Genomic DNA, 42,865 nt, shown 5'->3' with positions numbered 1-42,865 from the left:
TTAGTTTTCAAAGAACAATCCGTCGCCCCGAAGCGACTTAATTAATATACCACCTATATCAAATTGAGTCAACACTATTTTTAAATATCTTAGAAGATAATATAATTTTATTTACTTTTAGTCATAATAAAAGGAGCACATGTAAGTGCTCCTCTTTATCAATATTACTCTTCACCTTCAGGAAGACTGTCATCTTGACCTTCATCGAGGATTGTTTCATTGCTATCATCTGAACTATTTTCAACTGTTTGCTCATCATCTTCTTCTTTTTCAACCTTTGCAACGGTTGCGACAAACTCGTTTTCACTTTCCTTCAGACTAATCAATTTAACACCTTGTGTATTTCGACCCATCTGCGAAATGCCTGCAACATCAGTTCGGATCAACACACCGCCGGTGGTAATCAGCATGAGATCTTCTTCACCAGTTACAGCCCTCATTGATACCAGATTACCGTTTTTATCTGTTACATGGCAGGTCTTGATTCCCTTACCACCACGGCCTTGAATGCGGTATTCAGAAGCAGGAGTACGTTTTCCATAACCGTTTTTGGTTACAATTAGTACGTCATTATCTTCCTCTATTACTTCCATTCCCACAACTTCGTCGTCGGAATCAAGGGTGATTCCTTTCACACCTGTTGCAGTACGGCCCATCGACCGAACATCTGTCTCAGGGAAATGAATTAGCATCCCCTTCTTAGTCCCAATAATAATATGTTTGGTCCCATCAGTCAGACGAACAGAAATTAATTCATCCCCTTCGCGCAGACTTAAGGCGATTAAACCATTGTTGCGGATATTAGCAAAGGAGGACAGTGGTGAACGTTTTGAAATTCCTTCTTTTGTTGTGAAGAACAAGAACCAATCGTCCACAAAATCCTCAACAGGGATAATTGCATTGACCCATTCACCTTTTTCGATACCAAGCAGATTTATAATTGGAATCCCTTTAGCTGTCCTGCTATACTCTGGTATCTCATAGCCCTTAGAACGATATACCTTACCTTTATTGGTAAAGAATAGGATCGTATCATGGGAAGAGGTAGTAATTAAATGTTCAACAAAATCATCTTCATTTGTCCCCATTCCTTGTATACCGCGGCCGCCTCGTCTCTGCGCACGATAAGTAGACACTGGGAGACGTTTAATATAGCCATTATGGGTTAACGAAATAACAATATTTTCTCGAGGGATTAAATCCTCATCTTCGATATTCTCGATGCCGCCCATAACAATTTCTGTCCGGCGTTTATCATTAAAACGTTCTTTAATTTCCAGTAATTCTTCACGAATAATATCAAGAATCTTCTCTTCGTCAGCTAAAATTGCTTTTAGTTCAGCAATAAGCTTCATCAAATTTTGGAATTCTTCCTCAATTTTTTCTCTTTCTAATCCTGTTAACCGCTGCAAACGCATATCAAGGATGGCCTGAGCTTGTTTTTCAGAAAGATTAAACTGAGTCATTAAGCCTTCACGGGCAATATCAGTTGTACGGGAGTTTCGGATCAAGGTAATGACAGCATCTAAATTATCTAGTGCAATTCTTAATCCTTCTAAAATATGTGCCCGGGCCTCTGCCTTGTTTAATTCAAACAACGTTCTCCGGCGAATGACCACTTTTTGGTGCTCTAAATAATAGACTAAACATTGTTTTAGGCTTAACACTTTTGGCTGCCCATCGACTAGTGCCAATGTGTTTATACCAAAACTGGTTTGCAGGGCTGTTTGTTTATATAAGTTATTTAAAAGAACATTGGAATTCGCATCTTTACGGACCTCGATGACAATCCGCATTCCCCGGCGATCAGATTCATCTCTGAGGTCGGTGATGCCTTCAATCTTTTTATCACGGGCTAACTCAGCGATTTTTTCAATTAGTTTCGCTTTATTTACTTGATATGGAATCTCATTAACGATAATGACTTCTTTGCCGTTGGGTTTCTGTTCAATCTCCACTTTAGCCCGGACGATTATAGAACCGCGGCCTGTTTCATAGGCTTTTCTAATTCCACTACGACCAATAATGATACCGCCTGTTGGGAAATCCGGACCAGGGATAATTTCCATCAATTCTTGTATAGTGATTTCTGGGTCGCGGCTAACCGCTAGAACTCCATCAATGACTTCCCCTAATTGATGTGGCGGTATATTTGTTGCCATCCCTACGGCAATCCCGGTTGTCCCGTTTACTAAAAGGTTAGGGAATCGCGCCGGCAGAACAACTGGCTCTCTTTCCTCACCGTCATAGTTGTCTTGATAATCGATGGTATCTTTGTTTAAATCTCTTAACAATTCCATGGAGATTTTAGACATTCTTGATTCTGTATAACGCATCGCAGCAGCTGCGTCACCATCGACAGACCCAAAGTTCCCATGTCCATCTACAAGCATATAACGATAGTTAAAATTCTGTGCCATCCGAACCATGGTTTCATAAACTGCAGAATCACCATGTGGGTGATATTTACCGATAACATCCCCGACGATACGGGCCGACTTTTTATATGGTTTGTCTGCATGAATGCCTAGGTCATGCATGGCATATAAAATACGGCGATGAACTGGTTTTAACCCATCTCGAACATCTGGAAGGGCACGAGAAACAATAACACTCATCGCATAGTCAAGGAAGGATGATTTCATTTCCTGACTAATATTAATTTCACTTACTTTTGAATTGGGTGTTTCAGTCATATTACCTACCTCCCTCCGCCTTTTATATATCTAAATTCTTTACGTATTGAGCGTTTTCTTCAATGAAGTTACGACGTGGTTCTACTTTCTCACCCATTAACATATCAAAAGTTTCGTCTGCTTCGATTGCATCTTCAAGACTTACTTGGAGCATACTTCTATAAGCTGGATCCATTGTTGTTTCCCATAATTGTTCAGGATTCATCTCACCCAAACCTTTATACCGCTGGATATTAGGTTTTGGTGCAGCTGGCAGCTCTGCAAATATCCTTTCAAGTTCTTTGTCATTATAAGCGTACTCAATTCGTTTACCTTGCTGTACCTTATATAGTGGTGGCTGAGCAATATAAACATAACCTGCTTCTAGAATTTTTCTCATAAAACGGTAAAAGAATGTTAAAAGAAGGGTACGTATATGGGCTCCATCAACATCAGCATCTGTCATAATGACCACTTTATGATAACGTGCTTTGGAGATATCAAAATCTTCTCCAATACCCGTTCCAATCGCTGTAATCATCGCTCTCACTTCATTGTTAGAAAGAATTCTATCTAACCGTGCTTTTTCCACATTAAGAATTTTTCCTCGAAGCGGTAAAATTGCTTGGAAGTGACGATCACGTCCTTGTTTTGCTGATCCTCCAGCGGAATCACCCTCAACGATGTACAATTCACTCTCAGATGGATCCTTTGAAGAACAATCCGCTAATTTCCCTGGCAAACTGGAAACCTCTAACGCACTTTTGCGGCGAGTTAATTCTCTGGCTTTCTTGGCAGCAAGCCTCGCCCTTGATGCCATCAAACCTTTATCAACAATTTTTCTTGCAACTGTCGGGTTTTCTAATAGAAATTTATCAAAGGTACTTGCAAACACAGTATCAGTAATCGCCCTGACTTCTGAATTTCCAAGCTTTGTTTTTGTTTGTCCTTCAAATTGTGGATCAGGGTGTTTGATGGAAACAATCGCTGTGATCCCTTCACGAACATCCTCACCTGAAAGGTTTGGGTCATTTTCCTTGAATATGTTATTTTTCCTAGCATAATCATTGATCACTCTTGTTAAAGCTGTTTTAAAACCTGATTCATGTGTACCACCTTCATAGGTGTGAATATTATTAGCAAAGGAGTAAATATTCTCTGTATAACCCTCGTTATATTGGAGCGCGACTTCAACACTTATGCCGTCTTTTTCTCCTTCCATGTAAATCGGTTCGTCATGGACAACTTCTTTTGTGCGATTTAAATGCTCAACATATGATTTGATACCACCTTCATAGTGGTACTCATTCCGTTTATTTTCAACACGTTTATCTTCAATCGTGATTTTAATCCCGCGGTTAAGAAACGCAAGTTCACGCAATCGAGTCGCAAGTATGTCATATTCATAGACCAATGTCTCAGTGAATATTTCCCCATCTGGTTTAAAATGAGTAATCGTACCAGTTTTGTCAGTAGTTCCGATTACTTTTAGTTCAGAGGCTACGGCACCACGTTCAAATTTAATCTCATAAATTTTACCGTCACGATGGACATTGACCTCAAGTTCAGTAGATAGGGCATTAACAACTGATGCACCTACACCATGTAATCCTCCGGAAACCTTATATCCTCCACCGCCAAATTTTCCACCGGCGTGAAGGACAGTCATGATAACTTCGACTGCTGGTCTGCCCATCTTTTCTTGAATATCAACTGGTATTCCACGGCCATTATCCTTTACCGTGATACTATTATCTTCTTCAATGATGACATTAATTTCATCACAATAGCCTGCCAGGGCCTCATCAATACTATTATCAACAATTTCCCAAACAAGATGATGTAGACCTTTTCCGCTTGTTGAACCAATATACATACCAGGTCTTTTCCGTACTGCTTCAAGTCCCTCTAGGACCTGAATTTGATCCGCGCCGTATGCTCCCTCTACTGCTTTTTGTTCCAAAGTCATACTTGTTCACCTGCACCTTCTAACAAAAATATCTCTAAATAAACTAAAGCATAAAAATTAATATTAAAATTCATGTATACTCGTTTGATTTGAACGTTTTTTTAATGTTCCTGAAGCAATGGGGGATAAATAAACATTGTCATATGTAATAATGACTGATTTATAGGGGTTTTTAGACAAGTTAATGACTCGTTCACTTTGCTGTTTTAAAAATTCTTTCACCAATGGTGATTGATTAGCACTTTCTTTATCTAATATTGAGATAACATCCTTTGCCCTAATATTTAAGTCTTCCCCGATGTGAATATACATTGGCCCACCTCAATTAACCTTCTTTATGGTGCCTGCCTGCACGATATAGGTTGAAGCATCTTTTAATGTCTGATGATCAATTCCTTCCACACTTGTTGTTGTTACAAATGTCTGAACTCTCCCTTGAATGGTATTGAGTAAATGGGATTGCCTGTAATCATCTAATTCGGATAAAACATCATCAAGCAAAAGAATCGGATACTCCCCAATCTCATTATGAATCAATTCAATTTCAGCAAGTTTAACAGAGAGGGCCGTTGTTCGTTGCTGCCCTTGGGAACCAAAGGTTTGAACATCCCTTCCATTAACGAAAAACAATAAGTCATCACGATGGGGACCAAACAGGGTCGTACCTCGCTCCATTTCCCTTGTTCTTACCTTAGAGAATTTTTCCTGAAAGCTTTCTATCATTTTCGACAAATCTTGGCCTTCTAATACCTCTACTGAAGGTTTATACATAATTTCAAGTGTTTCTAAGCCTCTTGAAATTCCTTGATGAATAGGTTTCGCCCAATTTTCGAGTAATCTCAGGAATTCAAATCTCTTCTTAACCACTTTCACAGCCATGTCAATAAATTGCTCGGTTAAGACCTCGAGCATAGTTGGATCGTTTTGTTTTTTGATTTGCATCATTTTTAAATAATGGTTGCGTTGTTGAAGTATTTTTTGATATTGACTCATATCATGTAGATAGATTGGCGATACCTGGCCAATTTCCATATCAATAAACCGTCTCCGTATTTGAGGGCTGCCTTTAACAATATTTAAATCCTCCGGTGCAAACATGACCACATTCATGTTTCCAACATATTGACTTAATTTTTGCTGTTCAATATGATTGCACTTGGCTTTTTTCCCCTTTTTAGAAATAACCAGCTCGAGGGGCAGTGAGCTGTGTTGTTTTTGAACCCTTCCCTCTATTTTAGCATACTCCTGGTCCCAGCGAATAAGTTCTTTATCGTTCGATGTCCGGTGAGACTTGGCCATTGCTAACACATAAATGGATTCCATCACATTTGTTTTCCCTTGAGCATTTTCACCCAAAATAACATTTACTTTATTTTCAAACTCTACGAATAATTCGTCATAGTTCCGATAATTTTTAAGTGCTAATTTCTCTATAAACATGGTAACAACATCCTTTAGCTACTCGCTAATCACAAATTCTCCAAAGCCGGCTATCTGGACTTTGTCACCAACGCGAAGCTTTCTTCCTCGTCTTTGGTCTTGCTCACCATTGATAAATATTTCATGCTCACTCAAAAACCATTTGGCCATACCGCCTGTCTGGATTACATCAGCCAGCTTTAAAAATTGTCCTAATGTAATATATTCGGTATCCAATTTAATTTTTTCAGGCATCTTTTCATCCTCATTTCTAAGGGCTATTTTCGCATTTATTGTTGTTTGTCGTATAAGTTCATCTAACCGTATAACTAAAAGCATCGTTGCATCTTTTCGTAAAAACATTTGCGAAAATCGCAAGAAACTTTGTGAATGACCCTTTTTAAGGTCCAGAGCAACAAAAGTTTACGAAAAGAGCCTTTCTAAAAATGGTCCCAATACTTTATTTTACTAAAAAAATGAGTCGGACACAAAGGAAACTCTAAAAAAATAATAGCAAACGATTAGGACTGCAGTGAAAAAATGCAGGTAAACCCTTCTGTTACATAAGAAAAGCGGAAGGCGCCCGTCTATCGGCTCGAGCTGGACAATTCTCGAAGTCAAAGACTTTTATACTTTCCAATCTCATAAAGATAGCCACCAAAAAGATGGTGGCATATTGGTTGTAAGCTTCGTTGATTAGTATGTCCTTACTGGTAAAATAAGCTGCAAAATAGTTTCGTCATGAAGCGGACGAATAACAAATGGACGCATCGCACCAGTAAAGCTTACTTTAATGTCCGTTCCTTCAAATGCCTTTAGGGCATCCATCATATACTTTGCACTAAAAGAAATTTTCAACTCTTCTCCATCAATGGACTGGCTTTGAATTTCCTCTACTACTTTCCCGATTTCCGGTGTATTCGAAGATATTTCAATGGTCCCTTCATCAAAAGTGGACAACTTAACCACATTATTTCTTCCTTCGCGTGCCAAGAGAGAAGCACGATCAATAGCCTGTAGGAATTCTTTTGTATTGACGGTTACCTCGGTTTTACTTTCATTCGGAATTAATCTAGAAGTATCAGGATAGTTACCTTCTAATAATCTTGAGAAAAATAATAAATGCTTTGCTTTAAATAAAATTTGATTTTCTGTAATAACAATATCAATTAATTCATGCGAGTCATCAATAATTTTACTTAATTCATTTAAACTTTTACCAGGAATGACCACATTATAGTTTTCATGATTTTCTGTTTCAATTTTAGCTTTTCTTAATGCAAGACGATGACTATCTGTTGCAATACAGGTTAACTCCTCATTTTCAATCTGCCAGTTTACACCTGTCAAGATGGGGCGTGTTTCTGAGGTGGACACTGCAAAATGTGTTTGACGGATCATCGCTTTTAATAAATCGGTCGCAATATGAAATTTGTTATTCTCTTCAATTTGCGGAAGATGTGGATATTCTTCTGCATCAAGACCGTTTAGGTTAAATTCTGACTTACCAGAGCGAATCACGGTTTGTAACGAGCCTAGGACTTCGATTTCAACTGTATCGGTAGGAAGTTTCTTTACGATTTCACTAAAAAATTTAGCTTGGAGGACAATCGCACCAGTTTGTCTGATTTCAACAATTTCATCTCCAGCAACCTCTTTTGGAATAAACGATTCAATTGATATGTCTGAATCACTTCCGGTTAGAGTAACTCCTTCAGCTGTTGCTGCAATTTTAATCCCCGTTAAGATTGGTATCGTCGTTCTGGATGTGACAGCCTTCATTACATCTTGAACACTTTGAACTAATCGGTCCCGCTGGATGATAAATTTCATGGCATTTAATCCTCCGTTTTATGCATATTTTTATTGCTGTAACATATAATAATATTTTTTAAAAAATTAGTAGAAGTACTAGTAGGGCTTGTTAGTATGTGGATAACTCTAATTATCAATAGAAACACAGCCTATCCACATGTGGACAGACTGTGTATAGATTCTAAGAAGTTATTCACAGTTTGAACAAAAAAATTTATCTATATTTTTAAAAGTTCATGAAGTTCCTTCATTTGTTTTTGCAATGTGGAATCTGTTTGAAGGAGCTTCGAAATTTTTTCATGTGCATGAATGACGGTTGTATGGTCACGACCGCCGAACTCTTCTCCTATTTTTGGCAAGGAGTAATCGGTTAATTCACGTGATAAATACATCGCAATTTGCCGCGGGAATGCTACAGACTTTGTCCGCTTTTTTGCTTTAAAATCCTCTAATTTAATACTAAAATGCTCCCCAACAATCTTTTGAATTTCATGGATGGTTATGACCTTAGGCTTAGAGCTTGGGATAATATCTTTTAATGCTTCTGCAGCAAGATCGGCATTTATATCTTTATTGATTAAAGAAGAGTAGGCCACCACACGAATGAGCGCACCTTCTAGTTCTCGAATATTCGAATCAATTTGATTAGCAATATAAAGCATGACTTCATTAGGAATATCTAAACCTTCTGCCTTCGCCTTTTTCCTGAGAATCGCTATTCTCGTCTCCAGATCAGGAGGAGTGATATCGGTGATCAGCCCCCATTCAAATCGTGAACGCAGGCGGTCCTCAAGCGTTGGAATTTCCCTTGGCGGGCGGTCACTTGAGATAATAATTTGTTTGCTTTCCTCATGCAGGGCATTAAAGGTATGGAAAAATTCTTCCTGGGTTGATTCTTTTCCGGCTAAAAACTGAATATCATCAATAAGTAAGATATCAACATTTCGATATTTATTGCGGAAACTCTCTGCTTTATTGTCACGAATCGAGTTAATGAATTCATTCGTGAACTTTTCAGATGATAGATAAACTACCTTTGCAGCTGGATTATGATCTAAAACATAATGGCCTATCGCGTGCATTAAGTGTGTTTTTCCTAATCCCACACCCCCATAGATAAATAAGGGATTATAAGCTTTTGCTGGTGCTTCTGCTACCGCAAGGGAGGCTGCGTGGGCAAAGCGGTTGCCTGAGCCAATAACAAAAGTATCAAAGGTATACTTCTGATTTAAGATGCCCTGCGGGAATTCGGCATGGTCATCATCCTTTTTCACCTTTTTAGGCGGCAGCTGGACGTCATTTTCTGCATCATTTTGGTTTTGCGGAATGATAAATTTTACAGATAACTCTTCACCAGTTATTTCATAAAGAATTCCTGAGATTAACTGGGAGTATCGCTCCTCAAGCCAGTCGCGCGCAAATTCATTTGGAGCGGTAATCACCAGAAGATTACCTTGAAGGGAATGGGCCTTTGTAGACTTAAGCCAAGTATCAAAGCTAGGCTTGCTTATCTTCTTCTCGATATTTCCCAGCGCTGCATTCCAAAGATCCGCAATATTTTCCAACTAGTATCCCTCCTTCTTAATTTTTATAAAAACCATTTATCTTAACTGACACTCTCTCTATTACTGTCTAACTCCCAAATAACATTTTTCAATCGGCTGATGCCTCAGAAAAATAGATTGTACCGGCAGTACAACCTATTAATTTATAAATATACAAAATAGTGATTGTGGAAAAACTTATAATAAGGAAATAAAGTGGAGTTTCGACAATATCCACCGCTTGTGGACAAGTTTTTACAGAATGCTTGGATAAACTATCCACATGTTATCCACAATTTGTGGATAACCTATTATCTGTGATGAAGTTATTCAGAGTGAAAACACAAATATAATAACAAATAATTGCCTTAGGTGCAATGCTTTTTCGTAGTTTATCCACAAGTGTCACAATATGTGCGCAAAAATTGTCCACAGCCTGAAGGTTTGTGTAAAACCTGTCAATATCGTGTGTGGATAATAAAAATAATGTCGAAAAATTATCCACAGCACCGAAAAGCGGAAGCGATCGTTTAGCGACGTATGGATTGGAACCACTCACGACAGATATAAAGGAAACACGAAGAGCGCTAGCGATTCGATGTTGACTTATCATTAGGAGGAGTGGGCCAATACACTAGTCGCTGGTCGCTGGAGCTAGACAAATTTCTAAGTAGTATGTAGTATGTGAAAGTGTTCAAATCTCTATTAAACGATCGACAACTTATCGATATAATTTCTAGTATGGATAGAACTCATACCGAAAAATATTGGAAATTAGGAATAATCTTTAGAGGGTTGTTGACAATTACAAGTAGACGTCTTTATAATAAGTAAGACTGTCAATTAAGTTTTAACTTGATAGCTATTCCTCAGGGAGGTGTCATATATGAAAAGAACATATCAACCAAATAAACGTAAACATAGTAAAGTTCACGGATTCCGCAGTCGTATGAGCTCAGCAAACGGACGTAAGGTTCTTGCTCGCCGTCGTCAAAAAGGAAGAAAAGTATTATCAGCTTAGGCCACTGAACGTCTCAGTGGTCTTTTTTTCAATTATAGTGGAAGCGCTGTAAACTAGCTTGACCATTAATTATGAAAAATAAGAAAAGCGGAAGCGCCTTGAACAGGGAAAAAAGTAGTTCATTTTTTCCTAGGGGTGCCAGGCATAAGACGAACCTTCTTGACGGATTGGCTTAAGACCTAAAAGCCCCTAGGCGCTGTAGCTAGACAATTCTCAGAGTATAAAATTAGATAAAGGAGTTTTTTTTATGAAAAAAGAATTCCGAATAAAGAAGAATAACGACTTTCAGGCCGCATTTAAGAAGGGCCGATCGTTTGCGAACCGGCAATTTGTAGTCTATTCGTTAGAAAAAGAGGAACAAGATTTTTTTCGCATCGGCTTATCTGTAAGTAAAAAGATTGGAAATGCTGTTACCAGAAATAGAATTAAACGCTATGTGAGACAAGCTGTCTTTGAACTTCAGGAGCAACTAGCGATGGGGAACGACTACGTGATTATTGCTAGAAAACCTGTTGCTGAGATGGACTTTTTTGAAGTGAAGAAAAGTCTTACCCATGTGTTGAAGGTTGGTAAAGTATTGAAGAAAAACTAAATTACTAAGAAAAAGTTAAAATAAACCAGAAGAGTGAAGACATTCTCTTAAAAAAAATGCTAAAATATAATCTGAAGTGCTAAGTTTTCAAAAAAATGCCTTGATTAGTAATAAGAAGAAGTGATTACATATCAAATAATAGTTACTACATAGAGGTAAGGAGGAAATTTTGGTTGAAAAAACGAATATTACTTTCGTTCGGCGTTCTATCTGTATTCTTATTTTTAACTGGCTGCAGTGAAATTAAAAAGCCAATTACATCAGAAAGTACAGGTCTTTGGAATGAATATATTGTCTATCCCTTGTCATGGTTAATAAAAGAAGGTGCACATTTGCTGGGGGGAAGCTATGGTTTATCGCTAATTGTGGTAACCCTTGTCATTCGTCTAGCGATCCTGCCGCTTATGATCAAGCAAACGAGAAGCTCTAAGGCGATGCAGGCTTTGCAGCCGGAGATGAAAGCACTTCGTGAAAAGTATAGCTCTAAAGACCAAAAGACACAGCAAAAGCTCCAGCAGGAAACAATGGCACTTTTTCAAAAGCATGGTGTGAATCCAATGGCCGGCTGTTTCCCGTTAATCGTGCAAATGCCGATTTTAATTGGTTTCTATCATGCTATCTCTAGGACAAGAGAAATTGCCTCAGACAGTTTCCTTTGGTTTGATCTCGGAGAAAAGGATCCTTATTATATCTTGCCAATTATTGCAGGAATTACGACCTTTATCCAGCAAAAAATGATGATGGCAGGACAAGAGCAAAATCCACAAATGGCCATGATGCTCTGGATGATGCCAATTATGATTGTTTTCTTTGCGTTTAGTTTCCCTGCAGCCCTTTCGTTGTATTGGGTTGTCGGAAATATATTTATGATTGTACAAACCTACTTTATCAAAGGACCGGACCTAAAGGCGCAGGCCGCCGGTAATGCGGGAGGAGCAAAAAAGTGAAACAGGTAACTGCTACAGGACAAACTGTCGAAGAAGCAGTAGGATCAGCTTTAGCTCAATTAAATATCACCAAAGACCGCGCAGATGTGGATATAATCGATGAAGGCAAAAAAGGATTCTTCGGTATTTTCGGATCAAGGCCAGCTGTTGTTAAAGTGACCGTGATTTTTGATCCGATCGAAGAGGCAAAGAAATTTTTAACACAAGTTAGCGAACAAATGGGTGCACCGGCGGAAATTGAAATTAAGCGGGACGGTAAACAAGTGACCTTTGTGATGACGGGTGAAAAAATTGCTCTTTTAATTGGAAAAAGAGGTCAAACGCTAAATTCACTTCAATATTTGACACAACTGGTCATTAACCGCTTTTCAAATCAATATTTAACGGTGATTTTGGACGCCGAAGATTATCGGAATCGACGAAGTGAAACACTCATTCAGCTAGCACACCGGCTTGCCAGCAAAGCAATAAAGACGGGAAAAGATGTGGCTTTGGAGCCAATGCCGTCGTATGAGCGAAAAGTCATTCATTCTGCTTTATCTGAAAACAGACGCGTTAAAACACTTTCAGACGGAAATGAACCTCATCGATTTATCGTTATTACTCCAGTGAAGAGATAAGAAATAAAAATTATCGAAGACATTCTACCTTGTAGAGTGTCTTTTTTTGTGCTGTTTTTTAGAATTGTTAGCTGTTGATAACTTTTTATTGTTTTTATCAAAAGAAATGTGCTGATTTCATCTTATTGTTATTCACATGTTGATAAGTTAAAATAATAAAAGGACAATTGGAGATTGTGGATAAGTGGTTAGATGAAGTTTGTTTGCTTTTTTAACAGAAACTGATGTGGTATTCTATTTTTTTGGATATAAAACTGGAACCAATACAATAGATTGAATTTTTAAATGTGAGGTGAAGTAAATGGAATTTGATACAATTGCGGCGATTTCAACTCCGATGGGAGAGGGTGCGATTGCCATTGTGCGCTTGAGTGGTGATGATGCAGTTCGAATAGCGGACAAGCTGTTTAAAGGAATTGGCGGGAAAAAGCTAATCAATGTTCCCAGTCACACCATTCACTACGGGCACTTGCTCGATCCGAAAAGTGGTGAAGTGATCGAAGAGGTTATGATTTCGGTTATGAAGGGGCCAAAAACGTTCACCAAAGAGGATGTAGTCGAGATTAATTGCCATGGAGGAATTGTTTCTGTCAATCGCGTGCTCCAGCAGGTGTTAAAGTATGGAGCAAGATTGGCTGAGCCGGGAGAGTTTACGAAACGTGCCTTTTTAAATGGACGGATTGACTTATCACAGGCAGAGGCCGTAATGGATTTAATCCGGGCAAAAACAGATCGGGCAATGAATGTAGCCCTTGGCCAAATGGAAGGACGACTCTCAAAATTAATTCGAACATTACGCCAGGAAATATTAGAAGTCTTAGCCCATGTGGAAGTAAATATCGATTATCCAGAATATGATGATGTCGAGGAGATGACTCATAAGCTGCTTTTAGAAAAGGCTCATTTTGTGCGGGAAGAAATCCAAAAACTATTGCAAACCTCCGAGCAGGGGAAAATATTACGGGAAGGCTTATCGACCGTTATTGTTGGCCGGCCGAATGTTGGAAAATCTTCTTTATTAAATAGCCTTGTTCATGAAAATAAAGCAATCGTTACCGATATCCCAGGAACGACTCGGGATGTCATTGAAGAATACGTAAATGTTCGTGGAGTCCCACTTCGATTATTAGATACAGCAGGAATTCGGGAAACTGAAGATATTGTTGAACGAATTGGCGTCGAACGTTCCCGTCAAGTTTTAAAAGAAGCTGATCTGATTTTACTTGTGTTGAATTATTCAGACCAACTCACCGAGGAAGATGTGAATCTGTTTGAAGTGGTCAAAGGAATGGATGTTATTGTTATTGTGAACAAAACAGACCTGCCGCAGCAAATTGATATGGAACAGGTTCGTGAGCTTGCTAAAGAGCATAAATTGGTGACCACCTCTTTATTGGAAGACCTTGGTGTCGATGCTCTTGAGGAAGCCATTTCTTCTTTATTTTTCTCAGGGTCTATTGAAGCAGGAGATATGACATATGTTTCAAACACCCGTCATATTGCAGTATTGAATCAAAGTCTTCAAACGATAGAGGATGCAATTGAGGGTGTTGAAATGGGTGTTCCCATTGATATCGTTCAAATTGATATGACTCGAACATGGGAGCTGCTGGGTGAAATTATCGGTGATAGTGTTCATGAAAGCCTGATTGACCAGCTGTTCTCACAATTTTGCTTAGGAAAGTAGAAATCCATATGGGCGTTCGTTTTACTATCGCCTGTTCTGGACAGGATAATTAAAAAAGCGTTAGTCTTCATTCTAGGGTAAGAATGGAGCTAGGAGAAGCAACGTTTCCGTTATGGTACGGAAAAGGAGGAAACACATGCAATACGAAGCAGGAAAATTTGACGTTATTGTCGTTGGTGCTGGGCATGCCGGATGTGAATCAGGGCTGGCTGCAGCAAGACTTGGCGCCAATACATTAATGATTACAATCAACTTAGATATGGTGGCTTTTATGCCATGTAATCCGTCTGTAGGAGGACCGGCAAAGGGAATTGTGGTCCGTGAAATTGACGCTCTCGGCGGGGAAATGGGTAAAAATATTGATAAAACCTATATCCAAATGAGGATGTTAAACACTGGTAAAGGCCCTGCAGTCCGTGCTTTAAGGGCGCAGGCGGATAAATTTGCTTATCAACATGAAATGAAAAAAACACTTGAAGAAGAACCTAATTTAACCCTGCTCCAAGGTATGGTTGAACAATTAATCGTTGAGGATGGGATTGTTCAAGGGGTTATCACAAAAACAGGTGCAATCTACCGCTCCAAAACGGTGGTTATTACAACAGGAACCTATTTACGCGGAGAAATTATCTTAGGTGAATTAAAATATTCAAGCGGTCCAAATAACCAGCAGCCGTCTATTAGGTTATCTGAGCACTTGGAGGAGCTTGGATTTGAATTAGTCCGCTTTAAAACTGGAACTCCGCCAAGGGTAAATAGCAATACCATCGATTATAGCAAGACGGAAATACAACCAGGTGACGAGGTTCCAAGAGCCTTTTCCTATGAGACGACTAAATATATTACCGATCAGCTGCCATGCTGGTTAACTTATACAAATGATCAAACACATCAAATTATTGATAACAATCTGCATCGTTCGCCAATGTTTTCCGGCATGATTAAAGGAACAGGCCCAAGGTACTGTCCATCTATCGAAGATAAAGTGGTTCGTTTTAATGATAAGCCGCGTCATCAAATCTTCCTTGAACCAGAAGGAAGACATACACAAGAGGTCTATGTGCAGGGTATGTCAACGAGCCTTCCTGAAGATGTGCAGATGCAGATACTTAAAACCGTTCCTGGGCTGGAAAATGCTCAAATGATGAGGGCTGGCTATGCCATTGAGTATGATGCTATTGTTCCAACACAGTTATGGCCTACATTAGAAACAAAGGTTGTCAAAAATCTATACACAGCCGGCCAAATTAATGGAACTAGCGGTTATGAAGAAGCCGCGGGTCAGGGTATTATCGCTGGTATAAATGCAGGGTTAAATGCTTTAGGCAAAGAGCAATTAATTTTAAGTCGTTCAGATGCTTATATTGGGGTATTAATTGATGATCTAATCACAAAAGGAACCAATGAACCTTATCGTTTATTGACCTCACGTGCAGAATATCGCCTGTTACTGCGTCATGATAATGCTGACCTGCGTTTGACAGAGATTGGACATAAGATTGGCCTAATCCGTCTTGAACGGTATGAAGCATTTTTAGTTAAGAAAAAAGCGATTGAGGCAGAAAGGGAACGTCTACAGTCGATTATTTTAAAACCATCTGCTGAAGTCCAAGAGTTGATTCGCAGCATTGGCGGCAGTGAGCTTAAAGACGGGATTCGCGCTTCTGACTTATTAAAGCGGCCAGAGATGACGTATGAGTTATTAGAAAAATTAACTAGTAGCGAACTTCCTTTGGATGATGACATCAAAGAACAAGTAGAAATTCAAATTAAATACGAGGGCTATATTGATAAATCATTACAGCAAGTTGAACGGCTTAAGAAAATGGAGAACAAACGAGTTCCTGAAAATATCGATTACGATGCGATTAATGGACTGGCGACAGAAGCAAAACAAAAGCTTAAGAAAATTAAACCTGTTTCCATTGCTCAGGCATCCCGTATTTCCGGCGTTAATCCAGCAGATATTTCCATCCTCCTTGTGTACCTTGAACAAGGGAAAATTGCTAGGGTTTCAAATGAATAAGAAAAGCGAAGACGCCTTGACCAGGGGCGACAGGCATAAGACGAGCCGGCTGGAAGGCTGCCCTATAGCCTTCTTGACGGATTGGCTTATGACCCCGAGCCCCTAGGCGTCGTAGCTAGACAATTCTCAAAGACTAATGAATTTTTTAATGAATAAAGAAAAACATTACTGCGGGGCTCTACATCATAGAGCTCTTGGTGGTTATGTGATAATTAGTGAGGAAGATTAGTTAATGAATATTGAACAATTTACAGCGAACCTTCAGGAGAAGGGGATCTCCCTTTCTGAAAAACAGCTTGACCAGTTTGAAGCCTATTTTACAACCTTGGTTGAGTGGAACGAAAAAATGAACCTTACCGCCATCACTGAAAAGTCTGATGTATATTTAAAGCATTTTTATGACTCAATTACAGCTTCCTTCTATTTTGATTTTTCAAGGCCCTTTCATTTATGTGATGTTGGTGCCGGTGCTGGGTTTCCAAGCATTCCGTTAAAAATTGTTTATCCACATATTGAAGTGACGATTGTAGACTCGTTAAACAAGCGGATATCCTTCTTAAACCATCTTGCAGATGTTTTAAATTTGGAAAATATTCATTTTGTTCATGACCGAGCGGAAACTTTTGGGGTGAATCCTGCTTACCGGGAAACCTTTGATGTCGTGACGGCACGAGCGGTGGCCAGAATGTCTGTATTAAGTGAGTTTTGTTTAGCATTAGCAAAAGTAGGCGGACATTTTCTTGCAATGAAAGCTTTACATGCTAAGGATGAATTAGACTCCGCGCAAAAGGCGATTTCGACTCTAGGCGGCAAGGTTGAAAAGGTCCATACGTTTACGCTGCCAATGGAAGATAGTGAACGAACCATATTGATTATTAAAAAAGAAAAACAGACGCCAAAGAAGTATCCGCGCAAACCGGGTACACCGGGCAAGTCGCCAATTGAATAACCCCAGCTGCTGCAGGTTTTGGCTGGTTTACGTTTAATAGCACATAACAATTTTTACAAAAATAGTATCCCAGGCAGGAAGAAATTATTTGCATATAGAATAAGTAATAGGGAGTTTCTTAAAGGTGGTGTTGGGGATGAAGAGTTCATTTACACGCTTTTTTGGCCTCGGCGAAAAGGGAGAGCAAGAGGTTGAGCAGGAGCTGAATATAGAACGAAGCGAAGAGATCAAGAAAATACCGATTAACCAAATTATTCCGAACCGATTCCAGCCACGGACGGTATTTGATGAAGACAAAATTGAAGAATTGTCTCGTACGATTCATATACATGGTATTATCCAGCCGATTGTCGTCCGAGAATTTGCTGACAATAAATATGAAATTATAGCCGGAGAGCGCCGTTGGCGGGCGATGAAAAAGCTTGGCTGGACAGAAGCTCCGGCAATTGTTAAAAATCTTTCGGATACGGAAACAGCATCTGTAGCCCTCATTGAAAATTTACAACGTGAGGAATTATCTCCGATTGAGGAAGCGATTGCGTACGGTAAACTGCTTGAATTGCACAACTTAACGCAAGAAGCATTAGCACAGCGCCTTGGAAAAGGGCAGTCCACCGTTGCTAATAAGCTGCGTCTTCTTAAATTGCCTCAGCCTGTTCAGGATGCCTTGTTAAGCAAGGTCATTACTGAGCGCCATGCACGTGCCCTCATTCCGCTTAAGGATCCGGAAAAACAAGTGGCCTTATTAGCAGAAGTGATGGAGAGAAATCTAAATGTAAAGCAAACGGAGGAACGTGTTGTCCGCCTGCTTGAACAAAAAAATCAACAGCCAAAGCCGAAGCGTAAGGCTTTTAGTAAAGATATGAGAATTGCCGTTAATACCATCAGGCAATCACTTTCAATGGTATCGGACAGTGGGATTAATTTAGACTCTGAAGAAGAAGAGTTTGATGAATTTTACCAATTTACCATTCGCATTCCAAAGAAAAAGTAAATCAATAGATGACAGAAGAACCAGACAGAGTGATGTTTGGTTCTTCTTTTTATTAATTCTGTGTTTAATTTGACTGTTGATTTATGATCCAGACGCTTCGCTTTCCACGAGATTGAAAAAAATAAGCAGAATTTCCTAATGGAATTTTTTTAGGAAAAAAACCAACTACTATTAAAATCATGGTAAAATAAAGGAATGGGAATTTTACTTTCCTTTCCGATATTGAGATAATTATTACATTCGATAGAACGCTAGATTACTATTTTTTAATTTTAGGGTAGGTGACAACGTGGGGAAAATCCTTTCAATTGCAAACCAAAAAGGTGGAGTCGGGAAAACGACAACCTCTGTCAACCTAGGTGCCTGCTTAGCATACATAGGGAAACGGGTCTTACTAGTAGATATTGATCCGCAGGGAAATGCAACAAGCGGAGTTGGTATTGAAAAGGCTGAAGTGGAACAGTGTATATATGATGTTTTAGTAGATGATGTGGAAGCAAAGGATGTCATTAAAGCAACCTCTGTTGAAAATTTGTATGCGATTCCGGCTACCATTCAACTGGCAGGAGCCGAAATTGAATTGGTCCCAACTATTTCAAGAGAAGTTCGTTTAAAACGTGCTCTTGGGGAAGTGAAGGAACAGTTTGATTATATTATTATCGATTGTCCTCCGTCATTAGGGCTATTAACATTAAATGCATTAACCGCATCGGATGCAGTATTAATCCCGGTTCAATGTGAGTACTATGCATTAGAAGGACTTAGCCAATTATTAAATACGGTCAGACTCGTCCAAAAACATTTAAATCAAGATTTGAAAATTGAGGGCGTGCTATTAACCATGCTCGACGCAAGGACAAATCTTGGGCTTCAAGTCATTGAAGAAGTAAAAAAATACTTCCAAGATAAAGTCTATAAAACCATTATTCCAAGAAATGTACGTCTAAGTGAAGCGCCAAGTCATGGGGAGCCAATCATTACTTATGATGCAAAATCCCGTGGAGCTGAAGTTTATTTAGATTTAGCGAAGGAAGTGGTCACAAATGGCTAAAGGTTTAGGAAAAGGGCTGAATGCTTTTTTTAATGAAGTAAGTAAAGAAGAAACAGTCCAAGAAATTAAGCTAAAGGAACTTCGTCCAAACCCATATCAGCCACGGAAAACCTTCCAGCAAGAAACAATTGATGAATTAAGAGATTCTATTATTGAGCATGGAATTCTGCAGCCGATTGTGGTCCGTAAAAGTATTAGAGGCTATGAAATTGTCGTAGGTGAACGCCGCTTCCGCGCTGCCAAGGAAGCAAAACTCGAAACAATCCCTGCTGTTGTCCGTGAGCTGACTGAGCAGCAAATGATGGAATTAGCCGTCCTTGAAAACCTGCAAAGAGAAGATTTAAATCCAATTGAAGAGGGACAAGCTTATCAAACCTTAATTGAAAAGTTAAAGCTGACACAGGAGGAAGTAGCTAAGCGCTTAGGTAAAAGCCGGCCGCATGTAGCGAATCATATCCGCCTGCTCTCCCTCCCTCCAAAAATTCAGGAACTTATTTCAAGCGGGAGTATTTCAATGGGGCACGGCCGTGCATTACTAGGACTCAGACAAAAAGCAAAGCTTCCTGTTCTAGTAGAAAAGGTAGTCAATGAAGGGCTAAATGTCCGTCAATTAGAAAAAATAATCCAGCAAATAAACGAAAATGTTTCACGTGAAACAAAAAAACCGGAAAAGAAAAAGGATGTATTTGTACAGCAGCATGAGCATTCTCTTCGTGAACGGTTTGGAACAACTGTAAATATCGTCCAAAAGAAAAATAAAGGGAAAATTGAAATTGAATTTTTCTCACAAGCTGATTTAGAGCGGATATTAGAAATGCTTGATCAGGAGGACTCTAATATATAAGTAGACTCGCCACTCGGCGGGTTTTTCTTTGTTAAAAAATCTTCCAATTCATTCATGAACATGATAGGTTATAACTATTATTATTTCGAGAGGCGAAGAAGGGGAAAAGCGCATGTTTTTATTAGGAACACTTGTTAACGGTTTGTTAATTATTATTGGGACTCTTCTCGGTAAATGGTTAAATCGGATACCAGAGGGCATGAAAACGACGGTCATGTATGCGATCGGACTATCGGTTATGGTTTTAGGATTACAAATGGGCTTGAAGAGTGAAAACTTCCTGATCGTTATTATTAGCTTGGTAGTAGGTGCAGTTGCAGGGGAGCTATTAAAATTAGAGGATAAATTAAATGATTTAGGCGGTTGGCTTGAGCGCAGGGTTGGATCTAATGGGGAAGGAAGCATTTCTGAGGGCTTTGTTACGGCAACCTTAATCTTTGTGATTGGGGCAATGGCTATTATAGGTGCACTTGATAGCGGTATTCGCGGCGACCATGATGTATTGTACACAAAATCAATCATCGATGGTTTTACAGCTTTAATCTTAACGACTACGCTTGGAATTGGCGTTATTTTTTCAGCAGTCCCTGTTGTTCTCTATGAGGGATTGATTGCCTTATTTGCTACGCAAATAAATCAATTTGTTCCAAAGGAATTAATGGATCAATTTATTACGGAAATGACCGCAACGGGCGGTGTAATGATTTTTGCCATCGGCTTAAATTTAACTGGCATAGTAAAGATTAAGGTGGCCAATCTCCTTCCAGGTATCGTGGTGACAGGGATTATTGTCACCATCCTCTATAACTATCATCATATTTTATAATAAGAAAAGCGCAAGGCNNGAAAGGTTGTTCTTTAACCTTTTGGACGGATAGCTTGTGATCTCGAGCCGATGGCGCCTGGAGCTGGACAATTCTCGAAGTCAAAAACTTTTATACTTTCTTATCTCATGAAAAGCGCAATCGACTTGATTGCTCTTTTAATTTGTTTTTTCCTCTTCCGTCCAATTTAATTCAGCCCAGTTTTGCTTTGGGTAAAGTTGGCTTGCTTGAACTATTCCAGACGCAATGGTTTTGGCCATTCTCATTACAAGATTTAACCTCGTATTTTGTAAAACAAAGAACTCCATAAAACCGCTGACGTTGACGATGCCGGTGATATGAATATCTCCTACAGCGGGCAGTTCCTTGTTTACCCCTGCTCCTGGTTTGACAGGTCCATTTCCAACTTGGATTACACCGACACTTTTTATCCGCCCTAAGCAGGCATCAATCCCGATTATGTATGGATTGGCATGAGTGGTGTTTATTTCTCTCAGCTTATCAGCAAGATTCACAGCATGGATAGGCTCATCTAAAGTTCCATAGACGTAAAATGATTGGAGCTCTTTCTCCTCAAGGATGCTCCCAACTAGCGGCCCTAATGAGTCCCCTGTGGAGCGGTCCGTCCCAATACATACAAATACAATTGGACGTCTAGTTACACTAGGGATGTTCAGGAGTAATTCATGAGCAAGCTGTTCAGCCGCGTTAGAATCATCATGAACGATGCTTACCTTGCTCCTCCTGTCAAAAAAGCTAGTCTTTAAATTCATTCCGTCCACTCCCTGGCACGTATTTATCCTATTCTTTAAACCGGTGCATGCTTTGGCTGTTTCTACTTTTTATTCAGTATACGGAAAATTTTGAAAATCTATACATCGTGGTGGTAAAAAATGAAAATTCATAATGCTATTAACTAAATCGAATTATTGTTAAAATAAAATGGGTAAAAAGGGTTTAGGAAGGTGAATTATGAGTATTACACAAAGAGGAATACAAAAGCTTATCGATAAATATCAAAATGAAGATACCTGGTTGAATATAGGCGAAGGCTTGCTTAAAATAATTGTAATCATGTTGATTGCTAATATACTAATCCGAATTGGAAAATTGGCAATTCATAATATTTTTAAAATTAGAAACCTCTCCCCATTGAACACATCAGAACGCAGGGAAGCTACACTATCTAAGCTGCTTGATAATATTCTGACATACGTCGTTTATTTTATTGCCTTTATGATGATCCTCTCGGTGCTCGGAATCGATGTGAAGGCGTTAATTGCCGGTGCTGGAGTAGTTGGCTTAGCTGTTGGATTTGGTGCACAGAGTTTGGTGAAGGATGTGATCTCCGGCTTTTTCATTATTTTTGAAGATCAATTTTCTGTTGGCGACCATGTTCGAATCGGACAGTTTGAAGGCAATGTTCAAGCGATTGGATTAAGAACGACAAAATTAAAAAGCTGGACCGGAGAAGTTCATATTTTACCTAATGGAAACATTATGGAAGTAACAAACTTTTCAATTAATAACAGTTTAGCGATAATAGATGTAGGAATCGCTTATGAAGAGGATCTAGATAAGGCTGAAATGGTTATTAGGGAACTACTTCAAAAAATGCCGGAAAGATATGAAGAATTAGTTAGGGAACCTGATTTTCTAGGTATTCAAAACTTCAGTCCTTCTGAAGTGACATTGAGAATTGTTGCAGAAACACTGCCAATGCAGCATGCCGCTGTAGCAAGGAAAATGCGCAAAGATATTAAACTCTCTTTAGATGAGCATGGAATTGAAATCCCATATCCACGAATGGTTATGTATTCGAAGGATAATGGTAACATAAAAGAACCAAGTGTATAAGGGGGATTAACAGATGGAGGAAAAAGAATTTGCCCTGAACGACGTTGTTGAAATGAAAAAACAACATCCATGCGGAACCAATCGCTGGAAGATTATTCGGATGGGAATGGATGTCCGGATTAAATGTGAGGGCTGCGGTCATAGTGTTTTGATCCCAAGAAGAGAATTTTCAAGGAAAATGAAAAAGATTTTAGTCAAGCATGAAGGATAATTTTTCATGCTTCTTTTTTTATTCAGCTCTATTTTGGTAGTTAATAAATGAGAAATGGTAAGACGGGGGTGGAATTGATGGCAGAATTACGTAAAGCTGCGTGTCCATTAAATTGCTGGGATAGCTGCGGCTTTCATGTAACGATCGACGATGGCAAAGTTGTCAAAGTGGAGGGTGACGAGACACATCCGATCACTAGAGGTAAAATTTGCGGGCGCGGCCGGATGCTGGAGAAGAGAACCAATTCTGAGCAGCGTCTATTATACCCGTTAAAAAAGATAAACGGGGAATTTGTACAAATTTCTTGGGAACAGGCGCTTGATGAAATAGCAGTGAAGTTACGAGAAATAAAACAAACGGTTGGGACGACTGCTGTACTGCATAGCCATGACTATGCCAATAATGGAATCTTAAAAAATCTAGACCAGCGCTTTTTTAATTGTTATGGCGGGGTAACGCAAGTTTATGGATCTCTCTGCTGGGGAGCAGGAATTGAAGCCCAAAAGTGGGATTTTGGCAATGCTTACAGCCATGAACCCAATGATATTGTTAATAGCAAAAACATAATTATTTGGGGGCGAAATGTTGCCAGAACCAATATGCATTTATATGAAAGATTGCTAGAGGCAAAGAAACAAGGAATTAAGGTTTTTGTGATTGACCCGCTCTATAATGCCACTGCCAAGCAAGCAGATCAATTTATAACCGTAAAACCGGGGATGGATGGATTATTGGCAGCAGGAATGATGAAGGAAATTCTCCGGCTTGGCTTAGAGGACCGGGATTTTATTGAGCAATTCACACATGGATTCGCAGACTTAGTGAGCCTGCTTGATAGTATTACCTTAGAAAAGATCAGTGAAATGACGGAAGTTTCATCTGAGGTTATCACCCAATTAGCTCTTGTGTATAGTGACAGACCAACCGCCACTTATATGGGATTAGGAATGCAGCGGTATGAAAATGGTGGAAATACCATTCGTTTGATTGATGCTCTTGCAGCTATTAGTGGAAATATTGGCATTCCAGGAGGAGGAGCCAATTATGCCAATCTCCAGGTCGGTCAAAGTTTCGCTTTTAATGAGTTAACCCTCCCTCATCGTAAACAAGACAGTCGCCAATTTTCTATTATGAAACAGGCGGAAGAGACCTTAAAGGCTTCTGGCCCGGCTATCGAAATGATTGTGGTGACATGTGGAAATCCACTCACTCAGGTCCCGGATAGCGTTGTAGTTGAAAAGGCGTTCTCTTCCGTGCCAACTGTTGTGGTGTTAGAGCAATTTATGACGGATACGGCTTTATTAGCTGATTACGTTTTGCCGACGACAACTGCTTTTGAAGAAGAAGACTTTTATTATTCTTCTATGTATCATCATTATGTAAATTATGGTCCAAAACTTGTTTCAGCCCCTGGAGAAGCGAAATCTGATTTGTGGATTTGGACACAGCTGGCAGCAAGACTTGGATTCGGTGCGGATTTTGCTTATACGCGAGATGAATGGTTAAGGATGACCTTAAAGCCGCTGGAAGATTCGGGCATTACTCTTGAAAAATTAAAAGAGCAGCACACGATGGAACTGCCAGTTGAAAAGGTGCCATGGCATAATCGTAAATTCCAAACCCCAACAGGAAAATTTGAATTCACTTCACTTTTGGGTCAGTCAAAGGGTAAGAACGGATTGTTAGCGTTAGCCGTTCCTGATGAATCAAAATGGAACAATCCTTTGCTTGCTGAAACCTATCCTTATCAACTGCTGACCATCCATCCATTGCGTTCGAACCATTCGCAGAATTATCATCTTTTAGGTGACAGCCTCAAGCTTAAAGTAGAGATTGCCCCTAATATTGCAGAAGATCAGGGACTTTTAAACGGTGATTATGTAAGGGTGTGGAATGACCGCGGTGAAGTGAGGGGATATATTTCAATATTGGTGAAGGCACATCCTAACACGATTAATATTGATGAAGGTATTTGGAAGAGATTTGGCGGCTCTGTTAATCAACTGACCTCAAGCCGGGAATCAGATAATGGCCTTGGGAGTACACTTTATGATTGTCTTGTAAACCTTGAAAAAATTGAAACAAACTAACTGCCACATAAAAGCGGCAGTTGTATTTTTTAGGACAGTTGCCTTATAATTGTGAGAGGCTTTTTAATATAAAAGAACTTATTTTTATATAGATGATTATTAGGAGTGAACGTGAATGGCTTTAACAGCTGGTATTGTGGGTTTGCCGAACGTTGGTAAGTCGACATTATTTAACGCAATAACACAAGCAGGAGCGGAATCAGCGAATTACCCCTTCTGTACGATTGATCCGAACGTAGGGATTGTTGAAGTACCTGACCATCGCCTGCAAAAATTAACTGAACTTGTGCAGCCAAAAAAGACGGTCCCAACGGCATTTGAATTTACCGATATTGCCGGGATTGTTAAGGGTGCTAGTAAAGGTGAAGGACTCGGAAACAAGTTCCTTTCACATATTCGTCAAGTAGATGCGATTTGTCAGGTAGTCCGTTGTTTTGCCGATGAAAACATTACCCATGTATCAGGGAAGGTCGACCCAATTGATGATATAGAAACCATCAACCTTGAGTTGATTCTTGCTGATATGGAATCAGTGGAAAAGCGAATTAGCCGTGTAGAAAAATTGGCTAAGCAAAAAGATAAGGATGCAGCTGCTGAATTTGAGGTTCTTTCAATGCTGCGCGATGCTTTTGAAGCAGAGAAACCCGCTCGTACAGTTGATTTTACGGATGAACAAATGAAATTAGTAAAAGGACTCCATCTTTTAACGATTAAGCCTGTTCTGTATGTGGCTAATGTAAGTGAAGATGATATTGTGGATCCATCTGGTAATGAATATGTTCAAAAAGTTCGCGAATTTGCTGCTGCTGATAATGCGGAAGTTATTGTGATTTGTGCGAAAATTGAAGAGGAAATTGCTGAACTTGAAGGTGAAGAAAAGGCGATGTTCCTTTCAGAACTTGGCATTGAGGAATCCGGTTTAGACCAATTAATTCGTGCTGCCTACAGCCTGCTTGGATTAGCTACTTACTTCACAGCAGGTGTACAAGAAGTCCGTGCCTGGACTTTCAGAAAAGGGATGAAGGCTCCACAATGTGCCGGTGTTATTCACTCTGATTTTGAACGCGGATTTATCCGTGCGGAAACTGTATCTTTTGATGACTTATTGGCTGCAGGCAGCCATAATGCGGCAAAGGAAGCAGGAAAGGTCCGCTTAGAAGGTAAGGATTATGAAGTAAAAGACGGCGATGTTATCCATTTCCGTTTTAACGTATAGTATTGACGTGGCTCTGCTTGATTGCGGAGCCTCTTTTATAACGCTTTTTTATGAATAAAAATGGCAGAACGGTGAAGGACATTGCATTTTGATTTCTTCTGTGCTATAATTTCAACTTGTGAGTAATTAAATAATTGCTCCTTGCCCATTATTGGGCCGTTTAGACCAAAAGGAGGTGACTGTGATGAATAAGTACGAAATCATGTACATCATCCGCCCAAATATTGAAGATGAAGCAAAGAAGGCTCTTGTTGAGCGTTTTAACACAATTCTTCTTGAAAACGGTGCGGAAACTGCTGAAACAAAAGATTGGGGTAAGCGCCGTCTAGCATACGAAATCAACGATTTCCGTGACGGATACTACGAAATCGCTAAAACTACATCTTCAGCTGCTGCAGTACAAGAATTTTCTCGTCTTGCAAAGATCAGCGAAGATATCATTCGCCATATCGTAATTAAAGAAGAAGCATAAGAATTATATATATCTTGGCAAAATGTTTCATGTGGAACATTTTACCGAAAGAAAAGGAGTTGATTCTGATGATGAATCGTGTCGTTCTTGTTGGTCGTTTAACAAAAGATCCTGATTTGCGTTATACGCCAAATGGGGTTCCTGTTGCTACTTTTACTTTAGCCGTTAATCGCCCATTTTCTAGTCAGTCAGGTGAGCGTGAAGCAGACTTTATTAACTGTGTTGTTTGGCGTAAACCTGCTGAGAATGTGGCAAACTTCCTAAAAAAAGGCAGCCTTGCAGGTGTTGATGGCCGTATTCAAACGCGCAACTATGAAGGACAAGATGGTAAACGTGTTTACGTTACAGAGGTTCAAGCGGAAAGTGTTCAATTTCTGGAGCCTAAGTCGTCTTCTGGTGGTGGCGGAAGAAGTAACAACAACGATTATTATGGTGCTCCTCCTATGGAACCACAACAAGGTAATTCATATGGCAGCGGCAATCAGAATCAACGTCCAAACCAAAATCAAAACAAAGGGTTTACTCGCATGGATGAAGATCCATTTGCAGGAACTGGTCAAATTGACATCTCTGATGACGATCTTCCATTCTAAAAGTAACCTTTTGAACGTTATCATATAAAAAATAAAGGAGGGAATTTTCATGGCAGGAGGACGTAAAGGCGGTCGCGCAAAGCGTCGTAAAGTGTGCTATTTCACAGCAAATGGTATCACTCGCATCGATTACAAAGATGTAGATTTACTTAAAAAATTCATCTCTGAGCGTGGAAAAATTTTACCACGTCGTGTAACTGGTACTAGCGCTAAATACCAACGTAAACTAACAGTTGCAATCAAACGTGCACGTCAAATGGCATTACTACCATTCGTAGCTGGTGAATAATAAAGTAAAGCTAAAAAGACAGTAAGGACATCCTTACTGTCTTTTTCTTTTATCAAAAGTTGTATCAAAACAAGTAAGTGGCTAAAATAAAGAAATAGATGTAATTATTTATGAGGTGTTGAAGTGAAAAATGTCCGTAATTTAACGGAAGGTGCTATTCTTTTAGCCGCCTTTACCGTCTTTTTATTAATAACGATCTACATACCACCCTTAAGTGTAATCAGTGTCTTTATCCTGCCACTGCCATTTATCATGTTTTCGGCGAAAAATAACCTGAAATATATTGCTGTCTTTTTTATCGCTGCTATTATTATCTCGTTTATCTCTAGTTCCTTACAAGGTCTGGGGTTAATGGCCCTATTTGGTACAGCTGGTGTTGTTATGGGCTATATAACTCAAAAAACAAAAAGCCGGTCAGCTGTATTAATAGGAGGTACACTTACCTTTATTATTGGTTTGATCATTTTTTATGCCGTACTTGTTACGTTTATGAATATCAATTTTATTCATGAGCTAAATACAATGTTAGAACAATCCATGAAACAATCACAAGCAATGCTGCAGGCATTAGGAAAAGAAGACCAAGTCAAGCTTTTGCAGGAGCAAAATGCCAATTTAATTAAAAATATCAAGGCATTGGCGCCGGGTTATTTAATAACGGTGGCGATTGTGTATGCTTTTATTACGCAGTGGATTTGTTTCCCGATTGCCAAAAGGTTTGGTATTACTGCTCCTTCGTGGGGGAAATTTAGGAATCTTATGCTTCCTAAAAGTCTTCTATGGTATTACTTAGCCGCATTAGGAGGCTATTTATTATTTCACCCTCAAGAGGGTACATATTTATATCTAGTCATCGTTAATGCCAGATTTATTTTAGAATGGTTTATATTTTTACAGGGATTAGCTTGTTTGTTTTATATTTTTTATCAGCGTTCGTTTGGAAAGGGCTTTGCAATCTTCATTGTAATTCTATCTTTCATCATACCGATTGTTCATTATATAATAATGATATTAGGGATTACTGATTTAGGTTTTGATTTTAGAAAACGATTTGCCAAAAAAGAGTAAAACGTCAAGGAGCTGAAGACTTTGCCTGCATTTTTTGAAAAGCGGTCAATTCGTTACCCTTTTTATGGGCTTATTGGCGTTACTGTGATTCTGCTTATCATCCTGCTTTTATATAATTGGATTTTGAGCGTCGCTGGGTTTTTATTAATGTTAGTGCCCCTCTACTATATGTTAGTCATTGACCGCAGAGAGCGAAAAGAGATGGAAAAATATATTTCCACTCTGTCCTATCGAGTGAAAAAGGTTGGCGAAGAAGCCCTGATGGAAATGCCAATCGGGATTATGCTTATCAATGAGGAATATTACATCGAGTGGACAAATCCTTATCTTTCCTCCTGCTTTGATGAGGTTACATTAGTAGGCAGATCACTTTATGATGTTGCAGATGCGTTGATTCCTTTGATTAAACAAGAGGTAGAAACAGAAGTTTTTACCCTTCATGAACGAAAATTCCGTGTTGTCCATAAACGGCAAGAACGGCTGTTATATTTCTTTGATGTAACGGAGCAAACGGAGATCGAAAAAAGGTATCAGGATGATCGGACGGTTATTGCAACAATTTTTCTTGATAATTATGATGATCTTACACAGGGCATGGATGACCAAATGCGTGGCAGCATTAATAATTTAGTTACGTCGATATTAAATAAATGGGCCCAGGATAATGGTATTTATTTAAAAAGGGTTTCATCCGAACGTTTTATTGCGGTTTTTAGCGAGAGAATTCTTCGTATTCTTGAAAAGGGCAAGTTCACGATCCTCGATGAAGTGAGGGAAATGACCTCTAAGCAAAATGTCACCTTTACATTAAGTATCGGTGTCGGCACAGGAGTATCCTCCCTTCCTGAACTAGGCGCTATGGCTCAATCCAGCCTTGACTTAGCCCTAGGCAGAGGCGGTGATCAAGTGGCCATTAAACTGCCAAGCGGCAAGGTGAAATTTTATGGGGGTAAAACGAACCCTGTTGAGAAGCGGACAAGAGTGAGAGCAAGAGTGATCTCCCATGCCATTAGAGATTTAATTATTGCCAGTGATAAAGTCATCATCATGGGGCATAAGAACCCTGATATGGATTCGATTGGTTCAAGTATTGGTATTTATAAGGTAGCTCAAATGAACCAGAAGGAAGCTTATATCGTTGTAAACATGCAAGAAATGGAAAGTGGAGTAAAAAGGTTAATGGAAGAAATACGCCACCAAGAACAATTATATTCTTACTTCATTGATCCTGAACTTGCATTAGAAATTGCTACAGAAAAAACATTGCTTGTCATTGTCGATACTCATAAACCTTCTATGGTGATAGAGGAACGGTTATTAAATAAAATTGATCATAAGGTGGTCATTGACCATCACCGCCGTGGAGAAGAATTTATTGCGAACCCTCTGCTTGTATATATGGAACCATATGCCTCCTCAACAGCAGAGCTTGTGACAGAATTTTTGGAATATCAGCCAAAACGGAGTAAAATTGAAATGATAGAGGCAACCGCTCTCTTAGCAGGAATTATTGTCGATACAAAAAGCTTCACACTAAGAACCGGCTCACGGACGTTCGATGCCGCTTCTTATCTGCGGGCACATGGAGCTGATACGATTCTTGTTCAAAAGCTTTTGAAAGAAGACGTCGATACATATATACGACGATCGAAGTTAATTGAATCGGTGGCCTTTTACCGTGATGGGATTGCCATTGCTAAAGGCTCAGAACAAGACCTGTATGACCAGGTAATCATTGCACAGGCTGCAGATACCTTATTAGCTATGGATGGGGTACTCGGATCCTTTGTAATAGCGAAACGGGACGAAGGCGTGATTGCTATCAGTGCTAGGTCGCTTGGAAATATCAATGTGCAGGTGATTATGGAGAGCCTCAAGGGCGGAGGTCATTTAACAAATGCAGCTACCCAGCTGACTGGGCTGACGGTTGAAGAAACAGAGGCCCAATTAAAGCTGGCGATTGATGATTATTTTGAAGGAGTGAAAAAAGAATGAAAGTCATTTTTTTAAAGGATGTTAAAGGTAAAGGTAAAAAAGGAGAAGTTAAAAATGTTGCGGATGGCTACGCACATAACTTTTTAATTAAACAAGGCCTGGCCATTGAGGCAAATAATGCTAATATTAGTTCTCTTGATGCTCAAAAGAAAAAGGAAGAAAAGGCTGCCGCTCAAGAGCTTGCTGAGGCTAAAAAGCTGAAGGAAGTTTTAGATAAGACGACTGTTGAACTGACAGCCAAGGCTGGTGAAGGAGGCAGACTGTTTGGTTCCATTACCACCAAGCAAGTTGCGGAAGAATTACAAAAGAAACATGGCATTAAAATTGATAAACGTAAAATGGAATTAGATGATGCGATTCGGACATTAGGACATACAAAGGTGCCAGTAAAGCTTCACCATGAAGTAACAGCGACGTTAACGGTTTCAGTATCAGAAATAAAATAAGGTGAAAATTTGCCAGTACGAAAGTACCAATAAACATGTTAAGATAAGAAGTAGCAATTCTCTTGTGATCGGTTATGACTGGTCACTTTTTTCTTTTAGAGATATGATAATTTTAATATAGTTTTTAATTATCCTTCTAAGCTAGGAGGTTTTTGATAGATGAATGATGTATTAGCGGATCGTATGCCGCCGCAAAATATTGAGGCGGAGCAAGCTGTTCTAGGGGCTATCTTTTTAGAGCCTTCTGCGCTGACGCTGGCTTCAGAAATATTAATACCTGAGGACTTTTACCGTGCGTCCCACCAAAAAATCTTTAATGTTATGCTGGATTTAAATGATCAAGGGAAAGCCGTTGACCTTGTGACGGTTACAGAGGAACTTGCAGCTGCCAAATTGATTGAGGATATAGGCGGTGTTAGTTACTTAAGTGATTTGTCCGGTTCTGTACCGACGGCTGCTAACATAGAGTATTATGCTAGAATTGTAGAAGAGAAGTCCCTGCTTAGAAGACTAATCCGGACAGCTACGAATATTGCTTCTGATGGATATTCCCGTGAAGACGAAGTAGAAGCTCTTTTAAGTGAAGCAGAAAAGAGCATTATGGAAGTGGCCCAAAGAAAGAATGCGGGGGCATTCCATAATATTAAAGATGTTCTTGTCCGAACATATGATAATATCGAGGAAATGCATAACCGTGTTGGGGATATTACCGGGATCTCAACGGGATTTGCTGAGCTCGACAGAATGACAGCAGGATTCCAACGCAATGATTTAATCATTGTGGGTGCCCGTCCTTCCGTAGGTAAAACAGCCTTTGCCTTGAATATTGCCGCAAATGTGGCGACAAAGACAGGTGAAAATGTAGCCATCTTCAGTCTTGAGATGGGAGCTGAACAGCTGGTTATGCGTATGCTTTGTTCGGAAGGAAATATTGATGCGCAAAGACTTCGTACCGGTTCCTTAACAGATGATGACTGGGGCAAGTTAACAATGGCAATGGGCAGTCTCTCCAACTCTGGTATATTTATCGATGATACTCCGGGAGTTAGAATCAGTGATATTCGTTCAAAATGCCGCCGTCTTCAGCAGGAGCACGGCCTCGGTATGATTTTAATTGACTACTTGCAGCTGATTTTAGGAAGCGGCAGATCGGGTGAAAACCGTCAGCAGGAAGTTTCAGAGATTTCCCGTTCACTTAAGCAATTAGCCCGTGAACTTAAAGTCCCTGTTATTGCCCTTTCGCAGCTTTCCCGTGGCGTTGAGCAGCGTCAGGATAAGCGTCCGATGATGTCCGATATCCGTGAATCTGGTAGTATTGAGCAGGACGCTGATATCGTGGCGTTCTTATATCGTGATGACTACTATGATAAGGAATCCGAGAATAAAAATATTATTGAAATCATTATTGCTAAACAACGTAATGGCCCAACCGGAACCGTTGCATTAGCTTTTGTGAAGGAATATAATAAATTCGTAAATCTAGAGACACGTTATGAGCCTCCAGGTGCGTAGTTTTATTATAAAGGATTAGCCTATTTGGCTGATCCTTTTTTAATTTTCATATATTAATATATTTACGAACGTATTTTTCTAGTGTTATAGGAAATGTTCGTGTTTTGTTGACTTTACTCTGCTAAAATTGATAAACTATGTGTAGGTTTAAATAAGAAGCAGAAATTTCGGAGGTGCCATTCATGTCATCAGTAGTGGTTGTTGGAACACAATGGGGAGACGAAGGAAAAGGGAAAATTACCGATTTCCTTTCTGAGAATGCAGAAGTAATCGCACGTTATCAAGGTGGAAACAATGCTGGACACACCATCAAATTTAACGGTGAAACCTATAAGTTACATTTAATACCATCTGGGATTTTTAATAAAGAAAAAATTAGTGTAATCGGTAATGGAATGGTTGTTGATCCAAAGGCACTTGTAGCAGAACTTGCGTATTTACATGAAAAGGGCGTGACAACGGATAATCTCCGGATTAGTAACCGTGCCCATGTCATTCTTCCTTATCACTTAAAATTAGATGAAGTAGAAGAATTGCGTAAAGGTGCAAATAAAATTGGTACAACCAAAAAGGGTATTGGCCCAGCCTATATGGATAAAGCTGCCCGTGTTGGGATTCGGATTGCTGATTTGCTCGATCGTGAAATTTTTGAAGAAAAGTTAGAACAAAATCTTGAAGAGAAAAATCGTTTATTTGAGCGAATTTATGAGACAGAAGGTTTTAAAAAAGAAGATATTCTAGATGAATACTATGAATATGGACAGCAAGTTAAAAAATATGTATGTGATACATCTGTTGTTTTAAATGATGCTCTAGATGAAGGCAAACGTGTTCTATTTGAAGGTGCCCAAGGGGTTATGCTTGATATTGACCAAGGTACATATCCATTCGTTACATCTTCAAATCCTGTTGCAGGTGGAGTAACCATTGGGTCTGGTGTAGGTCCTTCTAAAATCACTCATGTTGTTGGTGTTTGTAAGGCCTATACTTCACGTGTAGGTGATGGCCCATTCCCAACTGAATTAAATAATGAAATTGGAAACCGGATTCGTGAAGTAGGCCGTGAGTACGGTACAACAACAGGCCGCCCGCGCCGTGTGGGCTGGTTTGATAGTGTTGTCGTACGTCATGCCCGTCGTGTCAGCGGCTTAACCGATCTATCTCTAAATTCTATTGATGTGTTAACAGGGATTGAAACGTTAAAGATTTGTACGGCTTATCGCTATAAGGATGAAGTTATTACTGAATATCCAGCAAACTTAAGGATTCTTTCACAATGTGAACCAATTTATGAGGAGCTACCTGGCTGGACCGAGGATATTACCGGCGTTAAATCTTTGGATGAGCTTCCTCTTAACGCTCGCCATTATGTAGAACGTGTAACCCAGTTGACAGGTGTGCCATTGACAACCTTCTCTGTCGGCCCAGATCGCACCCAAACAAATGTTGTCCGCAGCCCTTGGAGACAAATTTAAAAGCGGAAGCGCCTTGACCAGAGGCGACAGGCATAAGACGATCCAGCAAAGAAGGCTGCTTTTTAGCCTTCCTGCTGGATTGGCTGTAGACCTTCGAGCCTCTAGGCGCTGCAGCTAGATAGTAATCAAAGATAAAAGAGATACATTCTTCTTTAATGAGGAGCCCTCTTCTATGAGGGCTTCAAACTTTTTTTAAAAAACTTTTTAAAAAAGTATTGCACTAGCTATAACATCCATGCTATTATAAAAAGCGTCGTCACGATACGATGTTAAAAAGTACGAGCCATTAGCTCAGTTGGTAGAGCACGATCGAATAAGCTACATTGCAACAGCATCATGGCACACGCCGAGCTGCTGCTTGAATAAACTTACTGAGGCGTGGGCATCCGGCGAAAATCAAAGTTTAGGAACATCATATTAGTACGAGCCATTAGCTCAGTTGGTAGAGCATCTGACTTTTAATCAGAGGGTCGAAGGTTCGAGTCCTTCATGGCTCACCATTTATATTTAATATGGCCCCTTGGTCAAGCGGTTAAGACACCTCCCTTTCACGGAGGTAACACGGGTTCGAGTCCCGTAGGGGTCATGGCTTTTGATTGTCAGCAAAAGGCTGGCAAGGACGGTTTCCTTGCTGACGATCAATTAATTTGGTCTGGTAGTTCAGTTGGTTAGAATGCCTGCCTGTCACGCAGGAGGTCGCGGGTTCGAGTCCCGTCCAGACCGCCACTGTTGGCTCAGTAGCTCAGTCGGTAGAGCAAAGGACTGAAAATCCTTGTGTCGGCGGTTCGATTCCGTCCTGAGCCATAAAAAAGAAGCTGCATATGCAAGCTTCTTTTTTGTTTTTATGCAATTATTCTGTAATCATCTTCCCTCCTTTCTCCATAATGCTTCATCCCGACTCCTCCATATAGAAAATCCCAAACCTGTTAATCTTGTCCTATTAAAATTTTGCGTTATAAGGGTTTTTTTTCCTATTCCCGGATGAAATTTGACAAATACATTATGAAAATAGGACTAGAAATATGTCGGCAAAATGTGAAAAATGTCAACGATTATACATTTATGTTACATTCTGAAGACTATGAATCTACTGAAATAAAACTATGTTAAAGTAGTAAAGGTCAAAAATATGGGAAAATTCTTTACTAGACATACATACACGACTGATAAGGGTTTTACCGTGGTTTAGGGGGAGAAAATGTTATTTTCGAATAAAGGAACTAAAACAAATAAATTTTTATTGCTAAAAACAACAGTCATTACTGCTATGGCTGCTTCGGTTATTGCTTTTAGTAGTGGTCCTATTGCATTTGCTTTATCATCAAATTCTACTAAAATCTATCATGTATATCTAAATGGGACCTATGTAGGTAATGTTACCGATAAAAATGTAGTGAATAAACTAATCGCCGAGAAAGTAGACGCCGCAAGGAAATCGTTTACAAATGTCGACTTGAAAATTGAGCCGCAAGTTCAATACATACCGGAACAGGTCATCAACTCAACAGCTAATAATCAGGAAACCGTTAATCACTTTAATAATATCTTCCGGCTGGAGGCTGAATCTTCAGCGATTATGATTGATGGGACACCGGTGGTTTACCTGGATAATAAAGATTCTGCTGAGGAAGTAATAAGAAAACTCAAGCTGCATTATGTATCAGAACCTCAACTGAATGAACTCGAGGCAAGGAGCAAACAAAAAGATGTAGTTCTGCCCCCTCTTCATGAAAATGAAACTCGTTTATTAGACGTCCATTTATCAAAGGACGTATCAATTGAAGAAAAAAATATCACACCAGAAAAAATTATGACCGCTGATGATGCCGTAACTTTTTTACAAAAGGGCACTTTAGAAGAAAAGAAATATGCGGTTGCAGCGGGCGACGCTCTCGAAACCATTGCACATAAGCATGGCTTAAAAGTGGGAGATTTAATCGCATTAAATCCTGGTTTAACAGCGGGCAGCCTCTTAAAGGTTGGTCAGGAACTAAATGTTACAGAGCTTAAACCGTTTATTGAAGTGATTGTTGATAAAGAAGCCAGTCAAAAGGAAGTCATTCCATTTGCTAACCAAGTTGTTGAGGATGCCTCTTTACCAAAGGGGGAAACAAAGGAAAAGCAACCTGGGCAGAATGGATCTCGTTTGGTTACCTATCAAATTTCCGAACAAAACGGTGTAGCTGTTAAAAAAGAGCAGTCCAATGAGCAAAATGTTGTACAGCCTGTTAATCATATTGTGGTAAAAGGAACGAAAGTAATCCCTTCGCGCGGTGAGGGCAGCTTTGCATGGCCGGCTGTCGGTGGTTATGTATCTAGCAAGCAGGGGATGCGCTGGGGTAAAATGCATAAGGGCATAGATATCGCTAGACCTAGTAATAAGACGATAAAGGCTGCTGACAATGGTGTGGTGGTTTTTGCAGGCTGGAGTAATGGTTACGGGAATAAAATTATTATTGACCATCACAACGGTTTCCAAACTCTTTACGGACACATGTCTTCCTTAAATGTCAAAACAGGCCAAACGGTGTCAAAAGGCACTGCTATCGGGATTATGGGAGCAACTGGTGACGCCACCGGAGTTCATCTTCATTTTGAAGTATATAAAAACGGGAGTCTGGTCAACCCGCTATCTTATTTACATTAATGGAAAGAGTCTCTAGTTCATCTAGAGGCTCTTCTATTTTACTTTGAATAATGTCCAGCTTCAGCGCCTAGGGGCTCGGGTCATAAGCCACCCCGTCAAGAAGGCTAAAGTGCAGCCTTCTCGCCGGTTTGTCTTATGCCTTTCGCACCTGGTCAAGGCGCTTCCGCTTTTCCTTATTTGCCAATTGCTACTTATAGATGAATTTCTACTTATAAAATGGTAAAGTAAAATAGAATAGGTATGACTTCTAGAAACTCATTGGTAAAGGAACGGAGCGTCGCGAAAGCAAATTGTTTTACCAATCTGAGCAAAATATAAATTTTTCACTTTTCACTGGTTAAGCTTGAGCTTGCTCACACCGCCGTATTCAATTGAATAAAAAAGGGAGTAATTATATGGAAAAGAAAATACTTGTTGTAGATGATGAAAAACCGATTGCAGATATTTTACAATTTAACTTAAAAAAAGAGGGCTATATTGTATATTGTGCTTATGATGGCAATGAGGCCATTCAGTTAGTCGAAGAAGTTCAGCCTGATTTGATCCTCTTAGATATTATGCTTCCATTACGTGACGGAATGGAAGTATGTCGTGAAGTTCGTAAAAAATATGAAATGCCCATTATCATGCTGACAGCTAAGGATTCAGAAATTGATAAAGTCCTTGGTCTAGAACTGGGTGCAGATGATTATGTTACAAAGCCTTTTAGTACTAGGGAATTAATTGCCCGTGTAAAAGCAAATTTACGCCGTCATAATCAAATTTTAGCGCAGCCAGATGCTGAAAATGAAACGAATGAAATTGAAATTGGTTCACTTATCATTCATCCGGATGCCTATGTGGTTTCAAAAAGAGGCGAAACCATTGAGCTGACACATCGCGAATTTGAATTACTATATTACCTAGCCCAGCATATTGGTCAAGTCATGACTAGAGAACATTTACTGCAAACGGTATGGGGGTATGACTATTATGGTGATGTACGGACTGTCGATGTAACCGTAAGGCGTTTACGTGAAAAAATTGAGGATAGCCCAAGCCATCCAACATGGATTGTCACTCGCCGCGGGGTTGGCTACTATTTGCGCAATCCTGAACAGGAGTAATTAATTAATGAAAAAGGTTGGTTTCTTTCGCTCTATACATGTAAAGTTTGTTCTCATCTATGTCCTTCTTATTTTAGTAGCGATGCAAATTATCGGTGTTTATTTTGTCAAACAACTTGAACAAACATTGCGGACAAACTTTCAAACTTCGATTAAACAGCGGGTGGATCTACTAGCTTACAATGTCGTCGAGGAAATGGAAAAAGAAAGAAAGGCAGAAGACCCAACACTTGAGGAAGATTTGAAGAAAATTCTTAAGGACTTTGATGTCGGTGATAATGATATCACGGAGGTCCAAGTGATTGAGAATCGGTCCTTAAAAATACTTGGTACCTCTCAATCCAGTAATCAGGGACTGGTTGGTCAAAGGACAACCGTACTTCAGGTAAAACAATCAATGGTTTTGGAAGAAGATCAAAGTTCCATCAAGATTGAACAGAAAACCGGACATCGAATCTGGGTCCTCTCAACGCCTATTAAATCTGGTAAAAAGGTAATTGGTGCCATTTACCTTGTTGCAAAAATTGAGAATGTGTTTGAACAAATGAAAACTATTAATAATATTTTTGCTACGGGTACTGCAATTGCCTTATCAATAACGGCTTTATTGGGGATTTTATTAGCCCAAACGATTACACGGCCAATAGCAGATATGAAAAAACAAGCACTTGCAATGGCCAAAGGGAACTTCTCCCGTAAGGTAAAGGTGTATGGTCAAGATGAAATAGGTACGCTCGCCATTACCTTTAACCACTTGACGAAAAAATTACAGGAAGCCCAGGCGGGGACAGAAGGAGAACGAAGAAAGCTGTCATCCGTTCTGTCTTATATGACAGATGGGGTTATTGCAACTGACAGAAAAGGCCGTGTGATTTTAATTAATGATCCCGCAGCAGAAATGCTGAATGTTTCACGTGAAACAGTTTTATCTCAGCCAATTGTTGAGTTATTAGACTTGGATGATACAAATACTTTTGAAGACCTTCTTGAAGAAAAAGATTCGTTAATTTTAGACTACAGTACAAAAGCAGAGCGCTATATACTAAGAGCTAATTTCTCTGTTATACAAAAGGAGACAGGTTTTGTTAATGGTTTGATTGCCGTTTTGCATGATATCACGGAGCAAGAAAAGATTGACGCAGAAAGAAGAGAATTCGTGGCCAATGTTTCACATGAATTAAGGACACCTCTTACCACGATGCGCAGTTATTTAGAGGCACTTGCAGATGGTGCATGGCAAGATTCTGAAATAGCTCCTAACTTCTTAGAGGTAACAAGGACCGAAACAGAAAGAATGATCCGTCTTGTCAATGACCTGCTCCAATTATCAAAAATGGATAGCACTGATTACAAGCTGACAAAGGAATGGGTAAACTTTGTTGACTTCTACAATAACATTATTGATCGGCTTGAAATGTCCAAGGAGCAGAACGTAACCTTTAAACGTAAGCTTCCGAAGCAGGCGATCTTTGTGGAAGTAGATGAGGATAAAATGACCCAGGTCTTATACAATATTATCTCTAACGCCTTAAAGTATTCTCCTGAGGGCGGACAGGTTACTTTTTCGATAAAAGAAAAAGAAGATAAGATTATTGTCAGTGTATCGGACCAAGGGGTAGGAATTCCGAAAGAGAATATTGGGAAAATCTTTGATCGTTTTTACCGGGTCGATAAGGCAAGAACCCGTAAATTGGGTGGTACAGGCTTGGGACTTGCGATTGCTCAGGAAATGGTTAAGGCTCATGGCGGATCGATTTGGGCAACAAGTGAGGAAGGAAAAGGAACAAAGATATCCTTTTCCCTGCCGTATGAACGTTCTGAAGAGGATGAATGGTCATGAGATACGAAAATATAAAATCAGGAATTTTAACAATTTTAGTCTTGGTGAGTCTTCTGCTAACTTGGAATCTTTGGACCTACCAGCCCAACTATGACAAATTGGAAAAAAGTAAAACTTTGGAAGAGGTAACAGTTGATAAAAAACAAGATGTGACAAAAATAGTAAGACCAGATCAGGTATTATTTCATGTGAAAGGTCAACATTACGGGACTAGTAACCCTGATGAATTGGATAAGTTGATTAAGGAAGTAAGCAGCTGGACCATTTTCGATGTGAAAAACTATACCGAAAAGGCTGGTAATGTGGACAGTTTTATCCATGGCAGCGGCAATGCTGAACTAGTCTTCCCTAGTGATGTTCCGATTGAGTTATATCTTAGTGTTTTAAATATTGAAGGGAAGAAAATTCCACCCTTCAATTTTAATCGTATTATTATAAATGTTAACGATTTGGAAAAAGGCAATGGCAGTGTTTATTTTGCCTCCACTGAAACGGGACAGGTTTATATAAGTCATATTTCATCCTCCAATTTAAACGAATTTAATCGGGATTACTATAAAAATGCTGCTCAATATCCAAAGTTTTTTGCTTATAAGGTATCTGATAAACGCACGTTTTATCTGCCAGAGGCTAAAACAAAAATGACAACCTATAAATATTTACCTGTAACGCTTAATTCCGATGAATTTAAAGATGCACTTTTTGACGATCCAAGTTTTGTTCAAAGAAGTTCTATTCCCCATGGGGAGGAATTTACGAATGATTCTAGTAAAATGACGGTTAACTATGACAGCAATATTTTGCAATATATCAATCCGACAACAGAAGACAGCTTTGTGGATAGTTCATACGATTTGGTCAAAAGAAGTATTGATTTTGTCAATGAACATGGAGGCTGGACAGATTCGTTTCGCTATGTTTCTAAAAGTGAGTCCAAACGCTCAGTTACTTTCCGTTTATATAGTACGGATGGTTATCCGATTTTTAATGATAATGGATTATCCGAAATTACCGAGGAATGGGGACATGACGAGATTAATAAATATGTCCGCCCGAATATTACCTTGGATCTTCCATTAATAACAGAAATGCAAACTGTTACCCCTCCATCAGGACATGAAATCTTGGCGGTTTTACAAAGTAATAAGAACTTTAAGCCGGAGCTTCTCGAAGAACTTGTCCTTGGCTATCAAATGGTAAGGAGTTCGGATGAGAATAAACTGATTCTCTTAGAACCTGCCTGGTTTTATCGGTATAACAAATCTTGGGGTCAAATTATGCTGAGCGACCTGGGAGGAGGTTCTGCGGATGGATTGGAGTAAAATTAAAACGATTTTTATCATTACCTTTTTAATTTTAGATGTGTATCTCTTATTTCAATTCATGAAAATGCGGGATGCTAATAATTACGAAGTGATAACGCCGACTTCCTTTGAAGATAAATTGAAGGCGGATGAGATTACGTATGTTGAGCTTCCAAAGGCCCCAATTAAAGATCAATATCTTAGTGCTAAACCTAGGACATTTACAAAAGGGGATATGGCAAAATTGAAAGGACAAAAGGCCGTGTCAATGGAGCCTACCTCTACTCTCGTTGTCATGCTTGATAAACCGATTCAGTTAAGTTCTAAGTTTGAACCTGCTGACCTTGCTTCTTTTATTAAAGCAGGAATACTGTATGGTGAGCATTATCAATTCTGGGAGAAGGATGATAAGAAACATACGATCACCTATTTTCAGCAATACGAAAATTATCCGTTATACGAAAATATCAATGGTATGATTACGTTTAATGTAAATGAGGATAACCAGATTACCTCCTATCAGCAAACCTATTTAGAGGAAGTTGAAAAGTTGACGGCTAAGGAAGAAATCCTTCCACCGTTAAAGGCAATTGAAACATTGCATCAAAAAGGCTTCTTAAAGCCAAATAGTAAAATTACAAAGATTGAACTTGGCTATTCAACGCTTATCCAACTGGCTGCATCCCAAGTATTAGCCCCAACATGGCGCTTTGTGGTAAATGATAAGGACAGCCTGTTTGTCAATGCGTTTGAAGGGCAGATTATTGAGTTTAATAGCGAGGAAAATAGTAAAGTGGAGTGAAAAAGTATGTCGTTACGATATAGCATCCTGGCAAGCGGAAGTACGGGGAACGCCTTGTATGTAGAGTCTGATGAACATTCCTTTCTAGTAGATGCCGGCTTCAGCGGAAAACAGATGGAGTCCCTTTTTGGACAGATTGACCGCGATATCAGCAAGCTTTCCGGCATCTTTGTCACTCATGAGCACAGTGACCATATCAAGGGAATTGGCGTCCTCGCCCGGAAATATCATTTGCCAGTCTATGCAAATGAAAAAACATGGCGTGCCATGGAAAGTTCAGTAGGTGTGATTCCTACAGAGCAAAAATTTGTTTTTAATATGGAAACCGTAAAGAGCTTTGGTTCGACAGACATTGAATCGTTTGGTGTATCCCATGATGCAGCAGAACCAATGTTTTACGTGTTTCATCATTCAGGAAAAAAACTAGTGTTGATAACGGATACTGGCTATGTAAGTGACCGGATGAAGGGCACGATCTCAAATGCAGATGTGTACATCTTTGAATCGAATCATGATGTGCAGATGCTGCGGATGGGCAGATATCCATGGAATATTAAGCGCAGAATCTTAAGTGATGTCGGGCATGTTTCAAATGAAGATGCGGCACTTGCGATGAGTGATGTGGTGGGAGATCAGACAAAACGGGTCTATCTCGCACACTTAAGCCTTGATAATAATATGAAGGATTTAGCCAAAATGGCGGTTGCACAAACATTAGAAAGCCGCGGTTTAATTGTTGGTGAACAGTTTGACCTTTATGATACAGATCCAAAAATCCCAACAATTTTAACAGCTGTATAATTTTTCAGATGGAGGTCATATAGACTTCCATTTTTTTATGACATAAAGTATAAAAGTTTTTAACTTTGAGAATTGTCTAGCTCCAGCGCCTAACCCCTCGATGGTCTACAGCTTTCCAGTTGCGGCTCCTTGGGACTCGAGTCATAAGCCATCCCCTGAAGAAG

37 protein-coding genes and 4 tRNA genes are annotated in these 42,865 nt (G+C 39.5%); 33 read left to right on the top strand and 8 right to left on the bottom strand.

The annotated features are described in order from the left end of the window. Positions 1-164: 164 nt before the first annotated feature. The 7 genes from gyrA to dnaA form a co-directional block, all read right to left on the bottom strand. Entirely contained in the window at positions 165-2,696 is a 2,532-nt protein-coding gene (gyrA, locus tag COD92_RS21130) for a DNA gyrase subunit A (protein WP_098530200.1), read from the bottom strand. A 22-nt stretch (positions 2,697-2,718) separates the two neighbouring features. Beyond that, positions 2,719-4,644: a DNA topoisomerase (ATP-hydrolyzing) subunit B gene (gene gyrB, locus COD92_RS21125; RefSeq protein ID WP_480253979.1), complete on the bottom strand. Its 1,926-nt coding sequence runs from the start codon at positions 4,642-4,644 to the stop codon at positions 2,719-2,721. A 63-nt stretch (positions 4,645-4,707) separates the two neighbouring features. Then, the gene (remB, locus tag COD92_RS21120; RefSeq protein ID WP_098996503.1) at positions 4,708-4,956 is read right to left on the bottom strand and encodes an extracellular matrix regulator RemB; all 249 of its coding nucleotides are present in this window, start codon (positions 4,954-4,956) and stop codon (positions 4,708-4,710) included. Between the two features lie 9 nt (positions 4,957-4,965). Further along, positions 4,966-6,084, bottom strand: a complete 1,119-nt coding sequence (recF, locus tag COD92_RS21115; RefSeq protein WP_098996502.1) for a DNA replication/repair protein RecF — start codon at positions 6,082-6,084, stop codon at positions 4,966-4,968. 18 nt (positions 6,085-6,102) lie between these two features. Next, the gene (gene yaaA / locus COD92_RS21110) at positions 6,103-6,318 is read right to left on the bottom strand and encodes a S4 domain-containing protein YaaA (protein ID WP_098530203.1); all 216 of its coding nucleotides are present in this window, start codon (positions 6,316-6,318) and stop codon (positions 6,103-6,105) included. A gap of 441 nt (positions 6,319-6,759) precedes the next feature. Beyond that, entirely contained in the window at positions 6,760-7,896 is a 1,137-nt protein-coding gene (gene dnaN, locus COD92_RS21105) for a DNA polymerase III subunit beta (RefSeq protein WP_098530204.1), read from the bottom strand. A 200-nt stretch (positions 7,897-8,096) separates the two neighbouring features. Further along, the gene (gene dnaA, locus COD92_RS21100; protein WP_098530205.1) at positions 8,097-9,443 is read right to left on the bottom strand and encodes a chromosomal replication initiator protein DnaA; all 1,347 of its coding nucleotides are present in this window, start codon (positions 9,441-9,443) and stop codon (positions 8,097-8,099) included. An 865-nt stretch (positions 9,444-10,308) separates the two neighbouring features. On the opposite strand from dnaA, the gene rpmH reads away from it, so the two are divergent. The 11 genes from rpmH (at position 10,309) to COD92_RS21045 (ending at position 20,979) form a co-directional block, all read left to right on the top strand. Then, positions 10,309-10,443 (top strand): 50S ribosomal protein L34, encoded by a 135-nt coding sequence (rpmH, locus tag COD92_RS21095; protein WP_063255153.1) that lies wholly within the window; start codon positions 10,309-10,311, stop codon positions 10,441-10,443. Between the two features lie 247 nt (positions 10,444-10,690). Further along, entirely contained in the window at positions 10,691-11,035 is a 345-nt protein-coding gene (gene rnpA / locus COD92_RS21090; protein ID WP_098530206.1) for a ribonuclease P protein component, read from the top strand. A gap of 173 nt (positions 11,036-11,208) precedes the next feature. Continuing rightward, positions 11,209-11,982, top strand: coding sequence for a YidC family membrane integrase SpoIIIJ (gene spoIIIJ, locus COD92_RS21085; RefSeq protein ID WP_098530207.1), 774 nt, complete (start codon positions 11,209-11,211; stop codon positions 11,980-11,982). Then, the gene (jag, locus tag COD92_RS21080; protein ID WP_098530208.1) at positions 11,979-12,602 is read left to right on the top strand and encodes an RNA-binding cell elongation regulator Jag/EloR; all 624 of its coding nucleotides are present in this window, start codon (positions 11,979-11,981) and stop codon (positions 12,600-12,602) included. Before spoIIIJ ends, jag begins: the two co-directional genes overlap by 4 nt. Positions 12,603-12,903: 301 nt before the next feature. Continuing rightward, the gene (gene mnmE / locus COD92_RS21075) at positions 12,904-14,289 is read left to right on the top strand and encodes a tRNA uridine-5-carboxymethylaminomethyl(34) synthesis GTPase MnmE (protein WP_098996501.1); all 1,386 of its coding nucleotides are present in this window, start codon (positions 12,904-12,906) and stop codon (positions 14,287-14,289) included. A 136-nt stretch (positions 14,290-14,425) separates the two neighbouring features. Then, positions 14,426-16,315 carry a tRNA uridine-5-carboxymethylaminomethyl(34) synthesis enzyme MnmG gene (mnmG, locus tag COD92_RS21070; RefSeq protein ID WP_098530210.1) on the top strand — a complete coding sequence of 630 codons (1,890 nt, stop codon included), beginning with the start codon at positions 14,426-14,428 and terminating at the stop codon, positions 16,313-16,315. A 232-nt stretch (positions 16,316-16,547) separates the two neighbouring features. After that, positions 16,548-17,264, top strand: coding sequence for a 16S rRNA (guanine(527)-N(7))-methyltransferase RsmG (gene rsmG / locus COD92_RS21065; RefSeq protein ID WP_098996500.1), 717 nt, complete (start codon positions 16,548-16,550; stop codon positions 17,262-17,264). A gap of 136 nt (positions 17,265-17,400) precedes the next feature. Next, positions 17,401-18,258 (top strand): nucleoid occlusion protein, encoded by an 858-nt coding sequence (gene noc, locus COD92_RS21060; protein WP_098530212.1) that lies wholly within the window; start codon positions 17,401-17,403, stop codon positions 18,256-18,258. Positions 18,259-18,547: 289 nt separating this feature from the next. Continuing rightward, positions 18,548-19,309: a ParA family protein gene (locus COD92_RS21055; RefSeq protein WP_098530213.1), complete on the top strand. Its 762-nt coding sequence runs from the start codon at positions 18,548-18,550 to the stop codon at positions 19,307-19,309. Next, entirely contained in the window at positions 19,302-20,153 is an 852-nt protein-coding gene (locus COD92_RS21050; RefSeq protein WP_098530214.1) for a ParB/RepB/Spo0J family partition protein, read from the top strand. Before COD92_RS21055 ends, COD92_RS21050 begins: the two co-directional genes overlap by 8 nt. Positions 20,154-20,265: 112 nt before the next feature. Beyond that, a complete protein-coding gene (locus COD92_RS21045) occupies positions 20,266-20,979 on the top strand; it encodes a DUF554 domain-containing protein (RefSeq protein ID WP_098530215.1) in 714 nt (237 codons plus the stop codon). A 156-nt stretch (positions 20,980-21,135) separates the two neighbouring features. Here the strand turns inward: COD92_RS21045 and yyaC are convergent, their stop codons facing one another. Beyond that, the gene (gene yyaC, locus COD92_RS21040) at positions 21,136-21,750 is read right to left on the bottom strand and encodes a spore protease YyaC (protein WP_098530216.1); all 615 of its coding nucleotides are present in this window, start codon (positions 21,748-21,750) and stop codon (positions 21,136-21,138) included. Positions 21,751-21,949: 199 nt separating this feature from the next. Between yyaC and COD92_RS21035 the strand changes: the two genes are divergently transcribed. The 22 genes from COD92_RS21035 (at position 21,950) to COD92_RS20930 (ending at position 42,701) form a co-directional block, all read left to right on the top strand. Next, complete coding sequence (locus COD92_RS21035) at positions 21,950-22,834, top strand: mechanosensitive ion channel family protein (protein WP_098530217.1); 885 nt, start codon at positions 21,950-21,952, stop codon at positions 22,832-22,834. Between the two features lie 13 nt (positions 22,835-22,847). Continuing rightward, a complete protein-coding gene (locus COD92_RS21030) occupies positions 22,848-23,045 on the top strand; it encodes a DUF951 domain-containing protein (RefSeq protein ID WP_098530218.1) in 198 nt (65 codons plus the stop codon). A gap of 77 nt (positions 23,046-23,122) precedes the next feature. Beyond that, positions 23,123-25,135: a molybdopterin-dependent oxidoreductase gene (locus COD92_RS21025; protein WP_098530219.1), complete on the top strand. Its 2,013-nt coding sequence runs from the start codon at positions 23,123-23,125 to the stop codon at positions 25,133-25,135. Between the two features lie 115 nt (positions 25,136-25,250). Continuing rightward, on the top strand, positions 25,251-26,351 hold the full coding sequence (gene ychF, locus COD92_RS21020) for a redox-regulated ATPase YchF (protein ID WP_098530220.1): 1,101 nt from the start codon (positions 25,251-25,253) through the stop codon (positions 26,349-26,351). A gap of 184 nt (positions 26,352-26,535) precedes the next feature. Beyond that, complete coding sequence (gene rpsF, locus COD92_RS21015; protein ID WP_098530221.1) at positions 26,536-26,823, top strand: 30S ribosomal protein S6; 288 nt, start codon at positions 26,536-26,538, stop codon at positions 26,821-26,823. Positions 26,824-26,891: 68 nt separating this feature from the next. Continuing rightward, positions 26,892-27,416, top strand: coding sequence for a single-stranded DNA-binding protein (ssb, locus tag COD92_RS21010; protein ID WP_098530222.1), 525 nt, complete (start codon positions 26,892-26,894; stop codon positions 27,414-27,416). A gap of 49 nt (positions 27,417-27,465) precedes the next feature. Continuing rightward, on the top strand, positions 27,466-27,705 hold the full coding sequence (gene rpsR, locus COD92_RS21005; RefSeq protein WP_007088219.1) for a 30S ribosomal protein S18: 240 nt from the start codon (positions 27,466-27,468) through the stop codon (positions 27,703-27,705). Between the two features lie 123 nt (positions 27,706-27,828). Beyond that, the gene (locus COD92_RS21000; protein ID WP_098530223.1) at positions 27,829-28,773 is read left to right on the top strand and encodes a YybS family protein; all 945 of its coding nucleotides are present in this window, start codon (positions 27,829-27,831) and stop codon (positions 28,771-28,773) included. Between the two features lie 21 nt (positions 28,774-28,794). Beyond that, positions 28,795-30,768: a DHH family phosphoesterase gene (locus COD92_RS20995; protein WP_098530224.1), complete on the top strand. Its 1,974-nt coding sequence runs from the start codon at positions 28,795-28,797 to the stop codon at positions 30,766-30,768. Next, positions 30,765-31,214 carry a 50S ribosomal protein L9 gene (rplI, locus tag COD92_RS20990; protein ID WP_098530225.1) on the top strand — a complete coding sequence of 150 codons (450 nt, stop codon included), beginning with the start codon at positions 30,765-30,767 and terminating at the stop codon, positions 31,212-31,214. Before COD92_RS20995 ends, rplI begins: the two co-directional genes overlap by 4 nt. A 159-nt stretch (positions 31,215-31,373) precedes the next feature. Next, the gene (dnaB, locus tag COD92_RS20985) at positions 31,374-32,726 is read left to right on the top strand and encodes a replicative DNA helicase (RefSeq protein ID WP_098530226.1); all 1,353 of its coding nucleotides are present in this window, start codon (positions 31,374-31,376) and stop codon (positions 32,724-32,726) included. 182 nt (positions 32,727-32,908) lie between these two features. Further along, positions 32,909-34,201 carry an adenylosuccinate synthase gene (locus COD92_RS20980; RefSeq protein ID WP_098530227.1) on the top strand — a complete coding sequence of 431 codons (1,293 nt, stop codon included), beginning with the start codon at positions 32,909-32,911 and terminating at the stop codon, positions 34,199-34,201. A gap of 424 nt (positions 34,202-34,625) precedes the next feature. Beyond that, positions 34,626-34,701, top strand: a tRNA-Lys gene (locus COD92_RS20975). A gap of 14 nt (positions 34,702-34,715) precedes the next feature. Continuing rightward, positions 34,716-34,787 (top strand) — tRNA-Glu (locus COD92_RS20970). A 63-nt stretch (positions 34,788-34,850) separates the two neighbouring features. After that, positions 34,851-34,927, top strand: a tRNA-Asp gene (locus tag COD92_RS20965). A 5-nt stretch (positions 34,928-34,932) separates the two neighbouring features. Then, positions 34,933-35,005 (top strand) — tRNA-Phe (locus tag COD92_RS20960). 394 nt (positions 35,006-35,399) lie between these two features. Continuing rightward, positions 35,400-36,848 carry a peptidoglycan DD-metalloendopeptidase family protein gene (locus tag COD92_RS20955; protein ID WP_098530228.1) on the top strand — a complete coding sequence of 483 codons (1,449 nt, stop codon included), beginning with the start codon at positions 35,400-35,402 and terminating at the stop codon, positions 36,846-36,848. 395 nt (positions 36,849-37,243) lie between these two features. Then, positions 37,244-37,954 carry a response regulator YycF gene (gene yycF, locus COD92_RS20950; protein ID WP_098530229.1) on the top strand — a complete coding sequence of 237 codons (711 nt, stop codon included), beginning with the start codon at positions 37,244-37,246 and terminating at the stop codon, positions 37,952-37,954. A gap of 7 nt (positions 37,955-37,961) precedes the next feature. Continuing rightward, a complete protein-coding gene (gene walK, locus COD92_RS20945) occupies positions 37,962-39,794 on the top strand; it encodes a cell wall metabolism sensor histidine kinase WalK (RefSeq protein ID WP_098530230.1) in 1,833 nt (610 codons plus the stop codon). Continuing rightward, positions 39,791-41,116, top strand: a complete 1,326-nt coding sequence (locus COD92_RS20940) for a YycH family regulatory protein (protein ID WP_098530231.1) — start codon at positions 39,791-39,793, stop codon at positions 41,114-41,116. The genes walK and COD92_RS20940 overlap by 4 nt, the downstream gene beginning before the upstream one ends. Next, the gene (locus COD92_RS20935; RefSeq protein ID WP_098530232.1) at positions 41,103-41,900 is read left to right on the top strand and encodes a two-component system regulatory protein YycI; all 798 of its coding nucleotides are present in this window, start codon (positions 41,103-41,105) and stop codon (positions 41,898-41,900) included. The genes COD92_RS20940 and COD92_RS20935 overlap by 14 nt, the downstream gene beginning before the upstream one ends. A 6-nt stretch (positions 41,901-41,906) precedes the next feature. Continuing rightward, the gene (locus tag COD92_RS20930; protein ID WP_098530233.1) at positions 41,907-42,701 is read left to right on the top strand and encodes an MBL fold metallo-hydrolase; all 795 of its coding nucleotides are present in this window, start codon (positions 41,907-41,909) and stop codon (positions 42,699-42,701) included. Positions 42,702-42,865 lie beyond the last annotated feature (164 nt).

It is taken from the genome of Bacillus sp. AFS037270, from assembly GCF_002585305.1.
This window is presented reverse-complemented; position numbering and strand designations above follow the sequence as displayed.

Bases quoted from the DNA above. Each gene is read 5' to 3' on its own strand.
- yyaC (WP_098530216.1), bottom strand. From the start codon at position 21,750: ATGAATTTAAAGACTAGCTTTTTTGACAGGAGGAGCAAGGTAAGCATC.
- dnaN (WP_098530204.1), bottom strand. From the start codon at position 7,896: ATGAAATTTATCATCCAGCGGGACCGATTAGTTCAAAGTGTTCAAGAT.
- rplI (WP_098530225.1), top strand. From the start codon at position 30,765: ATGAAAGTCATTTTTTTAAAGGATGTTAAAGGTAAAGGTAAAAAAGGA.
- rsmG (WP_098996500.1), top strand. From the start codon at position 16,548: ATGAATATTGAACAATTTACAGCGAACCTTCAGGAGAAGGGGATCTCC.
- yycF (WP_098530229.1), top strand. From the start codon at position 37,244: ATGGAAAAGAAAATACTTGTTGTAGATGATGAAAAACCGATTGCAGAT.
- mnmG (WP_098530210.1), top strand. From the start codon at position 14,426: ATGCAATACGAAGCAGGAAAATTTGACGTTATTGTCGTTGGTGCTGGG.
- COD92_RS20940 (WP_098530231.1), top strand. From the start codon at position 39,791: ATGAGATACGAAAATATAAAATCAGGAATTTTAACAATTTTAGTCTTG.
- rpmH (WP_063255153.1), top strand. From the start codon at position 10,309: ATGAAAAGAACATATCAACCAAATAAACGTAAACATAGTAAAGTTCAC.
- rnpA (WP_098530206.1), top strand. From the start codon at position 10,691: ATGAAAAAAGAATTCCGAATAAAGAAGAATAACGACTTTCAGGCCGCA.
- remB (WP_098996503.1), bottom strand. From the start codon at position 4,956: ATGTATATTCACATCGGGGAAGACTTAAATATTAGGGCAAAGGATGTT.
- rpsR (WP_007088219.1), top strand. From the start codon at position 27,466: ATGGCAGGAGGACGTAAAGGCGGTCGCGCAAAGCGTCGTAAAGTGTGC.
- COD92_RS20955 (WP_098530228.1), top strand. From the start codon at position 35,400: ATGTTATTTTCGAATAAAGGAACTAAAACAAATAAATTTTTATTGCTA.
- COD92_RS20930 (WP_098530233.1), top strand. From the start codon at position 41,907: ATGTCGTTACGATATAGCATCCTGGCAAGCGGAAGTACGGGGAACGCC.
- gyrA (WP_098530200.1), bottom strand. From the start codon at position 2,696: ATGACTGAAACACCCAATTCAAAAGTAAGTGAAATTAATATTAGTCAG.
- COD92_RS21045 (WP_098530215.1), top strand. From the start codon at position 20,266: ATGTTTTTATTAGGAACACTTGTTAACGGTTTGTTAATTATTATTGGG.
- COD92_RS21030 (WP_098530218.1), top strand. From the start codon at position 22,848: ATGGAGGAAAAAGAATTTGCCCTGAACGACGTTGTTGAAATGAAAAAA.
- dnaB (WP_098530226.1), top strand. From the start codon at position 31,374: ATGAATGATGTATTAGCGGATCGTATGCCGCCGCAAAATATTGAGGCG.
- gyrB (WP_480253979.1), bottom strand. From the start codon at position 4,644: ATGACTTTGGAACAAAAAGCAGTAGAGGGAGCATACGGCGCGGATCAA.
- mnmE (WP_098996501.1), top strand. From the start codon at position 12,904: ATGGAATTTGATACAATTGCGGCGATTTCAACTCCGATGGGAGAGGGT.
- ychF (WP_098530220.1), top strand. From the start codon at position 25,251: ATGGCTTTAACAGCTGGTATTGTGGGTTTGCCGAACGTTGGTAAGTCG.
- COD92_RS21025 (WP_098530219.1), top strand. From the start codon at position 23,123: ATGGCAGAATTACGTAAAGCTGCGTGTCCATTAAATTGCTGGGATAGC.
- recF (WP_098996502.1), bottom strand. From the start codon at position 6,084: ATGTTTATAGAGAAATTAGCACTTAAAAATTATCGGAACTATGACGAA.
- walK (WP_098530230.1), top strand. From the start codon at position 37,962: ATGAAAAAGGTTGGTTTCTTTCGCTCTATACATGTAAAGTTTGTTCTC.
- COD92_RS20935 (WP_098530232.1), top strand. From the start codon at position 41,103: ATGGATTGGAGTAAAATTAAAACGATTTTTATCATTACCTTTTTAATT.
- yaaA (WP_098530203.1), bottom strand. From the start codon at position 6,318: ATGCCTGAAAAAATTAAATTGGATACCGAATATATTACATTAGGACAA.
- noc (WP_098530212.1), top strand. From the start codon at position 17,401: ATGAAGAGTTCATTTACACGCTTTTTTGGCCTCGGCGAAAAGGGAGAG.
- COD92_RS21035 (WP_098530217.1), top strand. From the start codon at position 21,950: ATGAGTATTACACAAAGAGGAATACAAAAGCTTATCGATAAATATCAA.
- COD92_RS20980 (WP_098530227.1), top strand. From the start codon at position 32,909: ATGTCATCAGTAGTGGTTGTTGGAACACAATGGGGAGACGAAGGAAAA.
- rpsF (WP_098530221.1), top strand. From the start codon at position 26,536: ATGAATAAGTACGAAATCATGTACATCATCCGCCCAAATATTGAAGAT.
- COD92_RS21050 (WP_098530214.1), top strand. From the start codon at position 19,302: ATGGCTAAAGGTTTAGGAAAAGGGCTGAATGCTTTTTTTAATGAAGTA.
- ssb (WP_098530222.1), top strand. From the start codon at position 26,892: ATGATGAATCGTGTCGTTCTTGTTGGTCGTTTAACAAAAGATCCTGAT.